Below are 56,014 nucleotides of genomic sequence, written 5' to 3'. Positions count from 1 at the left end.
GGTTCACGATCACCGGCTGCCTGCCGAGGTAGGCGGTCCGGTAGTCGCCCGGTTCGGGGATCTCCGTCTCGTGCGCGACGAACACCCAGGTCCGGTGGAACACGGTGACCAGCTCGCGCGCGAAGATCGACGGGTCCCGGTAGATCCGGGTGCTGACGTGCCAGTCGTCGGTGATCAGCGGGTCCTTCGCCGGGCCGTCCGCGGTGATGCTCATGGTCTTGCTCCTCAGCGGTGAGAAAGGTCGGGGAAGACGGTGGCCCGGATGGCTCCGGGGTCGTCGTTCGCGGCGTTGAGCGCCTTTTCGGTGTCCTCGATCGAGAACCGGCCCGTGCACAGCAGATCGAGCGGGTAGCGGCCGGACTCGATCAGCCGCAGCGCGGGCGGGACGAGCCTGCTGGGCCGCCCGCGGACCCCGCGCAGGGTGAGCACTCGCCGGTTCATCGCGTCCACAATGGACTCGGCACCGCCGCCGGCTCCCTTGGCGACCCCGGCTTGCACGACGGTCGCGCGGTCGCCCGCGACGGCGAGCGCGGTGTCGAGCCCGGCCGCGCTGCTCGCGACGTTGACCACCACGTCCGCGAACGTCCCGTCGGTCAGGTGCGCGACCTGCTCGATGACGTCTCCGGTCAGCGTGTGGTCGGCGCCCAGCTCTCGCGCGACCGCCAGGCGAGCTTCGTCGGCGGACGTGCCGACGACGATCACCTTGCCCGCGCCCGCTTCCTTCGCGCCGACGAGACACGCGAGGCCGTGCGGACCCGGCCCGACGATCACGACAGTCCCGCCCTGGTGCAGCCCGCCCACACGGGTGACCCAGTCGAGCCCGTTGGAGATCGGGATGAACAACTGCACCAGTTCCGCGGGCACGTCCTCGGACACCTTGTGCACGATCGCCTGCGGGTGCAGGTACAGGTAGTCGGCGTACCCGCCGTACAACCCCGGTCCACTGTGGATGGACTTCCCGCCGTACCGCGGCACCCGGCACATCTGATACGCGCCCGCCAGGCACGAACGGCAGGTGCCGCAGGGCAAATACTCCTCCACGACGATGCGATCGCCTGCCGCGACGCCCCATCGCCGCGCCGCGCCGTCGCCGAGTTCGGCGATCCGGCCCACCAGTTCGTGCCCGAGCACGCACGGAAGTTCGTAGAACGGGTTGACTCCCCGGTACGCGGCGATGTCGGTGCCGCAGACGCCGGTCGCCTCGATCTTGAGCAGGCCGTCGTCGGTTCCGATGCGCGGCAACGGGAATTCCTCGATCGTGAGCTGTCCTTCGCCGTGCAGCACGGCGGCCCTGCTGGTCGTCATTCCCCGGCCTTCCGCTCGGACGCGCGCAGGAGCTGCCCGGCCTCGGCGGCGGTGACGACCTGCCCGTACTTGGCCTGGATGTCGAAGAGTGCGGCCGCGTGGGGTTCCGCGGCGCGATCGGCGACCGCGTCGCCGGGCACCACGGCGCGATAGCCGTGCTGGAGCGCGTCGACCACGGTCGCCCGCACGCAGCCCGACGTCGTCGCTCCGGTGACCACGACACCGTCGCAACCGGAACCGGCGAGGAACGCCGCGAGGTTGGTGCCGAAGAAACCCGACGCGAACAGCTTCGCCAGCACGGGTTCGTCCGGTCGCGGGGCGAGCCGCTCGTCGATCTCCGCCCACCGGCTCCCGGCCCGGCACTGGGCGAGCGCCGGCATCTTCTCCAGGAAAGGCGCGGCAACGCGCTCATCGGCCGCGGCGTACTGGATCCGCGTGAACACGCGAGGCAGCCCCAGCCCGCGCGCGAGGTCGAGCAGCCGGGCTGTCTCCCGCACGGCTTCGCCGGCGTCGCAGCCGAGAGCCGAGTCCCGGTCGGTGAACCCGTAGGTGAAGTCGACGACGACCAGAGCGGGTCGCCGGATCCCGGACTGACGCTCCCCGATACGCCTCTCCCGGTACAGCTGGGCGGCTGTGACGGACACGCCCCACCTCCTTGAACTGGATAAGTTGCATACAACTTTGCGTGGATGTGCCTGAGCCTGCGTGGGCGATGCCTCCACTGGGGTTGCCCAAACAGCAGATAGAATTCTATATTCAGAGCATGAGTTGCGGGCCGCGGGATGTCAAGTGTCGGTGTTCGGGCAGGTCAAGATCGCAAATTGACCCGGATTGGCGAGCGGTTGCCTCTTGACGGCTCACCTCCGATCGGGTGCAGTGCCAGGGTCAGCGGTTTGCGGCTACGTCACCAATCGAGGAAAAGTTGCATACAAATCTCCGAAGGGGGACAGGATGGCTTTGCCAGGCCGGACCGCGCTGGTGACCGGCGGCGGGAGCGGGATCGGTGCGGCCTGCGCGCGCCGGCTCGCTGCGGAGGGAGTGGACGTCGTCGTGCTCGACGTGCGTCCCGGCGCTGCCCAGGAGGTCGCGCTAAGGACAGGCGGTCGTGCTCTGGTCGTTGACCTGGCCGATCTTGCCGCGGTCGACGAGGCGTTGCGCGGCATCGAGGTCGACATCGTGGTCAACAACGCGGGAGTGCAGCACCTCGCGTTGCTGCACGAATTTCCGCCCGCGGAGTTCACCCGCCTGCTCGACGTCATGCTGCAGGCTCCGTTCCGGATCGCCCGTGCGGTGCTGCCGGGCATGTATGCGCGCCGCTGGGGCCGGTTCGTGCACATCACCTCGATCCGGGGCGTGCTCGGCGATGTCCGCAAAGGTGCCTACGTCGCCGCCAAACACGGCGTCGAAGGACTGTCCAAGACGATCGCCCTGGAAGGCGCCGCGCACGGCGTGACGTCGAATTGCATCGCCCCGGCCTGGGTCGAAACACCGCTGACTCACGACCTCGCCGGCCGGCAAGCCGAGATCCGCGGCACGACCCCGCGGGAGGTCATCGAAGACGTGATGCTCGGCGGCGCGGCCATCAAGGAGTTGATCGAGGCCGACGAGATCGCGGCGCTGACTGTCCACTTGTGCTCAGCCGCCGCCCGCCACACGACCGGCACGTCCATCCCGGTCGATGGCGGATGGCTGGCTGGATGAGCACCGTCCGACGAGGAGAATCTGTGAAACCAGCCAAACGGCGCCACGGCATCGGCGCGAGGGCACCGCGCCGCGAGGATGCCCGCCACCTCGCCGGGCGCGGCACGTTCATCGCCGACCTCCGGCTGGCCGGCTTGCGCGAGGTCGCGTTCGTGCGCAGCCAGGTGCCCCACGGGCGCCTTGCCCGAGTTGCCAAACCAGCGGACGCCGAGCCCGGAACGGTGTGGACCGCGGAGGATCTCGCGCCGTTCGCCCAAGCGCTCACCGCGACCTCGACTCTGCCGGGATTCCGCGCGGCTCCGCTGCCCAATCTGGCGTCGGACAAGGTGCGTTATGTCGGGGAAGCGATCGCGCTCGCCATCGGCGACACCCGAGCCGAAGCCGAAGACCTGGCCGGCGAGATCACCGCCGACATCGAAGCGCTGCCGCCGATACCGGACTTCACCACCGCGCTCGCCGGAGAGACACTCGTGCACGACGAGTGGCCGGACAACATCTTCGCCACCACCCAGGGCGATTTCGGCGATCTCGACGAGGCCGTGCGTGCCGCGGCGGTCTCGATCACGCGGGAGTACACGATGAACCGGCAAGCGGTCGTGCCGCTGGAAACTCGCGGCGTCGCGGCGCACTACGACCGGTCGGCGGACCTGCTGACCGTGTGGTCGTCGACGCAGACGCCGCACATGATCCGCGACATGATCGCCTTGCAGCTGGGAATCGAAGCCAGGCGCGTCCGCGTGGTCTCCCCGGACATGGGCGGCGGGTTCGGCGCCAAATGCTCGGTCTATCCGGAAGAAGTCGCACTGGCGGCCATCGCGATGCAGCTCGACTACCCCGTCCGCTGGGTCGAAGACCGGTGGGAAGCGATGGTGTCCTCCACCCAAGCCCGCGACCACCACTACCGCATCACCGCGCACGCGGCGGCGGACGGCACGCTGCTGGGCGTCGAGGCCGACATCGTCGTCGACAGCGGTGCCTACTCGGTGCACCCCTGGACGGCGACGATGGACGCGACCATGTCGTCAGCGATGATCCCCGGTCCGTATCGGCTGCGGAACTACCGATTCCGCACTCGAAGCGTTGCCAGCAACAAGACTCCCTCCGGCCCTTACCGCGGCGTCGCCCGCCCAGGAGCCTGCTTCGCCATCGAACGCACCCTCGACGACCTCGCGCACGCGCTGGACATCGAGCCGCACGAGATGCGGATGCACAACATGGTCACCCCGGCCGAGATGCCGTACCGGTCGGTGGCGAACAAGGTCTACGACAGCGGCGACTACGCGGAGGCCGTGCGCCGAGCGGCGGCGCTCCTCGGACACGGCGAATGGCGTGCTCGACAGCAGGCGACGCCACTCGATTCACGCCACCGCATCGGAATCGGCTACGGCTCTTTCACCGAACAGACAGCTCACGGGTGCATCGAATGGGCCTCGCGCGGTCTCGCGATCACCATCGGGACCGAGGGTGCGCGGCTGGCAATGGACGCCACTGGCAGCTTCACCCTCGCCGCGGGCATCAAGAGCCACGGCCAAAGCTCGGAAACCACTCTCGCGCAGGTGGTGAGCGAGGTCTTCGACGTCGACATCGAACGTGTCAGTGTCCTTCACGGCGACACCGCCGTCACCCCACGCGGCGACGGAACCTTCGCTTCACGGTCGATGGTGATGGCCGGTGGCGCGACTTTCGGCGCCGCGCGCGAGCTTGCGGCAAAGGTCCTGGACATCGCCGCAGTGCTCCTCGGCGAATCCGCAGCCTCTCTCACGTTGCGCGACGGCGCGGTCCACAGCCGGACGGGCTCGATCGACTACGCCGCTCTGGCGAAAGAATTCCTCTTCACTCCCGACCACGTGCCAGGCGTCGCGCCGGGTCTGGAATGCACCTGCTACTACCAGCCCGAGGTGCAGACCGGCGCGTTCACCTACGCGACGCACGCCGTGGCAGTCGAGGTCGACCTCGACACCGGCGACGTGAAACTGCTGGACTACGCGATCGTCGAAGACTGTGGCACGATCGTGAACCCGCAGGTCGTTGACGGTCAGTTGATCGGCGGTATCGCGCAGGGCATCGGCACCGCACTGCTGGAGGAACTGGTCTACGACGCCGACGGCCAGCCGAAGTCCACCAGCTTCCTCGACTACCTGCTGCCTGGGGCGAGTGAAGTGCCGGAGATCAAGATCGGCCATCTCGAAACGCCCTCGCCCTACACGGTCTTCGGGATGAAAGGTGCCGGGGAAGGCGGTTCGATCGCCCCGCCCGCGGCGATCGCCAACGCGGTGACCGACGCGCTGCGCGAGTTCGGCGCGCTCGCCAACGAAACGCCGATAAGTCCGGCGCGCGTGTGGTCGGCGCTGCAGCTCGCGAACGCGCAGGCGCGTGAAGTGGGGGCGGCCCGGTGAAACCCGCGGACTTCACCTATCACCGGCCGTCCACAGCGGAGCAAGCTGCGAGTCTGCTCGCCGAGCTGTCCGACGCGAAGGTGCTCGCCGGCGGCCAGAGCCTGTTGCCCATCATGAACATGCGGCTGGCCTCGCCCGAACACCTCGTCGACCTCACTGCCATCCGAGGACTGCGGACTTTCACCGAAGCCGACGACCAGATCCGCTACGGGGCGACCACGACCCACATGATGCTCGAAGAACAACTCGTTCCCGACCGCACCAACGGTTTGCTCCCGCGTGCGGCGTCCGGCATCGGCTACCGGGCGATCCGCAACCGCGGCACGCTCGCGGGCAGCCTGGCCCATGCGGACTCCAGCGCCGAGTGGCCGACGATCATGGCCGCTGTCGACGCCGCCGTGCACACGCTGTCCGTCCGCGGCACTCGTCGCATCCCGGTACGCGACCTCCTGCGGGGCTTCTTCACCACGGCCTTGGACGAGGACGAATTCATTACCGGAGTCGAGGTCGCCCGCTTCGCGCCGGAGACCCGATGGGGCTTGTACAAGATGGCGCGTAAACCCGGCGAGTTCGCCGAATCGCTCGCTGTGGCGCTCCTGCGCCCCGACGGCGCCGAACTCTGGCTGGGCGCCGCGCGCGACGTCCCGATCCGGCTGCCGAACACCGAAGCGGTCGCCGAATCACCCGAGCTGCCCGATCTCCTCGACGCCGTCGGTGCCGACACCGGCAGCGACGGACACCAACGCCAGCTGCACGCCGTCTCGGTGCAGCGAGCATTGAACGCCGCGCACCACCAGGAGGTAACCCGTGTCTGAGGTGACTATCGAGCTTACCGTCAACGGCCGCAAGAAATTCGCGACCGTGCCTGCCCGCACCACGCTCGCGGACTTGCTGCGCGACCGCTTCCACCTCACGGGCACGCACTTGGGCTGCGAGCAAGGAGTGTGCGGCGCGTGCACTGTCCTCGTCGACGAGCTGCCGATGCGTTCCTGCCTCGTCTTGGCGGCTTCTTGCCAGGGCACCGAAGTCGTGACTGTCGAAGGGCTTGACGGGCCGGACGCCGACCGGGTTCGCGCCGCCTTCTCCCACGAGGGAGCGCTGCAGTGCGGATTCTGCACGCCCGGCATGCTGCTCGCCGCCCACGACCTGGTGCGTCGCCGCGAAGCGCTCACCCGCGACGAGGTGTGCGTCGCGCTGGCAGGCAACATCTGCCGCTGCACCGGCTACAACGGCATCGTCCGCGCCGTCCAGTCCGCGACAGCCGAGGGCATCGAGGCCGAAGGATCCGCGACCGTCCATTGAGGACACCAGAAGGGAATGTCATGGAATTCTCGAACGACTTCATCGTGCCCACCGACATCGCCACCGCGTGGACCGTGCTGACCGACGTGCCGCGCATCGCCCCGTGCCTGCCGGGCGCGACTGTTGAGCCCGCCGACGGCGACTCCTACCGCGGCTCAGTGTCGATGAAGGTCGGCCCGATCAAGGTTTCTTACGGCGGTACCGCCGCATTTCGCGAGCTGGACGAGCCCGCCCGGCGCATGGTCCTCGACGCCCGGGGGAAGGAGAAAACCGGCAAAGGGTCAGCGGCCGCGGTCGTCACCGTCACCCTGCACGAGGCATCCAGCGACAAGACCCGCGTGGACGTGCACACCGACCTGCAGATCACCGGAAAACTGGCGCAGTTCGGCCGCAGCGCGATGGCTGACGTCGGCGCACGCCTGATCGGCCAGTTCGCGACCAACCTGGAAGCCCTGCTGGCCCCGGCCCCGCAGGCGGCGTCCGCGACCGACCGCGAGCCAAGTCGCAACGGCCGTGTCCCAGCCACGTCCGAGACGCCAACGGCGGCGCGGCCAGGCTCGGACCTCAACGCACTCGCGCTCGTGGCTCCTGTGCTCAAACGCGCCGTACCGGCTGCGGGAGCGTTCACGCTGGGCGTGCTGCTTACGTGGCTGGTGGGACGGCGGGGAACTGCTCGTTCTGGAGAACGGCCCGTTGCGCTGCCCTGATGTGCACCTTCATGATCATCTCCGCGCTTTCTGAGTCGTGCTGTCGGAGTGCCTCGATCAGCTCACGGTGGTGTTCGGCGCTGCGCTGCAGGTCACGGTCGCTGTAGCGCAGAAATGTGCGTCGCACCAACGGAAGTCCGAACACCCCGGTCAGCAGCGAGATCAAGCTGTCGCTGCGGGTCGCTTCGAGGATCAGTGCATGGAATTCGTTGTTCAACGCCGCCGCATCGGCAGCCCCACGTCGGCCCTGCGCGATCGCCTCGCAGTACGCCGTCAGGTTCGCCTCCAGCGCGGCAATGGCCGTGTCGTTGATCTTCTGCGCCGCGACGGCGGCGACATAACCTTCGACGACCGCGCGGAGCCCGTAGATCTCGACGATCTGTTCCCGGCTCCACCCGACCACTTGTGCTCCGCGGTGACGTTCGAGCCGGACCAGTCCTTCCGAACCCAAGCGGCTGAGCGCCTCCCGCACCGGTGTGCGGCTCATGCCCAGAGATCCGGCGAGCGCGCTCTCCCGCAACCAAGTCCCGGGCGGCATCTCGTCGGACACGAGCTGTTCGAGGATCTGCTCGTACGCCCGCCGCGCCGCCGACGACGTCATCGCAGGCTGCCGGCCACCCTCGGGGGCGGCTTCTCGATCCGTCATCGCTTCCACCACCGAAAAGCCCGTCCTTATCCGCACTGAAGGAGAATCCGTGTCCCCGTATCGCCTCGGCCTCATCGTGCCGAGTTCCAACACGACCATGGAAACCGAAGTTCCCGCGCTCCTGCGCCGCCGCGCCGACCCGGACGAAGTGTTCACGATCCACTCCAGCAGGGCGGTGCTGCATACTGTCGACCCCGAATCGCTTCACCGAATGGTCGGCGAGGGAGAGCGGTGCGCGGCCGAACTCGCCGACGCGCGAGTAACCGCGATCGGCTACGCCTGCCTGATCGCGCTGATGGCCGAAGGGCCGCGTGCGCACGAACGCATCGAACCACGGCTGTCTGACGTGGCCGAGCAGGCGGGCTGCCCAGCGCCGGTGATCAGCAGCGCGGGCGCGCTCGTGCGCACCCTGCTGGACCTGAAGCTGCAGAAAGTGGCGATCGTGACCCCGTATCTGCCGTCGCTGACCGAGATGGTGATCCGCTACCTCGCGGCTTACGACATCGAAGTCGTGGACTCCGTCAGTCTCGGAGTGGCGGACAACCACCGCGTCGGCGCACTCGATCCCGCCGGCTTGCCCGGACACGTCGAGCGGCTCGACCTGTCCCGCGCGGACGGCCTGGTTCTCTCCGCCTGCGTCCAGATGCCGTCGCTGCCCGCGGTCGATCCGGTCGAACGGAAGATCGGACTGCCGGTCGTCACGGCCGCAACCTCGACCACCCGTGAACTGCTGCGCGCGACCGGCCTGGAGCCGGTCGTGACCAGGGCAGGCGCGGCGCTGGCTCAGCCCTCGGTCTCGTTGTTCTCCAGATAACGCAACGAGCTGGTGAGGCTGGCCGTCAAATGCGCGGCCAGCACCTTGGTCGCGCCGTCGGCGTCGCCGGCGCGGATCCGCTTCACCAGCTCCGCGTGCTCGGCCGCCGCGGCTGCTTGGCGGTCGAGGTCGGGCAGGCTGCTCATCACGTACCGTTCGCACGTGTTCCACAATATGCACAGGTGCGTGTGCAGCACGCCTTCGCCGCCAGCGCGGAAAAGCGCGAAGTGGAACTCCCGATGCGCTTCGAGCATCTCCCGCGACACAAACGGAACCTTCCGCTGGGAAAGCTCCTGCATCTTGCGAAGCCAGAACTCCATCGTCTCGACGACGGCGGCATTTTCCGGCGCGGCAGCCCGCTGGGCGGCGAGAGGCTCGATCCGCTGCAGGATCTCGAACGCGTCCCGCAAGTCCCGGACGCTCAGCTCCCGCACCACCGTGCCGCGCCGCGGCAGATTCTCAACCAGCGACTCGGCTTCCAGCTGCCGCACGGCCTCCCGCAACGGAACCCGGCTGACCTCCAGCTCCGCGGCGAGTTCGTACACCGGAACCTTCGCCCCGGGCTGGAGCACTCCGAGCACGATGCGGTTGCGCAGCTCTTGGGCGACGAACTCGGTGATCGTCCCCGGAGTCGTCGGAGCTCCGGACCGGGATTCGATGCCAGGCACCCCGCAAGCTCCTTACTCTCCACTGTCCGACGCGAACAGCATACAGTTTTCTTTTTACCCCGACCGTCATGGCCCGGTGGCCAGTTACGGCTCGACGGTGGGGGACCGAAGCCCGTCGAAGCTGGCTGGCCGACTGAGTGCGGCGAGTGATAAGTACTGGCCAACGGCCACTTTCGTGCGCGTGCGGGCCAAGGTTCCCGGATGCGTCCTGCTGCTTGCCGGTCGGAGTTCCGCATGACTACCTCGGCGGCGATCAGGCCGATTTGTGATGTCATGGCGGCAGTGGTTCGGGAGCCCGCTGACGATGTCGAGGAGGATGCCCCTCGGCCGTCGATCGACGCAGCATCGCGTCCGCCCCTGCCGACGTTGCCCAGGGTAGGTGGTCCGGCTGACGTCATAGTGCTCGCGGAAGCTGCCCTGCGCCGCTCGCGAGCCGGGTCGGCGGCAGAGGCCGTGGCGAGAGCCTCGATGTAATCCGGCGCGGCCGCAAAGAAAGATCGGAGCCCAGGGTATCTTGGTTCGGTCAGCGATACCGCCTGGAGTTGATGCTCGCCATCGCCGCGTCTGTCTCACCGATCCGGCGAGAACCCTCGACGTCACGATCAGCAATCTGCAAAGCCCGATGCGTGCTCCGATCAACACTGGCCTGATTCAGCCCGCTTCCGCGAGGAGACTCCTGTCGGAGGTTCTACATCCGCAACCCCAGTGCCGCCTGGGCCTGTGCCGGTGAGCTGAGCAGGGTATGCGCGACTCTGTGTCCGAAACCGGACCTGGCAGGACCGAGTCGGCACGGGGCGTCACGTCAACTGACGGCGACAACTCGTAACAATGACGGCGAAACCGGCGACTTATTACGATACCTTTGCCGATCCGAGGGAATATAACAACGGTGACCCCCGGTACCCGGGTTCGCCGATGATCGCGCTGGACACCCTGCGCGGCCATGACCGTTTTCCGAATATGAGCAGAACCGAGTTCCTGTTCAAGGATAACGGCGCTGCCTTGCAGTGGCAACTTGACTCGCCTCATCGAAACGGTCAAGTGTGAGACACGACCCGCGGCCAAAAATGTCAAGGCCGACATCGAGGACAAGACTTTCATCGAGGTCACCAGCATGATGCTCGACGACTTGGACGAGTGCAACACGCGGCTCGCGCCGACCTTCGCGTTCGTCGACCCTGTCGGAGTCAAGGCCGCCCCGATGTCCGTCCTCCTTCGCCTGACTATCCGAAAGGTGAGCTGCTCATCTATTTCGCACACGAGGCGGTAACCCGATTCTGCGGTGGGGGAAATATCGATCAAGCCCTGCCAACTGCACGAGATGTGCAAGTACCCCTATATCCAGAGCTTCGCGATGTATGGCGACCGTGGCAAGCGACTTTACGACCTGTTCTACCGCACACGTGAACTCATCGGCCTGGACAGCATGAAAGCCGCGATGTGGAAGGGGCCCCGTCAGGCGAATTCAGCTTCCGTGATCGGCTCGCTAACCAGGAAGTCATTTTCTCGCAGTCCATGTTCCGCCGTGCCGCGGCACCGGCACCTGCTCCAACACTTCGCAGGCCAAGCCGTCACTATCGAATCCGTTGTTGACCATGTGGTGGCTGCGACGCCGGACGCCAGCAGCCACGTCAAACGCACTACCTTGGCACCGATGCAAACGGACGGCCTGATCGCCAGGCCCAACCAGGCCCGAAAGAACTCCTACCCGAATGGAACCGTCATCGTCTTCCCCGACGCTCTGGCATAAATCGGCGACGACGCCAGGCCGGCGAGAACAATCCCTGGTCGCGCACCGATGAGGTCTGTTCGCGAGCAGGGTCAGCCGCCGGAGTGCATGTCTTCGGCTTCGGGGACGCAGTTGTCGTCGGGGTCGTCCAGCCAGCCGTGCGGGAGCGTGACCTTGCCGGGCGAGCCCTGCCGCCCGCGCGGTCCGGTTGCCGCCTCGGGGAACGGCGCGTCGTGGTCGAGTTGGGCGATGAGGTCTTCCAGTTGGCCCATGTTCGAGACGGTCGCGAAGCCGCGGCGGAGTTCGGAGCCGACCGGGAAGCCCATCAGGTACCAGGCCATGTGCTTGCGGATGTCGCGCATGGCCTTGTCGTGCCCGTCGTGTTCGACAAGGAGTTCCGTATGGCGGCGGAGTACCTTCGCGACCTCGCCGAGGTTCGGCGGAGCCGGCAGCGGCCGCCCGGCGAACGCGGCTTCCAGTTCGCCGAACAGCCATGGCCGGCCCAAGCAGCCGCGTCCGACGACGACGCCGTCGCAGCCGGTTTCGCTGACCATGCGCAGGGCGTCGTCGGCGGAGAAGATGTCGCCGTTGCCCAGCACCGGAATGCTGGTGACAGCCTCTTTAAGAGCGGTGATCTTGGTCCAGTCGGCCTGGCCGGAGTAGCGCTGCGCGGCGGTGCGCGCGTGCAAGCTGACGGCAGCCGCGCCCTCGGCTTCGGCGATGCGTCCGGCGTCGAGGAAGGTGTGGTGGTCGTCGTCGATGCCGACGCGGAACTTCGCGGTGAACGGAACACCGGCCGGTTCGGCGGCCTTCACGCAGGCGGAGATGATGTCGGCGAACAGCTTCCGCTTGTAGGGAAGCGCCGCCCCACCGCCCTTGCGGGTGACTTTAGCGACGGGGCAGCCCCAGTTGCTATCCACGTGGTCGGCCAGGCCTTCGCCGACGATGATCCGCACGGCTTCGGCCATGGTTTTGGGGTCGACGCCGTAGAGCTGCATGGACCTGGGCTTTTCGTGCTCGCCGAAGGTCATCATGTGCATCGTGCCGGGGTGCCGCTCGACGACTGCGCGGGCAGTGATCATCTCGCACACGTAGATGCCAGCGCCGTACTCCTGGCAGAGCTGCCGGAACGCCACATTGGTGATCCCCGCCATCGGAGCGAGCACGACGGGAGGATCGACCTGGTAAGGGCCGATCTTCAACGTCGGCGCGCTCAACGTGGCAGTCACTCTTCCATTGTCGCTCGTGACGTACGGCACACGCATCCGGGCAGGTCGGCGGACGCGAGACCATCTCGTGTCCAGCCTTGAGTAGTGCTACGGATCCGATCATCGTGCCGTTTCGCCCACGCTGTCCGGTATGACCACGGAAGCTGCAACGCTCCACCGCCTGGCCGGCGAGCTGGACGACCTCGGCCGCCGCCTGACACACGTAGGCACCGAACTCCGCGCGGTGCGACCCCAGCCTGAACCGGCGACCGGCCAGCCCGACGAGGCATCCGTCCTGGACCCGGCCGCGAGCTCCCAGCCGACGTCGGGCCAACCGGGCGACCACGCTGAGTCGGCAGCGCCGACCGGGGAGCCGTCGCAGGCGGCCTACCCGCCTGACGGCACTCAGCCCGGCAGCTCCGACCACCCGGCTGTGCCGACCGGCAGCTCGGCCCACCCGGCCGTGCCGACCGTCGGCTTCGCCCACCCGGCCGTGCCGACCGGCAGCTCGGCCCACCCGGCCGCGCCGGGGCCTGCCGACAAGGCAGTCTCTTCCGCGGCGTCGGACCAGGCTGCCGCGGCGTCGGACCAGGCTGTCGCTGCGCCGGACATGACTGTCGTGCCGGACCAGACTGCGGCGTCGGACCAGACTGCGGCGTCGGACCAGACTGCCGCGCCGGACATGACTGCCGCGCCGGGCGAGCCGTCCGCGTCAGGTCGCCCTGCCGAGTCGGGCTCGGTTGCCGAACCTGGCGATGCCGCCGTGCCGGGCCAACCCGCCGGACCTGGCCAGCCTCTTGCGCCTGGCCACAGCTATCCGACCGCTCCCGGTCGCCCGCCCGCCCCGGGCTACCAAGCTGCGCAGGGTCCGTACCTATACCCGGCCTACTCGGCCGCGCACGGGACAGCGTTCCACCCCCACCCGGGCTACTACTCGTACAACCCTTACGCAGCACCATATTCCGCCCAACCCGTGGCTGGCGCGCCCCAACCGTCGACGCCACAACCCGGGACCGGGCAACCCGCCGCGGGCGATGTCGCAGCCGGACAGTCCGCCGCCCAGCCGGGCCACGGACAGCCCGCCGCCGACCAGCCCGCTCAAGGACAACCGCAGGCAAGCTCCCAACATCCGCTGTACAGCCAGCCTCCCTTCATTCAGCGGCTTTACCCTCCAGCGCCGACGCTCCGTGAACGGCTCAGCCGCGAAGGCGCCGGTTCGCGGCTGCTGGCGTGGATCGGCGGCGCGGTGACGTTGCTCGGGGTCGTCCTGCTACTGATCCTGGCCATCCAACGCGGCTGGCTCGCCCCGTTGCCGCGGGTGGCGGTCGGCGCTGTGTTCGGTGGGATCCTGGTCGGCGCGGGCGCTTGGCTGCACCGCAAACCGGCGGCGCGTACGGGAGCATTTGCCCTTGTCGCTACTGGGATCGCGACGCTCTACCTCGACACTGTCGCTGCCACCTCCTTGTACGATTTCCTGCCCGTTCCCGCCGGGCTCGCGGTCGGCTTGGCGATCGCGGTAGGCGGACTTGTGCTTGCGGTCAAATGGGATTCCCCTCTCCTGGCTCATGCCGTGGTGGGAGGATGCGGGGTGTGTGCGCCCCTGATCACTTGGGGCTTCACTGATGAACTCGTGACGTTCCTTCTTATGATCCAGATCGCGACCGTTCCTGTCCAGCTTCGGCGGTCGTGGTCTCCCCTTTCGTTTACTGCAGCCATTCCTCCCTTGACAGCGGCGCTGATCGGTGTCGGGCTGCACACGTTGCCGGTGTGGGCGGTGCTCGCCGCTGGCGTGGTCAGCGCGGCGGCGGCGCTGGTCTCGTTGCGGCGCAACGACAGTGAGCCGTACTCGCTGTCCGTGCTGGCTGTTTCCCCGTTGCCGATCCTGGCTGCCGCGCTGGTGTCGCACAGACCGGAATCCGTGCTTCTCGCGGGTGGAACGGCGGTCGTGCTCATCGCGACCTGGATCACCGTTCGGGGGAATTCCGGTACTGTCGCAGGAATCGCCGGTCTCGTCGCCGGGATGCAGGCGACCGTCACACAGTTCGATGGCGGAGCTGTCCTGCTTGGCGAAGCAGTAGTGCTCGCGTTTGCGGCGAAGTTCACTCGAAACCGTTTCGCGCTGGGCGGTTCTCTCGTCTTCGCGGTGATCGGCGGACTGCTCGCGCTCGGGTCGGACGTGACCCCCGCGCTGCTGTTGCTCCCGCATTGGCATCCGCGAGATCTTCTCCTTACCGCGCTGGCCTCGGCCGCGCTTCTCCTCGCCGCGGCGATTGCGTTGCCGTGGGCGGCAATTCGGCTCAACGCGGTGAAGACGGCCAGCCTTGTGCCTTGGCTGCCTGCAGGATTGTGCGCGCTCTACGGCGCTGCTGGACTGGTGCTCACTGCGTCCATGCTCGTGGCTCCTGGCCGAGTCGGATTCCTGGTTGGCCATACGCTCGTCACGGTTTCCTGGACCGTAATGGCGTACGTTCTTCTGCTGCGCGGGATCGAAGTGGTCGCGTTGCGGATAGCCGGGCTGGTGCTGGTGGCCGCTGCCGTCGCGAAGCTCGTGTTGTTCGACCTTGCCACGCTGGACGGGCTGGCTCGCGTGGGCGCGTTTCTCGGCGCCGGGGTGATCCTGCTTGTGGCGGGTGCCCGGTACGCACGGGTTGTCGCGTCGCGCTGAACTTGCGAGATGTCCCCCGATCCGGGGAATCGAGATTGACCTCGGATCGGGGGTTTTCCCTTGTGTGGCACCAAACTCTAGTCGTGTCGGGGCAGTGGTCCGAGATGGCTCGCGAAGGTCGGCGGGGCGGAACTGTCGGTGGCTCGTGGTTACCTGGGAAACCTACCGAGGAGGTATCCGACCATGACCTACACCCACGACCCGAAACTCATTGAACGCGCAGGCGAATCCGTCGCATGGCTCACCACCGTGACTCCTCGCGGCCGCCCCGCGCCGCGGCCGGTCTGGTTTGTGCTCGATGGCGAGGACATCGTGGTCTTCAGCCGGCCCGGCACGGCCAAACTCAGGCACCTCGCCGCCAACCCAGAGGTGAGTTTCCACCTGAACAGCGACGAACACGGCGGGAGCATCATCGTCGTCAACGGGCGTGCGCAGGTCGACGAGGCCAAAGCCTCCGAAGCGCCTGGCTACCTGGCGAAGTACCAGCGGCATTACGCCGGTATCGGGTTCGCCGATCCAACTGCCTTCGACGCCGACTACTCCGTGCGGATCCGGATCGTGCCGGAGAAGTCCTGGGGGTTCTGAGGGGCAGCTCCCGGTTAGAAGCCGACGTCCAGGCAAGCCAGCCGTCCACCCGCGGTTCCGGCGTGCCCGGGGTTGGTATGGGTGTGGGTTTCGTGGATCACCACGGACTTCGCCCGTCGTCCGTCGAATGTCCAGTCCACAGTGGAGGTTGCATGACCGATGCCTGAGCGGTCGGTGGTGAAGTCGAGCCAAATCTCGTTGCGCGGGTTGGCATAGGTCGGATCCACCGAAGGCTTCACCGGGTCCGGCACGTGCTGGAAGTGCCCGCCCGCGGCGTCACCGGTGGCGCCGCAGGAGTTGACATGCGCGTGTGCACCGTATTCGTGCTGCGGCAGGAGGCCGCTGATCACCAGCACGGTGGTGGTGCCGACGTGACCGGCGGACAGGGCCGAGACGTGCACCTTGGCTCCAGCAGGCACGAGATCCGGGCGGTAGGTGACGGCATGGTCGCCCGGGGTGTATGCCGCGAATGTGCCGTGGGCAGCGGTGAAGTGCACAGGAGAGGCCGCAGCCGGAGCGGCTGCGGCGGAGGTCGCCGAGAAACTCGTGGCGGAGAGACCGGCGGCGAGGGCTGCGGAAAGGAACTTAGGGAGGAAACGCATGAAACTTCTCTAACCAGTCGGCGCTTGCCGTGCCATGTTCTCCACTCGAACGTGTGGACGTCGCCCATATGTCGGGACGGCTTTCCTCGCGGGCGTGAGGTGCGTGGGGTCGATGGGTGGGACAGCGTCGGGATCAGCCAGATTCAGACGTTGCCCGGGCTGGGCGAGGTGCAGGTCAGATGTGGGCCTCGCCAGGCAGGCGTGCGTGGCTCTGGCCGGATGCTGGGCGCGAGGTCATGCCCGGTGCTCGTTGTGCGGAGAGGCGCAGAGGCGCACTGGTGCGGTTCGAGGCACGGCTCCCCGTATTAGAGCGGCTGGCGAGTCGGTGGAGCTCGAACGGCGGTTGCGTCGGGCGTGGAGGTTGCCCGGCTGGCCTGGTGCGTTTTCGGGCAGGGACGCGTTGGGTATTTGGCAGCGTGGCAGCGTCGGACTTGCCCGGCGATGCTTTGGCGAGCACCGGTGGAGCCTGACATGCCTGACGATCCGAACGGTGCCATGGGGTTTGACGGCCGTCGCGCGGACGACCATGAGCCGGCAGGTGCCAGCGGGCCGGATGAGGTGGGCGGGACGTCGGAGACCGGTCAACCGGCGGACGCCAGCGGGCAGGCCAGCAATGGCGGGTCGGTCGACGGCGGATCGACTGGTGACGGGCTGGTGGGCAGCGGCGGACCGGTGCAATCCAGCGGGCGAGTTCGGGCCGGTGACTCCGCGCAGATCCCCGGGTCTCCGCAACCCCGCGAGCCGGGGGAGACCAGCGAGCCGGAGGAGACCAGCGGATCGGCGGAGGCCAGCGGATCGGCGGAGGCCAGCGGAGCGGCGGAGGCTGGCGGACTGGGGCGACCCGGCGGGGCGACGCAACCCAGCGGGCTATCGCAAGCGACCGGATTGACGCACGGCAGCGGGCCAGGGCGGGACCGTGGGTCGGTGCGGGCCCCGGAATCGGCGGAGGCTAGTCGGTCGGCTGAGGTCGGCGAATCGGCGCACGCCAGCGGTCCGGCGCAGGTCGCCGCGTCGGCGGATGTGGCCGGATCGGCGGGCGTGGCCGGATCGGCGGGGTTTGACGACGATGTCGAGCACACCGGCGAGACGCGGAACCAGATGTTGCAGCGGAACGTCGGCGAACTGCTGCAGGAGCTGCGGGTCGCGCAGGCGGGCGTGCAGATCCTGTTCGGGTTCCTGCTGTCGGTGGTCTTCACGGGCCGGTTTCACGACGCCAGCGGGTTCGAGAAGACGCTGCATCTGCTCGCGGTGCTGCTCACCGTCGCGGCGACGGCGCTGCTGATCGCGCCTGCGGCGTGGCACCGGATGCTGTTCCGGACTGGGCGGCGGGAGCAGATCCTGCAGGTCGGCAACCGGGTCGTGCTCGTTGGCTTTGGGTGTCTTGCCGCGGCGATCACGGTGACTGTCGCGCTGATCGCGAAGGTCTCTTTCGGGCCGGTTGCGATGGGGCTCGTCGGCGGGACGGCGATCTTGCTGTTCGGGCTGCTGTGGTTTGCGGTGCCGGGCATGCTGGTCGGCGACCAAAGGCGACGCGACGGTCGCTGAGCGGCGTCGGTGCGGACCTCCGCTTGTCCTGCGCAGGACAGAAACGCCGTGGGCGCGGAGCTGTTCATCGAGCCGTCGGCAATTGTTGCCGTAGCGGTCGGGGCCGGTCCGTAGCTTCCTGCTCGTGACTGACTCTTCACGGCGGAACTTCCTGCGTGGCGCCGGAATCCTCGGTGCCGGTGCGGCGGTGTCCGCGCTTCCTGGTCTGAACGGGATCGCCGCGGCCGATCCCAGTGTCGCTCGGCGGCCGGACGGTGACAGCCCGCGGTTCACGATCGCGGTCATGCCGGACACCCAGTACCTGTTCGACGAGGACCGGGGCGACTCGACGCCGGTGGACGCCTCGCTGTCGTACGTGCTGCGTCACGCGCACGACGACAACGTTGTCTTCCTCGCGCACCTCGGCGATCTCACGCAGAACGGGCAAGCCCGGGAGTTCGCTGGCATCAGCCGGTCGTTCCAGGTGCTCGACCGGTTCCGGTTCCCGTACAGCACGCTCGCGGGCAACCACGACATCGACGGTTCCACCGACGACCAGCGCGGCCGGACGCCGTACCTCGACGCGTTCGGGCCGCAGCGGCAGCGGAACTCGCCGACGTTCCGCGGTTCCTCGAAGGACGGCTACAACACCTACCACGTGTTCCGGGCCGCCGGCCGGGAATGGCTGGTGCTCGCGATGGACTGGCGTCCGTCGGCAGGCGGGTTCGCGTGGGCGAAGCAGGTTCTCGCGCAGCACCCGAAGATGCCCGCCATCCTGACCATCCACGAGCTGGTCAACTCCGACGAGCAGGGCAAGGCGTTCCTGTCGGACTTCGGGAAGCGAGTCTGGGATGAGTTCGGCAACGAAAGCGACCAGATCTTCCTGACCCTCAACGGCCACTACTGGCCGCCGAGCCGTCTGGTGAAGCGCAACGCCGCCGGCCACGACGTGCATTTGCACCTCACGAACTATCAGGACCGCTACTACGGCGGCAGCGGCATGATCCGGCTGTACCAGTTCGACGTCGCCCGCGGGGCGATCGACGTCCGTACCTTCTCGCCGTGGCTCGATGGCCGGCGTGACCTCACAGAGCTGGAGCGCATCGAGGCCGAGCGCAGTACCGACGTCGACTACTTCAGCATCGACATCGACTTCGACAAGCGGTTCGCCGGTTTCGCGCCCGTTCCGGTGCCGCCTGCCCGTCCGGTGAAGCCGCAGCTCGTGCCCGGCACCGTCGCGTACTGGCGGTTCGAGGGCGGCCGCGCAGGGGCTCCGGTTCCGGACAACGCGCTGATCAAGGACCTCACCGGCCGCGGCAACGACCTGCGCCGCGCGACCGTGCCGGGCAGCGGGCCTGACGCGCTGACTTACTCGGCGGATTTCTCGCCTCGCCAACCGTCGCGGGCGAGCCTTCGGTTCGACGGCGCGCGCAACCCTGGCCGCGGCGCGTACCTCCAGACCGTCGACAGCGCACCGATGAACAACCTGACCTTCCAGCGCGGCTACACCGTCGAAGCGTTCATCCGGCTACCCGAAAACTTCCGCGACGGCACCCACGGCTGGTGCGGCATCTTCGCGCGCCTCGGCAACGGCGGTGCGGCCGGGAAGTCCGGCGACGACCCGGACGAATCGGCCGCGACGTTCAGCGTCTCGGACAGCGCGGAGCTGCAGTGGGCGGTGTTCCCGTTGAACCAGAACGGGATTTCGACCAACTGGGGTCACGAACTGCCGTTGGCGAAGTGGTGGCACGTCGCGGTTGTCAACGACGGACGGCGCAGCACGCTGTACGTCGACGGCTGCCCGCTGCTGCGCAACCCCAAGACTCCGGCGGTCGGCCTGGCCAATCCGGGCGGCAGCTGGCTGGTCGGCGCGTCGTCGTACCGGGGCAAGGTGGAGCGCAGCTTCTACGGCGAGATCGGCGAGGCCCGCGTGGTCGACCGGGCGCTGGCACCGCGGGAATTCCTGCTGGGCTGATAAGCGGTGCCGATTGGCTGCTCGGCAATTGCGGAAGGCGGGGCGCGCGGGCCTGGGATTGGGTCCGGAAGCGTCTTGTTGGCAGAACGCCTGTACGGAATCCCGAGCCCGTTATTCCGATTGCGCGGTGGGCAAATTCGACCAGTGCCCCCGTTCGGAGGCGTTAGCGAAACTGATGGCTTCGGCCAGTCGGTCTAATCGGGGAAGGATGGTAATAGTCATCTTGAAGTAGTGTCGGAGTGGTGCGAATTCGTGCAGGCGAGTGCTGGATCCGGTCAATTCGCCTGTGCCGGTGCTGTGCCGGTGAGCGGGACTGGGCTCGCTGAAGACGCGCCTGAAGCAGCGAGCGTTCCCGCGCCGGGGACTGGGGCAGGGAACTTCGGTGTGCGGCCTAAGGCGGGGTCAGCGTCGATGCTGGACCGTTGCCTGGGCTGGGACTCCTGGGCCAGCATCGGCGCTGGGGCCGGAGTCCCGTTGCCTGGTCGGCACGGATGCCGGTGGCGTGCGCCCGTTGCCGGGTTCAGCGTGGATGCTGATCGCCGGGGTCGGAACTCGTTGCCGGCGCTGCTGGCGTTGGAGTTCGTCGCCGGGGATCAGCACGGGTGCTGGAACCGGTGGTCGAGCCGGGCCGCTGCCGGTACCGGCGGCGTTGCCGGGACTGGTGGCTAAGCCCGCTCCGCCGGTCCGGCAGCGTCGTTGCTGAGCCAGTGGGCGGGTCGGGGACCGTGCGCAGCCAGCGTCGTTGCTGGAGCCAATGGCCGGAACCGTGTGCTGCGCCAGCGTCGTCGCTGGAGCGGTGGATCAGGTCGGAGCTGTGTGTCCCGCGCCGGCGTCGTTGCTGGAACGGGGGTGGGTGGAAGCTCGTGCTGGCCAGCGCCGTTGCTGGGCCAGCAGTAGAGCGTGCCGGACTGGCGTTTCGGCCATTGCCGGTCGCCAGGACGGGTGGCTCGGTCGGAGCTCGCTGTCGAGACCGGTGTTCGTGCTGGGCCTGTCGACGCCGGGACCAGCGCTGATGCTGGAACCGGAACTCCGGAGCCGGTGCTCTGCGCCTGGACCGTCCCGCCTTGGCGAGTCCCGGACTCGGTCAGACGAGGCTGGGGATACTCGCCGCGGAACCAAGGTGGTCCAGTCCAAGGACCAGCCGATCCGGGCCGGGAGTACCAGCCTGGAGCGGGGTCCGAGGACCGCGCCTGCGGAACCAGCTTGGTTCTGCTCGAGGATCAGCTAGTCCAGGCCAGGGACACCCGGCCGGGAGCAGCGGTCCGGGGGCCATGAGCCCGTCGAACCTGTCCAGGAGCGCTGGTCCGAGGAGCCCGTGGGCCCCGAGGACATCGCCGCAGGACCCAGTCCGGGCACGCCAGCCCAAGAGCCAAGGCCACAAGCCCAGCTCAAGGGCCCGGCCAAGCACTCAGTCCGGCCGTGCCGTGCCGTGCAACCAGCACCTCAGACCGAGAACCCCACCGAGAACTCAGCCTGAGCACGCCAGCCCATCAACCCGGCCCTGCGCCCAGTCGTGAAACCCGACCGCGGACCCGGCCCTGCGCCCAGTCGTGAAACCCGACCGCGGACCCAGCCCTGCGGCCAGCCGTGAAACCCGACCGCGGACCCAGCCCTGCACCCAGCCCTGAAACCCGCGGATCAGGCGGTGAGCCGTCCCCACGAATAGTCCTGTTTCGCGAGCTTCAGGTACACGAACAGCTCCGTCGAGACGACGCCCGCGATTGGCCGTACCTCGTCGCCGAGTACGGACAGCAGGTGGTCGTCGTCGCGGCAGAGCAGTTCTGCCAGCAGGTCGAAGCGGCCTGAGCAGAGTGCCACCTGGTGTACGTCGGCGACCTTGGCCAGTTGCTGGGCCACTTCGCGGGCGTCTCCGTCCACCGTGATGCCGACCATCGCCCTTCGGGTCAGGTCGACGTGTTCTGGTGAGGTCACGGCGACTATCTGCACCATTTCCTCTCGCAGCAGCCGTTGTACTCGCTGCCGCACCGCGCCCTCCGAAAGACCCACCGCCTTGGCCAGTGCGGTGAACGACGCCCTGCCGTCTTCCTGTAACAGCGTGATGAGCGTCCGGTCGGTCCCGTCTAGCGCTCTCGGAGCACGCGGTTCCTCGATTTTCGTACGGTTTTCGTCACCCATGCCGTCCCTCCCTGTGTTTCGGCATGTGATTCGTCAGACGCGCAGCGTATAGGCAGGAGCCGGAGAGCAGGAGACCCTTTCCCGTTTTCTTCTCCAGATGGCGGACATGTGCGCTCCCGCACGGCCCCCGTTCTGGCTCCGGCAAACAGCGGGTACGGTCGCGAACCGCCGATCCCGAGGAGGAATATTCCAATGACCGAAGCCGTCGCCGCGCCCGTGGTGCCGGCCAAGGGGCTCCGTTCGAACGCGCTGGGCATGGTGTCCTCGACGGTGATCGGGATGTCGTCGACCGCCCCAGCCTATTCGATCGCCGCGACGCTCGGGTTCATCGTGCTCGCCGGAACGGGGTTCAAAGCCGCCGCGTTCGTGGTCTTGTCGTTCGTCCCGGTGCTGTTCGTCGCTTTTGCCTTCCGGGAACTGAACACGGCCGAACCCGATTGCGGCACCAACTTCACCTGGGCCACCCGTGCGTTCGGCAGCCGCGTCGGCTGGATGACCGGCTGGGTCGTCCTGGTGGAGCAGGTGCTCGTGATGAGCAGTCAATCCGCGCTGACCGGCCGGTACACGCTGCTGCTGTTTGGTCTAGACGACCTCGCGAACAACCGTGCGGTGACGACCGCGATCGGATGCGCGTGGCTGCTCGCGCTCTGCTGGCTCTGCTATCGAGGCATCGAGGTGTCCGCGCGGGCGCAGTGGATCCTCCTCGGCATCGAACTCGCCGTCCTGGTGATCTTTTCCGTCGTAGCGCTCACGCGCGTCTACAGCGGCACTGCGGGCCCGCAAGCGACCACACCGCGGTGGGACTGGCTGTGGCCGAGCGGAGTGAGCGTCGGGACGGCGGTGTCGGCGGTGCTGCTCGCGGTCTTCATCTACTGGGGCTGGGAGAGTTCGCTTTCGGTGAACGAGGAATCGGCTGACCCGCGGCACGCGCCGGGCCGGGCGGCGATCCTGTCCACCGTGCTGCTAGTGCTCAACTACCTGCTGGTGACCGTCGCGTCGCTGGCCTTCGCAGGCGTCGGCGAGCACGGGATCGGGCTGGCCAACGAGGCGAACGCCGAGGACGTGCTCGCCGGTCTGGGTGGCGCGGTGTTCGGGACGTCCGGGTTCGGCAAGGTCATGGGAGTGCTGCTGATCGTGTCGGTGCTGACCAGTGGCGCGGCCACGAGCCAGGCGACGATCATGCCCGCCGCGCGCACCACGTTGTCGATGGCCAGCCACGGCGCGCTGCCCAAGGTGTTCGGCCGCGTGCATCCGAAGTACCAGACGCCGTCGGTGACCACCTGGGCGTTCGGGCTGGTGTCGCTCGCCTTGTACGTGCTGCTGGCGTTGTGGAGCCGGAACGTGCTCGCGGATTCGGTCGACGCGGTCGGGCTCACGATCGCGATCGAGTTCACGGTGACGGCGCTTGCGTGCGTGTGGGTGTTTCGCCGGACGCTGTTGTCGAGCGTGCGCAATTTCTTGCTTCGCGGCTTGCTGCCCTTCGTGGGCGGCGTGTTCTTCCTGGCGGTACTGGTGCTCGCGGCGATCGCGTACGCGAAGCCTGACGCCGGAGAGACCACTGTGTTCGGCATCGGCGGCGTCGCGGTGATCGGTGTCGTGGCGATCCTCGTGGGCTTTCCGTTGATGTTCGCCGTGCAACGCGCCTGCCGTGACTTCTTCGCCGGGCGACGGCTGACGCGCGGCGCCGTTGCCCGCGACGGTCAGACCATCGAAAGCTAGCAGCGGCGAAGCAGGTCTTCTTCGGTTTCGCGGCGTACGAGGAGCGTCGCGTGCCCGTCGCGGACGCCGACCAGCGGTGGGCGGCCGACGAGGTTGTAGTTCGACGCCAGCGAGTGGTGGTACGCGCCGGTGCACGGTACGGCCAACAGATCGCCAAGGTGGATGTCGTCGGGCAAGCAGACGTCCGCCAGTACGTCGCCGGACTCGCAGTGTCGTCCGACCACCGTCATCGGCGTACGCGCGGCCTTCGTGCGACGGCCGACGAGCCGCGCGGTGTAGCGCGCGCCGTACAGCGCGGGGCGCGGGTTGTCACTCATGCCGCCGTCGACAGCGACGAAGGTGCGCGCGCCGCGTTTCACAGCGCACACGCGGTAAACCGTGATTCCAGCCGGTCCGACGATCGCGCGGCCGGGTTCGATTGTCAGGCGTGGCAAGGGGAAGTCGTGTGCCGAGCACTCGTAGCTCAGTGCGACGCGGAGGCGGCGGGCGTACCCGTCGAGGTCGAAGGACGCTTCACGGTCGGCGTACGGAACCGCGTGGCCGCCGCCGAGATCCAAGTCGCGCAACGTGATTCCGTATTGGTCGCGGACGCGGACGAGCACTTCGACCATCCGTCGCGCGGCTTCCTCGTAGCGGTCCACACGGGACACTTGCGAGCCGATGTGGCAGTGCAGTCCGGTCAGTTGCAGGCTTGGCTGCGAAAGCACCGCTGCGACAGCGCGGTCGACGTTGTCGCGTACGTCGGGGCGTAGCGAGAAGCCGAACTTCTGTCCTTCTGTACCGGTCGTGATCGCAGCGTGCGTGTCGCCGCTGACGCCAGGCGTGACACGGATGAGGACGCGTTGTGCGCCGTGTGCGAGCGCGCCGAGTTGTTCGATTTCGTCGAGGGAGTCGAGGACGATGCGGCCGACGCCGTACTGCAGCGCGGATTTCAGATCTTCAGGAGTCTTCGCGTTGCCGTGCAACAGAATGCGCTCTGCGGGAAAGCCGACAGCGCGCGCGACAGCGATCTCTCCGGCGGAGCACGTGTCGAGCGACAGTCCTTCTTCAGCGACCCAACGCAACACTGCTCGCGTACAGAGCGCCTTGCTCGCGAAGGCGACGTCGGCTTCAGGCAGCGCACGGCGGTATGCGCGGGCCGTTTCGCGTACCTGTTCCTCGTCGATGAGGTAGGCGGGCGTACCGAAGCGCGCGGCCAGGTGGCTGACCGGCGCGCCGGCGAAGAGCAGCTCGCCGCCTTCACCGAGCTTTGTGCCTTGCGGCCAGAGTCCCGGTTCTAGATGGTCTGCGGCCTCGCAGCCGAGACTCGGGAGCAGCTCGCTGAGCGTCACGGTTACCTCCGGTCGATGTCGATCGCGGCGAACATCGCCAGCACACTGCGCCGACCCCGGACCGGAACGTCCCGAAAACGGGCCCCTGACGGTCCCGGCGGTCGTGCTGACGCGTTCTTAACGCGCGAGTAACCTCCGCCACACCCTGGTTGAGCTGGGCTTTGCCGAGTTTTCCGGGGACCGGCCGACTTATCGCGGGCGAGACCGACCCGAGTCGTACCGGCACGAGCCGCGGGTGCACTGTTGCCGGATGCCGGGCTCGTTCGGCGAGGCGGAGGACCTGGTCCAGGGGACTCTGCTGCGGCCGTAGCGCGGCCGTTCGACATACGCGGGCCGCGCTGTACCGGATCGCGACCAAGGCGTGCCTCGACCACCTCGAAGCACACCCGACGCTCGATCTGCCGGTTGCGCACGACTTCGGCCTCGCGTTGCGTCCTGACATCGCGAAGTACGTGAAGGCGTTCGTCGAGCACGATGAAGCGGTCTTCGCTGAACTGTTGCGCGAAGGCGTGCGTTGCAGTCACGCTCCCGGCGCTGGCGGGCATATGGGAGCGGAACTGAACTCGGTACGTCCGGCCTTCAACCTCCCGCCAGCGCTCGCGTGAGGCGTTACGAAAGCCCCCATGAGGAGAGGATTTCGAACAGCTGGTCCCGTTCGGCGGCAGTTAGCAACCTGCTCGGCGGCCGCACGTCGGGGCGGCACAGGCCGAGCTGGGAGAGGGCGTCCTTGACCACGCTGACGTTGTTGGCGTTCCCGTGCGCGGCGCGCATCTCTTCGAACGGGCGGATGCGGTCCCAGACTTCCATCGCGCCGTCGAAGTCGCGGTTGCGGAGACGGCGGAACAGGTCGAGCGAGATCTGCGGCGCGACGTTCACCAGGCCGGAGGTGAAGCCCGTCGCACCGACTGCGAAGTACCCGGGGGCGGACAGTTCGGCGAGACCGGCGATCCACACGAAGCGCTCGTACCCCGCGTCGCGCGCGACGGTGCGGAAGCGCACCGGATCCGGCACCGCGTACTTCACGCCGAGCACGTTCGGTGCGACTTCGGCGAGATGTGCCAGGTCCGCACCCTCGATGGCGGGGTTGCGCACGTACAGGACAACCCCGAGTTCGGGCACTTCGTTCGCGATAGCGCGGTGGTAGTCGATCCAACCCGCGCGCGATACGTACGGGTGCGCGGGCTGATGGATCATCACCATGTCCGCTCCGGAAGCGCGCGCGTGCTTCGCGGCCTTCACGGCTGTACGCACATCATGGCCGACACCTGCGAGGACGCTCGCCTCCCGCGCGGCCTTCGTGGTGACTTCGAGACACTGTCGCGTTTCTTGCTCTTCGAGCGCGTAGAACTCGCCGGTGTTGCCGTTCGGCGTGACGACCTCGACGCCGCTCAGCACAAGCCGTTCGACGAGCCGCCCGTACGTCTCGGCGTCCACGTCCCCGGCCGCGGTGAAGGGGGTCACCGGGATCCCCACCACGCCGGCGAGCCGCTGTCGCTGTTTCTCGAACGCCACGAGCAGATCCGATCTGATATATGATGTCTCGACAGCCGAAGGGTAACACGAGGGCAGCCAGGACGATCGTCCTGATCTTTGGGATATGCGTCCTAGGCAGGCTCCGAAGGGCGGTCCGACCTGGCAAAACTGGGTACCGTGGACAGATGCCCGACGCGTTGTTCGCCCATCCCCGCCTCGCGCCGATCTACGACGCGTTCGATGGCGACCGGGTTGACCTGCCCGCCTACGTCCGGATCGCCGACGAGCTGGCGGCTCGCCGGGTGCTGGACGTCGGCTGCGGGACCGGCTGCCTGGCAGTCCTGCTCGCCGAAACCGGGCGCACCGTCATCGGTGTCGATCCGGCCGCGGCTTCGCTCGACATCGCGCGAGCGAAGGACCCCGGGGTCGATTGGCGGCACGGAGACGCGACGACCCTGCCCCCGCTGGACGCGGATCTCGCGGTGATGACCGGAAACGTCGCGCAGGTATTCCTGACCGACGACGACTGGGCCGCGACACTCCGCGGAATCCGGACGGCGCTGCGACCCGGCGGATATCTGGTGTTCGAGACCCGCCGGCCGGATTACCGCGCGTGGGAGACCTGGGACGTGCCGCCGCACACTCGCGAAGTGCCGGGTATCGGGGCGGTGGAGCAGCGAGTCGAGGTCACCGAAGTCCGGCTGCCGCTCGCCTCATTCCGCAGCACGTACACGTTCCTGGCCGACGGCAGCGTCCTCACCTCGGACTCGACCCTCCGATTCCGCAGCCAGGACGAGGTGGAGACGAGCCTGCGCAGGAAGGGCTACCGGGTCCTGGACGTCCGGCAAGCCCCCGACCGCCCGGACCGCGAGTTCGTCTTCCTCGCGCAAGCCGGGTGAGCCGGCACGCCCCGGCGAAAGGGACGTGCCGAGCCCTCAGCGCAAGGCGTCCAACGCGAACGCCGTGTACATGGCCACCCCAGCGGCCATCGCCGGTTCGTGGAACTTCACCCGGTTCGAGTGGTTGTCCTCGGTGGTCGCCGGGTCCGCTCCCGGCTCACGGGCGCCGATGAACGCGAATGTGCCCGGAATCCGTTGCAGCACATACGAGAAGTCCTCCGCACCCATGATCGGCGTGGCCAGCTCCTCGACGTTGTCCGCGCCCAGCACCTCGGCGCCCAGCGACAACACCTCGGCCGCCACCGCCGGGTCGTTGACCGTCGTCGGGTAGCCAGGGTCCACGCCGGCCGACACGCGACAGCCGTGGGCCGCTCCGACTGCCTCGCACACCTTCGGCAGCTCCTCGCGGACGAAGGAACGCGTCGACTCCGACAGGGTGCGAATGGTCCCCTCGAGCACCGCCGTCTCGGGGATGATGTTCGTCGTCGTTCCGGCCTGGACGCGGGTCACCGAGACCACCGCCGGCTCGAAGACGCTGATCCGGCGCGTCACCATCGTCTGGAGTGCGCTGACCATCGCCGCCGCGGCGGGGACGGGGTCGATGGCGTCGTGCGGGGCGGAACCGTGGCCGCCGCGGCCGGTGACCTCGACACTGAACGTGTCGGCCGACGCCATCATCGGCCCGCCGCGCACTTGCAGGACGCCGCTCGGGCTGTTGGCGATCGTGTGCAGGCCGAAGGCTCGCGTGACGCGCGTGCCTGCCGCGTCCAGCACTCCCTCGTGGATCATGTGCCGCGCGCCGTGGAGGCCCTCCTCGCCCGGCTGGAACATGAACACGACCGAGCCCGCCAGGTCGTCGACCCGCTCGGACAGCAGCCGCGCCGCGGAGGCGAGCATCGCGACGTGCGTGTCGTGTCCGCAGGCGTGCATCGAACCGTCGATCTCGGACGAGAACTCCAGGCCGGTGTCCTCGGTCAGCGGCAGCGCGTCCATGTCCGCCCGCAGCAGCACGGCCGGGCCCGGACGGGCGCCGCGCAGCACGCCGGTGAGCGACGTCGTGGAGCGGCCGTCGGTGAGTTCGATCGGCAGGTCGGCCAGTGCGGCGCGGATCGCCGCCTGGGTGCGCGGCAACTGTAAGCCCTGTTCGGGATGCCGGTGCACAGCGCGGCGGAGCTCGACAGTGCGGTCCTGCAGCTGCCGCGCGGCGTCGAGCAGCCCGGCGTGCCGGTTGCCAGGCAGGGTGGGGAGGTCGGTGGGTCCGGTCATGGCTCGATAGTGGCACCTCGCACGCTTCCGGCGCACCGTGCGTGCGTTCGCCAGCGAGGCGGAATACGGTGTGCGCATGGCGGTGCAAGAGCCGGTCACGGGCTTCGCGATAGCTGTGGTCCGTGAAGACGGTCGGTGGCGGTGCAGTGCGCTCGATTCCTCGGCGCTCACAGAACTGGATGCGGCGATCACCGAGCTGGGCAAGCTCCGGTCGACCGGAGCGGCGTTCGGCCTGCTGGCCGTCGACGACGAGTTCTTCGTGATCGTCCGGCCGAGCCCGAGGGGTCCGTCGCTGCTGCTGTCGGACGCCGCCGCGGCGCTCGACTACGACATCGCGGCCGACGTCCTCGACGTCCTGCGGGTCGACCCGCCCGACGAGGACGACGACGCCGTCTGGCCCGAGGGCGACCTCGAAATCCTGGCCGATCTCGGCCTGCCCGGCGGCGAACTGGAGGTGATCGTCGGCGAGGTCGACCTCTACCCGGACGAGCAGCTCCAGATGATCGCCCAGCGGTGCGGCTTCGAGGCCGAGTTCTCGAAACTGCTGGACCAGCTCTGAGACGGCCGGACGACACCGAGGCCGTGCGAGCCGCGCTGGACGCGGCCCGCGCCCCTGGTGCCGACGTGCCCATCGGCGCGGTCGTCTTCGACCCCGACGGGCGTCCCCTGGCCGCGGCGCGCAACGCGCGCGTCGAGCTGGGCGACCCGACCGCGCACGCGGAGATCCTGGCGCTGCGCGCGGCGGCTCGTGAGTTCGGCGACGGCTGGCGACTGGAAGGCTGCACGCTCGCGGTCACGCTGGAGCCCTGCACGATGTGCGCTGGCGCGCTCGTGCTCGCTCGGGTGGCGCGATTGGTGTTCGGGGCTTGGGAGCCCAAGACGGGCGCGGTGGCGTCGCTGTGGGACGTCGTGCGCGACCGCCGTCTCAACCACCGGCCGGAAGTCCACGGCGGAGTGCTCGAAAGCGACTGCGCCGCCCTGCTTGAGGCGTACTTCGCGGATCGGCGGCTGGGGGCCGAGTAGCCCCCGCCGCAAGCCGCGAAGGGGGTCCGGTATTGTTCTCGGCGGTGGCGTGTCCGAGCGGCCGAAGGAGCACGACTCGAAATCGTGTGACGGTTGATCCCGTCCGTGGGTTCAAATCCCACCGCCACCGCGTGCGAGTGGGCGAGTCATGCCGACGGAAAGCGTCGGCGTGACTCGCCCGCCGTGTTTCTGGGGGTGCAACCCCCAGGCCCCGCCCGGAGGGGCTTCGCCCCCCGGACCCCCTGAGGCTTGGGTCGCCTTGGGTGTGGAGGGGCGCGTGGGCATCGTGAGCCAATTTCGCGGGCACGTCTGGTGGGGTTTGTTCGTTTGAGTCTTCGGCGGACAAGAGACACAGCTTTACAGTCAGCAAGGTCAGCAACACCGAACCCGGCGCGTTCAGTCCGGGGCGTCGACCGCGGTGATCGAGAACCCAGCCTCGGGCGGCGACAAGGCCGATCTGTGCACCTTTTACTCCAGTTCGTCCGGCAAGAAGAAGGTGCGGCAGCTGGTCGAGGCCGTCAAAGCGGTGATGCCGAAGTAGCGTGGGCTCATGAGCGAAGAGCTTCCGCCGGTCGGCAAGACCGCGGTTGGGGTGGCTGGGCTTCGGGCGTTGGAGAGCGGGCGTGCGGATCGGCTGTTCGAGGATCCGTACGCGGGCGCGTTCTTCCATGCCGGGCGCGCGATCTTCGAAGGCCAGGAGCGCGACCACCGGCTCGGGATGGTGTTCGCGCACCAGGTCGCGATCCGCACCCGGTTCTTCGACGACTTCGTCTCCGGCGGGACCCAGACGGTGCTTCTCGCGGCCGGTCTCGACGCTCGTGCGTTCCGGCTGGACTGGCCCGACGGTGCGCGCGTGTTCGAGGTCGACCTGCCGGACGTGCTCGCGTTCAAGGAAACGGTGCTGTCCGAAAAAGGTGCGCGGCCCCGATGCGAGCGCACGCCGGTTCCGGTGGATCTGCGCGACGACTGGGTCGCCGCGGTGAAAAACGAGGGATTCGACCCGGCTCAGCCGACCGTCTGGCTCGCCGAGGGGCTGCTCGTCTATCTCAGCCGGGACGAGGCCGAGCGGATGCTCACCGCCGTTACCGAGTTGTCCGCGCCGGGCAGCCGGGTTTCGTTCGAGCATCGGCCGGACGGCGACCAGGACGGGCTGCTGGAGCGAGCGCGTCAATTCGGCAGCGAGGTGGCGGCGCTCTGGCACGGCGGTCTCTCGGGAGACGCTCCGGAGTGGCTCGCCAAGCACGGCTGGCGACCGGAAACCGTTACGGTGGCTGAACTTTCCGTCCGATACGGACGCGAGCCGCTGGACCGCACGCGTGGCGGATTCGTGATCGCGACCCGTTAGTTCTCCTCCTGCAACACCGGTGTGCCGAAGGCGTCGAGGAAAGTCGTTGCCTCCCCTATGGTTGCGACGCCGCGAGTGACTGCTTCCGCGATGGTCCCGCACGCCTCCCGCACCGCTGGCTCCGCGGAGCGGTCGCCCGCCAGCAGCGCGACAGCCGCCGGAGACACTCCTTCGGCGATCAGCATGACCCGCGCCGCGGTCTGATCTGCCAGCCGGTCAAGCAAGTCCGCCAGATCCAGGCCGACCGACGCTGTCCGCGCGGCGGCTTCGGCGGCCTGCCGGTAGTGCGCGTCCAGTTCGTCCGCGCTGCCCCGGAAGTGCGCGGCCGGTTCGCCGCCCCATTTGCGTTCCGCGCTGTGCGCCCCGCGTTCGAACTCCAGCCGTGCCATCACCAGCACGTCGCGGCCGCCCGACAGCGTGCGCGCGGATTCGCGGATCGTTTGCGGGGAGCAGTCGATCTGCCGCAACGCCGCGACCGGGTCCGGGGCGCCGATCGCGGCGGCCGCGGCGCCCAAGGAAGCAAGCCCGGCGGCCGCGTTGTCCAGCGCCGGGTGGAGGAACGGCATCAACTCAGCAGCGCCGTCGCGATCGTCGGGCGGTGGTGGTGGCCGCGGGCGGCCATCCGCAGCTGGCCGGCGAGGTCGGACGTCGCGTCGCCGAGGAGGCGCGCGTCGACGTCCCGCGCGGCGAGCGCGGCCTCCCAGCGGGCGGCGATTTCCCGCGCGGGCGCGGAAATGCCCCACGGCGTCGATTCGAGACGGGCTTCGGCGAACCGGCCCGCCGCACGGTCCGCGTCGGCAGCCGCTCGATCGAGCGCGTCCGCGGCGGCGTTGAGCCGCTCGCTCGTCGAACCTGCCATGGGGACCTCCGCTTCCGGGAGAGCGCGAACCGCGGCCCGCCACTCTCTGGAGAGATCTAACCCCATCGAGGCCGCCCGGGTCACTCGGCCGGGCGTGCGACGATTCCACATCGTGGGGATCCTTGACCGGCGGATCCTCGCCCGGCCAGAATTGGAGTCATGCCAGAGAACCGGGTAGTGCCGCAAGCCGGCCGTGCCCCGGCGCGGTCGGACGGCGAGGGCGTAGCCGCTCTCCTGAGGCGTCGCGGTCGTCTCGGCTCTCCTCCCGCTTAGGTGTTTTTCCGCTGCCACAGTCGAATTCACCTATTCTTCCGGGAGTACCGCCATGTCTGTAGACCTGCCTGCCCGCCTGCGCTCGTCCGTCACTCCGGACGACGGGATCCTCGAAGGACCGCGCGTGCTGCGCCGCCTTCCGGACGGCGTTGAAGAACGTCCCTACGAGCTTTTCACCTTGCGCCCGCTCGGACGGGTGATCGGCGCGGAGATCTCCGGAGTGGACCTCGGCGCGCCGGTGTCGCCGCGGCTGCGCGCCGACTTGAACCGCGCGTTGCTGGAGTGGAAGGTGCTGTTCTTCCGCGACCAGCACATCACTTCGGAGCAGCAGCGGGCGTTCGCCGCGAACTGGGGCGAGCTGGAAACCAACCCGTTCATCGCGCGGGGAGATTCCGATCAGGTCGTGCGGTTCACCCGCACCGCCGGGATGCCCGGGTACGAGAACATCTGGCACACCGACGTCACCTGGCGGCCGAATCCGGCGCTCGGATCGGTGCTGCGGCTGGTCGAGGTCCCGCCGATCGGCGGCGACACGATGTGGGCCGACATGGCCGCCGCCTACGACAACCTCCCCGCCGACGTCCGCGAGCGGATCGACGGCCTCACCGCGGTGCACGATTTCGTCCCCGGCTTCGACCGGTTCACCGACCCGGACCTGCTGGCCCAGTGGCAGGACGCGTACCCGCCGGTCGAGCACCCGGTGGTGCGGACCCATCCGGAGACCGGGCGGCGGACGTTGTTCGTGAACCAGGCGTTCACCACGCACATCGCCGGACTCGACCGCGCTGAAAGCGACCGGCTGCTGCGGTATCTGTTCCTCCAGGCACACACGCCGGAGTTCCAGGTGCGGTTCCGCTGGGAGCCGGATTCGGTGGCGTTCTGGGACAACCGCGCGACCCAGCACTACGCGGTCAACGACTACCACCCGCACGTCCGGATCGCCGAGCGCGTCGCGATCGTCGGGGACCGGCCGTACTGACCTCACGACACCCCGGTGAGCACGGTGTCGACAAGTCGTTCGAGATAGGCGTCGTCGGCGGATTTCGCCCGGATCAGGGTGTGGAACCAGAGGTTCCCGCCCAGCAAATCCATGATCATCTCCGAATCCGCGTCGCCGGCGAGTTCGCCTCGGTCGAGAGCGCGGTCGAAGACGGCCTGCTCGCGGCCGAGGCGGTCGGCGAAGAACCGTCCGGCGGCCTCGGCGGTGGCGGGCCGGTCCGGGAGCGCGGAGACGACGGCCGTGATGACGCGCCGGTTCGCCGGATCGGACAGCAGGCGGTGGATCTGCTTCGCCAGTTCGAGGAGATCGCCGCGCAGGGAACCGGTGTCGGGAATCGCGAAGGCGAGTTCCGGGGCCTGTACGAGCGCGTCGGCGAGGACCTCGTCCTTGGTCGCCCACGTGCGGTAGATCGTCGTTTTGTGCACCCCGGCTCGTGCGGCGACCGCTTCGACCGTCAGTGCGTCGTAACCGCGTTCGGCCAGCAGCGCGAGGGTCGCGGAGAAGATGGCGTCCGCCTTGCGCGGGCGGGAGGCGGTCCGGTCCATGGCCCGATCCTAACCGGATTTGCAACGGTGCGTTGCATTTGATACACCGGTGGAATGCAACGGTCCGTTGCATTTCGACGGGAAGGTGGGGACGTGCTCCCGGTGGTTTTCGTGCACGGCATCCGGTTGTCCGGGGCGTGCTGGCAGCAGCAGAAACGCCTGGCCCGCGGTCGAGTCGCCGCGCCGGACCTGCCTGGACACGGCGCGCGGCGCGGGGAGAAGTTCACGCTCGACGGCGCGGTCGGAGCGGTCGCCGCGGCCGTCGACGAGGTCGGCGGCCGCGCGGTTCTGGTGGGGCATTCGCTCGGCGGCTACGTCTCGATCGCCGCCGCGGCCCGGCATCCGGAGCGGGTCGTTTCCCTGGTGGGGGCCGGATGTTCGCTCGTGCCCAGTTCGGCGCTGCGCGGCGGATTCCGGTTCGCGCACCGCGGGCTGGCGACGACCGCTGACGACGGCGCTTCCTTCAGTGCGTGGCTGCTCCGCCGGGTTCTTCCCGCGGAAGTCGCCGAGCCGGTCATCGCCGCGGGAATCGCTTCCGAAGTCATCCCCGACGTGATGGAGGCGGCCGCCGGGATGGATCCGCTCGCCGACCTTGCCCGGTACCCGGGGAGGGTACTGCTGCTGAACGGTCGCCATGACCACTTCCGGCTTGGCGAACGCCGGTTTTTGGCTGCGTGTCAGGACGGAGCGTTGCAGATCGTGCCCGGAGCGGGTCATTATCTGCCGCTCACGCACGGCGAGGGGTGTGCGCGCGTGGTGAAGGGCTTGTGAGTGGCAATCGCGGTGAGAATCGGGATTGCCACTCACCAGGCCGAAAAGCTGATGCTCACGAGTGGCGAGGCGGGCCGCCTTCCTCCCCCTCCCGCGCTCCCCCGCGCGGTCAAGGCGGCGCCTCGCCACTCGCGAGGCTTCCCCGGGGCAAATCCGTGGAGCCGCGGTCGCGGGCGAAGCGGAAAGTCCCGCGCCCGCGGCTGTTTTCCCGGGCGGTGACACCTGCGCATTCGACGACGGTCAACCCCCACGTGACCGTGTCGCCTCCCCCGGCGAGGTGCTACCCGTGAGCGCCGGGGCGACCCGAAAGTGGTCTGGGCCACAGTTTCCGTGCTCATCGGTAAGGTACTCCCGCCCGGTACCAGCCGACCCCGGGCTTGAGCTGCATTTAAGGCAGATGCGCCGTCCGGGTGATGGCGGGACCAGCGGTCTAGCCGCGAAGTCCTTCGACGGTCGCGAAGCCATCACTGACCGTCACGTTCGTGCCGCGGCGCGCGGACAACTCCACGAACCGCTGCAGCGCTTCGTCGGCGTCGTCTCCCGTCAACGGTACGCATTCGTTGTCTTCGTCGCGGCGAATCGGCACTAATTCGACCCGCATCTGCTCGCCGACGACGCAGCCGGCGAGGAGGCCGTCGCGGTGCCGGTCGCGCATCGCGGGCCAGTCGAAGACGAGGTTGCCCAGGCTGTAGAGGATCGGGCAGCCGCGATACACCTCGACCGGCTGCACAGTGTGCGGTCCGTGCCCGACGACCAGGTCGGCCCCGGCGTCGATGATCGCGTGCGCGTAAGTCACCTGGTACTCGGCCAGTTCTTCGCCGGGGACGCCCCAATGCATCGACACCACGACGTGGTCGACCTCGGCGCGGGCGCGGCGGATGTCGGCGAGCAGCAGCTCCAGGTCGCGGCGGACCGGCGTGGTGTGCACGATCGGCGGGCGGCCGGGGACGTCCAGGACGCGCGGATCCGGTTGGTACGACGTGTACGCGCCCGCCGCGGCGACGCCCGGCGAGTCTTCCGTCGCTTCCTGCCCGACGGGCCAGCACAGCGAGGTGTAGGCGAGGAACGCGATCCGGCCGCCGGGTCGTTCGAGGATCGCTGGTGCGTGTGCCTCGGCGAGGTTCGCGCCCGCGCCGCAGTGCGCGATTCCGGCGCGGTCCAGCACGGCGAGGCTCGCCATTGCCGCGGCCGGCGGGTAGGTGACGTTGTTGGCCACCGACACGACGTCGACCTCGGCGGCGGTCAGCGCGGCGACCATCTCCGGCGGCGAGTGCCGCCAGTTCGGTTTGTGCGGGATGTCCATCCCGGTCGAGCCGGACAGCGGTCCTTCGAGATTCACGAACCGCACGTCGGCACCGGTGAGCAGCGAGGTCAACGGGTGGAACGCCGTTTCCGGGTGCGCGCGGCCCTGGAGGTTGACGTCTCCGCCGAGTACGAGCGTGATCATTGCGTCAACCCGTCCAACGGAGGAAATCCCTCCAGCTCGTTACGAATCGTTGCCCTTTCGTCTTCCTCTGCTTCGCTTGTTCGGGGGACGATGCCTCGACCGTTGACATGCAGAGGGGACTCAGGGTGACCATATCCCGTCGTCCCGCCGGGGGCCGCAGCGCCGGTGGGGCAAGACTGACCAAAGGCGCGGTTGCCGTCTCCGCCGCTGCTCTCGTGCTGGGCGGACTGGCCGTGCCCGCTTCGGCCGCACCGAGCGCGGACGCCCTGATCGCCGAGGTCTACGGCGGTGGCGGCAATTCCGGCGCCACGCTGATCAACGACTTCATCGAGCTGGCCAACCACGGCGGCGCGCCGGTCGCGCTCGACGGTTACAGCGTCCAGTACCTGCCCGCTTCGGCGAGCGCGTCGAGCAAGTGGCAGGTCACGCCGCTTGCCGGGTCCGTCGCACCGAAGGGCCGCTACCTCGTCGCGGAGGGGAAGGGGAACGGCGGCACGGTCGCGCTGCCGACGCCCGACGCGACCGGGGGCATCGCGATGTCCGCGACCGCCGGCACCGTCGCGCTCGTGTCCGACAGTGCGCCGCTGACCTGCAAGACTGCTGCTGACTGCTCGGCGGACAGCCGCGTCAAGGACCTCGTCGGCTTCGGCGATGCCGTTGTCCGCGAAGGAAATCCGGCCGCCGCGCCGTCGAACACGACCTCGGTCGCGCGTGCGGCGACGCTCGCCGACACCGACGACAACAGCGCGGACTTCGCCGTCGGCGACCCGACGCCCACCAACACCAAGGGCGAGACCACCGGCACGCAGCCGGGAGAACCGGGCGTTCCGGCGAAGATCCACGACATCCAGGGCACCACGCGAATTTCGCCGTTCAAGGACAAGCAGGTCGAGGACGTCACCGGCATCGTCACCGCGGTGCGGAGCTTCGGTTCGGCGCGCGGGTTCTGGATCACCGACCCGCATCCGGACAGCGATCCGCGCACCAGCGAGGGCCTGTTCGTGTTCACCGGATCGACCACCCCGGACGTGGCGGTCGGCGACGCGATCACCGCACAGGGCAAGGTCAAGGAGTACTACCCGGACGCGCCCGCGACCTCGAACTACCAGTCGCTCACTGAGCTGACGAGTGCACAGTGGACGGTCGATTCCTCGGGCAACCCGCTCCCCGCCCCGACCGTCCTGACGCCGGACCAGGTGCCGGATGTGCTGGCCCCGAACGCGGGCGGCACTATCGAGCCGTTGCCGCTTGAGCCGTCGAAGTACGCGCTGGACTTCTGGGAATCGCACGAAAGCGAGATCGTCCAGGTCTCGGACGCGCGGGTGGTCGGCCCGAGCAACAAGTACGGTGAGCTTTATGTGACCACGAAGCCGCAGCAGAACCCGACTCCGCGCGGCGGCACGGTTTACCTCGGCTACGACAAGATCAACACAGGCGTGCTGAAGGTACAGTCGATCATCCCGTCCTCGCAGCAGGCGACTCCGAAGGTCAACACCGGCGACGTGCTCACCGGCATCACCTCCGGTCCGGTGGAGTACAGCAACTTCGGCGGGTACACGCTGTTCGCGTCGAAGCTGGGCGCGGCCAAGGACAACAAGCTGCAGAAGGAAACCACGCGCAAGCAGCGTCCCGGCGAGCTTTCGGTCGCGACGTACAACGTCGAGAATCTCGCACCGTCCGATTCGGACACCAAGTACGCGCAGCTCGCGCACGGCATCGTCGACAACCTGGCGACGCCGGACATCGTTACGCTGGAAGAGATCCAGGACAACAGCGGCGCGACCGACGACGGAACGGTCGACGCCGACGCGACGCTGAAGAAGTTCACCGATGCGATCGTCGCCGCCGGCGGCCCGCAGTACCAGTGGCGGCAGATCAACCCGGTGAACGACGAGGACGGCGGACAACCAGGCGGCAACATCCGTGTCGGCTTCCTGTTCAACCCTTCGCGAGTGTCGTTTGTGGATCGTCCGGGTGGCGGCCCGACGTCTTCGGTGGGCGTGGTTTCCGACCACGGCAAGGCGCACCTGACGCAGTCGCCGGGCCGGGTCGGCCCTGGCAACGAGGCATGGGAGGACAGCCGCAAGCCGCTGGCGGGCGAGTTCGTGTTCCGCGGCCGCACGGTTTTCCTGCTGGCCAACCACTTCAACTCAAAGGGCGGCGACCAGCCGACGCACGGCCGCTACCAGCCGCCGACGCGCAGCTCCGAGGTGCAGCGGCAGAGGCAGGCGACCGTGGTGCAGGGTTTCGTGGCGGACCTGCTTGGGGCGGATCCGAAGGCGAACGTCGTGGTCGCTGGTGACCTGAACGACTACCAGTTCTCGCCCGCGCTGGCGAAGCTGACGTCGGGTGGGTTGTTGAAGGACCTGATCTCGACGCTGCCGCCGGCCGAGCGGTACAGCTACGTGTATGAGGGGCAGTCGCAGGTGCTGGACCATATTCTGGCATCGGCCGCGCCGCGGGGTGTGGATTATGACGTGGTGCATGTCAATGCCGAGTTCGCCGACCAGGCCAGCGATCATGACCCGCAGGTGGTGCGATTCCGTCCTTCGGCGGGGAATCCGTTCGCGGACTTCGCCAACGACCTGCTGGACCAGCTTGACCGGTTGCTGCACCGGACGGCGTAGTCAGTGGTGCGTGAGGGTTCCCCTCACGGCTTCTTGCCTGGCCGGATGGAGAGCCTCAGTGGTCGTCATGAGGTACGTGATTCTGGGCGATAGCTACCTCGATTAAACCTGCCAGTAGACAAGCAAAGAGTGAATCGAGAAGGTGAGGGCGCACGTTCTCCGGGGCGGTGCGGCTTCGGCCGGAGCTGAATACCTCTGGCTTTCGCCAGGCAAGCGCACCAACCCAGCACGAGAGGGGTTCCCCGGCGTTGGTCAGCGTTTCGCCCGCCAGCCAAGGCCCAGCACGGCCTGCACAAGCTCCTGATAACTCGGCTTGACCTCTTCCAAGTACCGGTCCAAATACTGCGGCCGAGCGGTAGTAACCGGCTGTGGGTTCTCCGGTGTCTCGACGAAACTCAGCCGCGAAACGTTGTGCAGTGCCATCTTCCACCACCGATTGGCGCGCTCACGGGTCTTCTCCTCCCGATCCTGCGCGGCGGCAACCGCAGCGTGCGCGTCCGCCAGCTGGCGTTCGATTTCGTCCGCTCGGGCCAGTTCCCACGCGCGCAGGCTGTCCGCCGAACCGCGGGCCAAGCCGACGATTTCCTTGTACCGCATCGCGGGGCTGGTGGTTCCCTCGGTCACGGCGTACCTCCCGCGGTCGGCTCGGTTTCTGGGCGCTGGAACGGGATGATGACTTCCGGTGCCCCGTGCGTGGTGCGGTCGAAGAACAACGCCCGGCCCGGCCGCGGCGACCAGTGCACGACCTGACCCGCGGCGAACGGCGACAGGTCATTGCCTTGGACGTCCAGCGCGGCCCAGGTGCCGATGTCGTCCGTGCCGCCGAAGCCGAGGGTGTCCTTGAGCCGCGCGATGCTGCGCCACCAGCCGATGGTGTGGACGCCGTGGGAGGGGCCGTTCTTCAGCAGCGTGCGCAGGTGGTCTAGGCCGCTCTTCAGCTGACCGGCAGCCTTGGCTTCCAAAGCGGGCAGCGCGGCGTCCACTCCGTACAGCAGCAGGATGCGCGGCGTCGTCGTNGTCGTCGTGGAAAGCGATTCGACGATGGTCTCCAGCCCGGCGGACAGGTTGTCGGTCAGTGTCGCGAGATGTCCTTCGGCGACTAACCGGTCCTTGAGATCCAGGACGGCCGACGAACTCGCTTCGATCGGACAGTGGAGCAGGAACTCGACTTCGCCTTCCTTGAGCTGCTTGGAAAGCGAGCGAGCTGCGGAGTCCATAATGGACAATGCCTCCGCGGTCGCGCCGCCGAGCACGGCGACGTTCCGGCCGGGTACCCGAGGAAGTTCGACGCCGCAAGCGGCTTCGGTGACGTCGATCGACTGGCCAAGGATCGCCCGCGGCTGGGGGCTCGGCTTGAGTTCCAGATAGGCCGGGAACTGTTCCAGCACCGGCGAATGCGCGCCGTCGAACAGGCGTGGCCGGGCGAAGCGGCCCGCGTAGAGCTCCCACAGTTTTTGCTGCAGGTTCACGAATACGTTGCGAGTGCTCGCATCCGGGACGTGCGCGAGCTGGTTGCCGTGTGCGACGCCGGAATCGTGGTTGATCACCGCATGCCACTTGGGTGCGGACACGGCCGCGTTGTTCGTCTCCGCGAGAACCCGGCGCGCCTTCGGCATCGCGATGCGCAGCGTGCACTGTTCGAAGACCGCGGGCTTGCCCCAGAACGCCTCGATGCCTGCGACGTCTTGGCTGGCCAGTACCAGGTGAATGCCCTGCGAACGTCCGCGCCGCGCGATGTCTTCGAGCAACTGCGTGGCCTGCGCGGTGACCTGGTCACGTCCAGCGAAGAGGTACTGGAATTCGTCGATCACCGCGACGATCCGCGGCCAATGCCCGCTCGGATCCTGTTCGCGCAGGTCAGCCAGGTTGGTGACCTCGTGCTCCTTGGCCGCGGCGGAACGGCGGCGCAGTTCGTCGGCGAGGAAACGCAGCAGCGCCAACCCGAACTCGCGGTCGGTGTTGACGTTGACGCCGACCAGTTTCGCGTGCGGCAGCCAGCTGGAGTCCTTGCGCCCGGGTGCGAGACCGGCGAACGAGACGCCTTCCTTGAAGTCCAGCAGGTACAGCGCCAGCTCGTCCGGCGTGTAGCGCGCGGCGAGGCTGCCCAGCAGCGCGTACAGGAAGTTCGTTTTCCCGGAACCGCTCGGGCCGCCGATGAGCGCGTGCGGGCTCGCGTCGCCGATTACCACTTCGACGGCTTCGCCCTCGTGGAACCCGATCGGCGCGCGCAGTTCCCGCGCGGAGCTTTCCTGGCCGATCTCGGCGGGCATCAGGTCGGCGAACGAACGCGGCCCGCCCTGGCGCGCGATCAGCGCTTCGGCGATGCGGTTCGCCGCGCGGATGACCTGCCCGGACGGCATCGGCGGATCCAGGTCCACGACCAGGTCGCTGCCGGTCATGCTGCTGACCGCGCGCCGTTCGTCAAGCAGGCTGAGCGTTTCGATCGACGCGCTCACCGCGGTGGGCACGTCCACCAGGATCAGGCAGATCCCGGCCGCGAGCGCGCCGCTGGCCACGCGTTTGAGGTCGCGCGCGCGTTCCGCGTCGAGGGTTTCGCCGTTGCCGTACAGCACGGCGATCCGGTATGGCTCCAAGCGCTGGTTGGTGGCTTTTCGCAGTTCCCGCAACGAAGTGTGGCCCGCCTGCATGCCGGTGGCGTGGATCCGGCGGATGTGCCCGGCGAGTTCGTCGAGCAGGTCCTCCAGCCGCGTCGGGTCGTACAGCGACAGCGCGCTCGTGCGGCTGAGCGGGTAGAGGTCCGGCAGGATCGCGGTGAGCTGCCCGACGTCCCAGAGGTGGATTTTCACCGCGCCGGGCTCGAACGCCGACAGCACGCGCATCAGCAGGCCCTGCACGATGCCGTCCACCACCGGCCGCGTTTTCGGCGCGGACGTGATGGCCAGATGCGATTCGTCCAGCAACGGCACGGCGACGTCGAACGTGTGCGAGATGTCGCGGCCTGCCGAGGTGGCCGAACCGACCCGCCACAGCGCGGGCGCGGTGACGCCGGGATTCGTGCCGACGCGGCCGAGCCATTCGCTCGGCGGCCGTCCGGCCGGGCCCGGCGCGTGCGCGGCGACGAGGTCGCGCAGTTCGCCGGGACCGGCGCTCCAGTCAGTGTAGAAGGCGGTGCGGGTGCCGCCGAGGGCGGCGAACACCTCGTGCGCCGCCGGATGCCGGGCCCACTCCGTCTGCTGCGCCGGATCGGCGTGGTCCATGCCGACCCGGACGATCTCCTGTTCCAGCGTCAGCCGCGCCACCTCGGCCTCGGCCATTTCGCGCGCGCCCGCCGCGGCCCCGAGCACGAGCCCGATCTGGTGCCGGACCCGGTCGAGGGCGGTGTGCACACGGTTGCGTTGCTCGGCTGACTTGCTGGCCATCTCATCCCTACAGGCGTGACTGGTAGCCGCCCACTGAATCGTCGGCGGCGGCTAAACGGGTGAGGAGGTGCTCGAGCGCCTCGTCGGCCTGCGCCCATTGCCCCGGCAGCCACGGATCTGCCTTGGCTTGCGCGTCGACGAGTGCGCGCCGGGCGTCGCCGAGCAGAGTCCTCGCCCGCTCGGCGTGCGCCCGTCCGTCGCTGACCCCCGCTCGCGCGGCGGTGAGCAACTGGTGGATTTCGGCGAGCCCCGACATCGGCGTTAAAGCCGCGCCGAGTAGGAATCGGCCGACGAGATGCCGGCCTGGATGGTGCTCTGCATGCCGGTGATCCCTTGCAGCGCTTCGGCGAGCAGGCCGTGCGCCTGGTTCACCTCGTGCTGGCTGCTGCCCTGGGTGGCCTGGGACAACGACAGCTGTGCTTCTTCGAGTGCCTGCGCTGCCTGCTGCAGCGCGGCGATGCTCGCGGACGCCTTCTCGTTCGCGAGCGCGATACCAGCGCGGATCTCTTCCACTCCGGCCATGGGGGCGGGCTCCTCGGTACGTCAGGGGCTGGAACGACCACGTACAAACTTAGCGTGATCAAGTGTTTTCGGTAAGTAAGTGAGGACGGGAGAATCGACAAAGCCCCGGACGCGGTCGGCAGTCCGGGGCCAGTCGGGCGTTGGATCCACTGGTGCGCACGCGAGGCCCGAAACCCGCGTTACGGCCTTCCGACCTGCGGGTTCGTGAGGCGTGCGCGAAGGCCAACGCCCAGGTCAAAACGGTATTCGTGACACCGGCGAACCTCTCCGGACAGCTGCGATCAAGTCTGCGGCGAAGCCTAGCGGGTAGGACCGTTCGGCCGATCCCAGCCCCTGCCGCGGTTGCCGACAGCGACGGGCTTCAGCGAGTGCCCGCCGGATTCGGATCGTCGCCGAGGTAAGTGCCGTAGCCCTCGACGACGAGCGGTCCGTCGAAGACCAGGACCTCGTTGACCAGCCCGCCCTTCTGGTTGCGGTAGTTGATGACCAGCGCGTCCAGTCCGGCGTAGACGCCGACGACCTCGAAGCGGAGATCGGGAATCCGGCGCAGCCCCTCGGCCCAGTACGCGCGCAGCGCCTCCTTGCCGCGGAGCACACCGTCGCCGCCGATCACCTGGACCGCGACCGGGGACCGGAAGGTCACGTTGTCGGCGAAGTGGGTCATCAGAGCGTCGAGATCGTGGGCGTTCCAGGCCTGTGCCCAGTGGGCGGCGAACTCTTGGGCTTCGCGGTGGTCCATGAACGAATTCTGCCAGCGGAATATCGTTGCCTGGCAAGGGATTTAACGCGAAAACACCGAAGGTCCCGACCTCTGGGAAGTCGGGACCTTCGTGGTGTTGCAGCGGAGGATACAGGATTCGAACCTGCGAGGGCGTGAACCCAACACGCTTTCCAAGCGTGCGCCTTAGGCCGCTCGGCCAATCCTCCGTGGGGAAGAATACCGGATGGCTCTGCGGCCTTTCGCAGGTGGTCCGACCTGCGGGGATGGGCTCAGGCCGGTACGACGTCGGCGACCACGATGGTGATGTTGTCCGGGCCGCCGCCCTCATTGGCCAATGCGATGAGCCGGGGCACGATTTCCTCCGGGGTGCCGTCGGAGAGGACGTCCAGGATGGCCGGTTCGCTGGCGCCCGCGGTGAGGCCGTCGGAGCAGAGCAGGTAGCGGTCGCCTGCTTGCGGGGTGAACTCCCAAACGTCGGGTTCGGCCGAGCCGGTGCTCAGGAGCGCCTTCATCAGCATTGAGCCGCGCGGGTGGTGGTCGGCGTCGGCGGCGCTGATGGTGCCGTCTTCGACCAGGGCTTGGGCCAGGGTGTGGTCGCGCGTGATGCGCTGCAGGTCGCCGTCGCGCAGGAGGTAGCCGCGGGAGTCGCCGACGTGGGCCGCGGCGAAGTGGGTGCCGTCGAACAGCAGTGTGGTCAGCGTGGTGCCCATGCCTTGCGTGGCGGGGGTTTCCTCGGCCACCTGGGCGAGCTGGTCAGCGATCCGGCGGACGCCGTCGGAGAGCAGGTTCGACAGGTTGTGCGCCGTGAGGTCGAGCGTGCGCAGCTCCGCGTCCAGCGAGGCCAGCACGCTGACCGCGGTCGAGCTGGCGACTTCGCCATGCGGCTGGCCGCCGATCCCGTCGGCCACCACGAGCATCCGCCCGCTGGCGTAGACGGAGTCCTCGTTGTTGGTGCGTCGTCGCCCTTGGTCTGAGCCCGCGGAGTAGCGCAGGGTGAACCGGGTCTGCTCGGTGGCCATGCCCCCATAAAACCATTGGTTGACTGAGTTAACAAGCAAAACGATGGAAACCGCTGTCGTCGGCTATCGTGCTCGACATGGCAGACGACGCGGCGGTGAGTGCGGCCGACATCGCGCGCCTGGCGGGCGTGCGCCGGGCGGCGGTGAGCAACTGGCGGCGGCGCCATGACGATTTTCCCAAACCGGTGGGCGGCACGGCGTCCAGCCCGTTGTTTTCGCTTCCGGAGGTGCAGGCTTGGCTGCGCGGGCGCGGTCGTCCGTTCGTGCTGGCACCGATCGACGAAGCGTGGCAACGGCTGCGTGCGCTCGGCGACGATCTTGACCTCGGTGCGCGGCTGGCGGCAGTCGGTGAGTATCTCGCGGACGACGCCGAGGGACCGGACGATCCGGAGCTGCGGACGCTGATCTCCCAGCTTGCCTCGAACGAAGGCGCGGCGGAGACGTTCGAGCAGCTCTGCGACCGGTTTTTCGAAGCGCACGTCCGTCGGCTCTCCACGACGCCGAGCGCGTACGCCGACCTGATGGTGCGGCTGACCGGCGCGAAGGGGGCCACGGTGCTCGACCCGGCGTGCGGGTTCGGGTCGCTGTTGCTGGCCGCCGCGGCGACCCGGGCGCGAGGGCAGGACGTCGACCCGGACACCGCGCGGATCGCGGGCATCCGGCTGCGGCTGCACGGCGCGGACACCGAGGTGCACGCTTCGGACGCGTTGCGCGCGGATGCTTTCGCTGACCGGCTGGCCGACGTCGTGCTGTGCGATCCGCCGTTCAACGAGCGCGGCTGGGGGCACGAGGAACTCGTCGGCGACGCGCGCTGGGAGTACGGGTTGCCGCCGCGGGGCGAGTCGGAGCTGGCGTGGGTGCAGCACTGCCTCGCGCACGTGAAACCCGGTGGCGCGGTGGCGGTGTTGATGCCAGGAGCCGCGGCCGGACGGCGGAGCGGGAAACGCATCCGGGCCAACTTGCTTCGAGCGGGTGCCTTGCGCGCGGTGTGCACGCTCGCGCCAGGCACCGATCTCTGGCTGCTCACGCGACCGGAGCCGGAGCAGCGCGCGCCGGCGACGGTGCTGATCGCCGACACCACCGCGGACGACGTCGAGCAGGTGTGGCAGGACTTCCTGGCCGATCCGGACACCGGCGAACGCATCATCGACGTGCTCGACGACGACGTCGACCTGACTCCGTCCGGCCGGCCCGGCGAGAGCGATTCGGGCGAGGCTTTCCTTGCCGCACGAAGGGTTTTCGGGCAGATCGGGATCGAGCTGCCCAAGCTGGAACCGGCGTCCGGCGAGACGGCGCACACGACCGTCGGCGAGCTGGTGAAGGCGGGCGCGCTGCGGATCACGCACGCGCCGCCGCGTAGCGCCGACGGCGACGAACCCGTGCTGACCACTGACGACGTCCTGATCGGCGGTCCGCCGACCGGGCACGCCGCGCCGGATCCGGCGGCGGTGCTCGCCCACGAGGGCGACGTGGTCGCGTCGGTCACCGGCGCGGTGATCGTCCACAGTGGAGCGCCAGTGCGGCTTGGGCCCGCGCTTTCCCGCTATCGCGTGGATCCAGAGCTGCTCGACGCGCAGTTCCTCGCCGGGTGCCTGCGCGCCGCGGACTTCCCGGTGCACAGCGCGTCGACCCGGATCGACGCGCGCCGGCTCAAGGTGCCGCGGCATCCGCTCGAAACGCAGCGTGCTTACGGTGTCGCTTTCCGCGCGCTCGCGGACTTCGACCGGGCACTGCGGCAAACCGCGGAAATCGGCCGCGACCTGGTGCGGCTAGGCTTTGCCGCACTCGCCGAAGGACGGCTGAAGCCCGGTGGCGGGTGAGCGCTGTGAGGGGGCCCATGCTGATCGCGGACCGCTACGAGGTCGACGATCTGCCGCTCGGACGGGGCGGCATGGGTTCAGTGCACCGCGGGCTCGACCGGCGGCTCGGCCGGCAAGTCGCGATCAAACTGCTTCGGCTTCCCGGCGGCGACGAAGAGCTGGAAGAACGCTTCGCCCGCGAAGCGCGGATCCTCGCGACGCTCGACCATCCTGGCGCGCCCACGCTGTATGACTTCGGTGCCCATGACGACCGGTTGTTCCAGGTCATGCAGTTCGTCGAAGGCGTGACGCTGGACGATCTGCTAGCCGAACACGGGCCGCTGCCGGTGTCCTGGGCGGCGGCGATCACGGCGCAAGTGGCCGCGGTGCTGTCGGCGGCGCACGCTCGCGCGGTCTGTCACCGTGACCTCAAACCGGCCAACCTCATGCTCTGTCCGGACGGCAGCGTGAAGGTGATGGACTTCGGGCTTGCTGTGTTGCGCGAAGCCGACACAGCTCGCTTCACGCGCGCGGGACAGCTGCTGGGTACACCGTCGTACATGGCCCCGGAGCAGATCCAGCGTGGCCACGCGGAGCCCCGAAGCGACCTGTACGCGCTCGGTTGCGTGCTGCACGAGATGCTCACTGGCCGTCCGGTCTTCACCGGGCCGACGGCATACGCGGTGTTCGACAAGCAGGTGAAGGAACCGGCGCCAGTAGTTCCCGGCGTCCCTCGGGAACTGAACACGCTTCTCGCCGCGACGCTCGCGAAGGATCCTTCAGCGCGGCCGTCTGGGGCAGAAGTGCTGTACGCGCATCTCGTGCCCTTCGCGCGGGACTTGCCACCGTTGCCGGGATTCCTGCACCCGGCGACCGTGTTGAGTCCTTCACGGATGTACGCGCGCATGGTGGGGCTTAGCGGCGAGCGTTGATGCTCGTCGGCGTCTGCTCCGAGAGCGGCAGGCCGCGCTTCTGAATGCGGTAGTAGGTGAAGGCGTTCTGTACGCCGATGCTGACGCCGATCGTGAGCATGATCGTCGAGGACGTCACGGTGTTGCTGACGCCGAGCGCGGCTCCGATGAAGGAGAAGGCGACGCGTACGCCGATGGTGGCGAACCACAGCATCAACGTGAGTGGAGTGCCCTTCACGAACGTCGTGCCTTCGCGAGCGCTGAGGACCGAAGTGGAGCTGCGCAGGACGCCCAGCAGTCCGAGGATCACGACGTCGCCCGCCAGCAGCGCGTACTCCGTCGCGGTCGCGCTTTGCAGCGCGGTGGCGGCGGAGAACACGCCGATCGCGGTCAGGATGAACGGGAGCGTCAGCAAACGCTTGCGGCTGAGGAGCGTGCCGCGCCACTGCCGGTAGACGACCCGGTACAGGACGAGTGCCGCGATCGCGGCGTAGAGAACGATGGTGAGCGGGCCGAGGTTCACGGTGCTCCTTCACTGTGGTGGACCGGGAGGCTGCCCGGAGTGCTTCCAGCCTCGCCGGAATGGATGCGGTTTTCGTCGGCGTACGGGCTGGTGCCAGGTGGATCCGCGGCTCAACCCCAGGGTGGAGAAGCCGGATTGTGACCATTGCCGAGCAACCACGAAGGGGTGGTGGTCGTCTATTCGGGTGATACGGGTCCTGCCGAATGCGACCCGACCGAACGCGGGGGTACCGGATCGTGAAAAGGGTTCTGGTGGGGATGGCGGCGCTGGCCGCGGCTTTCGGGCTCGTGGCGTGCTCCGGCGGCACGGCCGGGTCGGCTTCCGGCGGCGGTGCGATGCCCGCGGCAGCGAGTGTGCCTGCCTCGTCTTCCAGTGCGCCGACCAGCAGTTCTGCCCCGGCGACCAGCAGCAGCCCGGCGAGCACCAGCGCGAAGCCGACTCCGAAACCGACGCCGAAGCCCGCACCCAAGCCGAAGCCCGCCCCGAAGCCGAGCACTGCCGACGTCCCGTGCGCGGCGGCCGCCGCCGCTTCGGGCACCAGCGCCTGCGTGGACATTTCCGCGCACCGCGCCTGGCTGCTGCAGGATGGCAAGGTGATCTACGGCCCCGTCTCGATGCTGCCCGGCCGCAAGGGGCACGCGACCCCTACCGGCACATTCCATGTGCTGTCCAAGGAAAAGCTGCACCTGAGCAAGCAGTTCGACGACGCGCCGATGCCGAACTCGGTCTTCTTCTACCCGGGCGACGCGTTCCACACCGGCAGCCTGAAGGTGTACTCGCACGGCTGCGTCCACCTGTCGGCGACGTCGTCGCTGCGATTCTTCAACACCCTGCACATCGGCGACGTGGTCCAGGTCGTGCCCTGACCAGAGCGTCACGGTCGAATAAATATCACCCGATAGAGGCAACTTACTCCCCCTTCTGAGCGATTACCGGTCGCTGAGAAAGGGGGCCTGAATGGCCTGGCGCAAGCTCCGTTCCCTGCTGGTGGCCGCGCTCGCGGCCGTCGCCGTCCCCACCGTGGTCACCGCCGTCGCCCCGGCGGCAGCAGCCGGCACCCCGGCGCTGCCGCCGGGGTTCGTCTTGCGGGACCTGCCCACCGGGCTCGGCCAGTACGAGTTCACCGACTTCGCCTGGCTGCCCGACGACAGCGTGCTGGCGCTGGGCAAGTCGGGCGTCGTCAACTGGGTCCCGGCTGCGGGCGGTGCGCCGGAGCGGATCGCGACCTTCCCGGTCGAGACGCAGGGCGACATGGGCCTCACGAGCATCGCGCTCGCGCCGGACTACGCCACCTCGCACCAGGTCTACCTGAACCGCTCGGTTTCCCTCGGCAACGGCCAGTACACGCTGCGTGCCGCCAAGTTCACCGTGCAGCTCGACGGCGAGGGACATCCGTCCGGGCTGACCGGCGAGAAGGTGATTTTCGACCTGACCGGCAGTCCGTACTACATCCACGGCCTCGACACGGTTTACCCCGCGCCGGACGGCACCCTCTGGTACTCCGTCGGAGACAACGGCGACGCGGGCAAGACCAACCCGGTCGCCTTCGTCGCACAGGACCTCGATTCGCCGTTCGGCAAGATCCTGCACCTCACCGCGGACGGCAAGGGCGTGCCGAGCAATCCGTACTACCACGCGGACGCGCCGGATTCCGCTCGCAGCAAGGTGTTCGCGAGCGGATTCCGCAACCCGTTCCGGTTCAGCCTCGACCCGAAGAGCGGGCTGCCGGTGGTCGGCGATGTCGGCTGGTACACCTGGGAAGAGCTGGACGTCGTGCAGCCGGGTGCGAATCTCGCTTGGCCTTGCTACGAGGGGAACCACCTCACGCCGGGCTATTCGGCTGACGCGCGTTGTGCTTTGGCGGTGAACACTCCGCCGTTGTGGGACTACCAGCACGGGACCGGTCCTGCGCAGGGCAACAGTGTCAGCGGCGGGATTGTGTATGGCGGCACGACTTATCCGGCCGTTTACCAGGGTGCGTACTTCTTCGGGGACTACGCGGGGCAGAAGATCTGGACGCTGCGGTATGACGCGCAGGGCAAGCTCACGCAGGCACCCGCGAATCCCGCGCCGTTCCAGAATGTCGGCGGGGTTACTCGGATTTCCGCCGCGCCCAACGGGGACATCGTCTTCACTGACCTCAACTCCGGCGTACTGCGGCGGTTGAGCTACTCGACGAACAATGCTCCGCCGGTGGCAGCGGCTACTTCCTCGACGGACTCGGACACTCGCACAGTTTCCTTTGCTGCCAGCGGTTCTACTGACGCTGACGGCGATCCGCTCACCTATTCCTGGGACTTCGGCGACGGCAGCACCGGTACTGGGATACAGGCCAGCCATCAGTACGGGGATGGTGCTTCGTTCACCGCGACGTTGAGGGTTTCGGATCCGCTTGGTGGTGTCGGGACCGTGAAGATCGCTGTCGCGCCGGGCAATCACTCGCCGGTGCTGACGTTGACCGCGCCGGACAAGACTTTTGCGGTGGGCGAGCAGGTTTCGTTGTCAGCCAAGGCTGCCGATGTCGAGGATGGCGGGCTTCCCGTTACGTGGACGTCCCTGATCCGGCACTGTCCGGATCTCGGTGCCTGCCACGTGCATCCCGGTGATGGTGCGACGGGGCCGACGTTGACGGTTCCGTTCACTGATCACACGGACTCCCGGATGGAGTTCACCGCGACGGTAACCGACAGCGCCGGGGTGCAGGCCAGCAACACGTATGTTGCTTACCCGCGCCAGCATCGGTTGACGTTGGTCGGCACGCAGCCCGCCGCGTTGAGCATCCCGAGCGAGGGTGGTGTCAGCAGTGCGATGGTCACTGAGGGTGCGACGTTTGACGTGACTGCTGCGCCGGTTGGCACCGACGGAGTTTCCCGGTTCGCCGGTTGGCAGGGCGGTCCGGCTACCTCTTCGTGGTCGATCACCGTCGGCGCTGGCGACCTGACGCTGACTGCCCGCTACGTGACGGCGATCGACCAGCGGTATGCGGCTGAGCCGGAACTGCGGAGTTCGCTCGGTGCGCCAACGGGTCCTGAGGTGGTTGACGGGCCGGTGCGGTATCGGCCGTATGCGAACGGGCGGTTGTACTGGTCCGCGGCTACCGGGGTGCGCGAGATCGGCGGGCAGATCCTGGCCCGGTATCTCGCGATCGGCGGGCATCAGGTGTATGGGCCGCCGACGACCGATGAGACCCGGACGGCGGACGGGGTGGGTCGGTACAACCATCTGATCGGCACGCCGGGCAGCCAGGCCACGTCTATTTTCTGGACGCCGGCTACGGGGGCGCATTCGGTCCAGGGGCAGATTCGGGCCAAGTGGGCCGCTCTCGGGTGGGAACGCGGGGTGGGGTATCCGACCACCGACGAGTCCGGGACGCCCGATGGGGTTGGCCGGTATAACCACTTCACTGGCGGGTCGGTTTATTGGACGCCTACCGGTGGGGCGCATCAGATCGGCGGGGCTATTCGGGATAAGTGGGCTTCGTTGGGCTGGGAGCGGGGGCTTGGCTATCCGACTACCGATGAGTCGGTGACGCCGGATGGGGTTGGCCGGTACAACCACTTTACGATCGGCGGGTCGATCTACTGGACGCCGTCCAGCGGGGCGCATCAGATCGGCGGGGCTATTCGGGATAAGTGGGCCTCGTTGGGTTGGGAGCGAGGTCTCGGTTATCCGACTATCGATGAAACCGGTACTCCTAACGGGATCGCGCGCTACAACCACTTCACTGGCGGTGGGTCGATTTACTGGAGTCTGGGTACCGGGGCGCACATGGTGCAGGGGGAGATTCGCAAGCGGTGGGCCGCGCGGGGATGGGAGTGGGGGTATTTGCGGTTGCCCACCTCGGATGAATACCGGATCAGCGGCGGTGCTCGGAGCGATTTCCAGGGCGGTTATGTGATTTACCGGAATGGGGTGACCTCGGACTACCGGTGGTAAACTGGATCTCTGCCACTTGGGGAGCTTGCTTTTCGACAGTAGTCGCTCTTTGCGTTGAGGATTGCGCGTAACAACCCGGGGCTGATTTCCGGCTGCGTAGCAGCGGGTTCGAAGCCGGGGGTGGCTGCGCTGGTGGGGTTGAATTCACGGATGCCGCTGGGTGGGCTGGCTGATTCCGCGAAGGTCCCTTATCAAGACTATGAGCCGCGCCTTCGTTGGCGGCGTCGCGCGGCTCGCGGCAGCCTCGCTATGTCGATATCTCCTTTTTGGGCACGCGCTAGCACTTGCCTAGGCGGTCGTTCTTGGTGCGTCGGACGGCGAGCAGCTTTTTTGGGAGTCCGAGTCGCGTGCCGGGAAGGGGTGAGTGCTGCGCGGTGTCCCCACCAACACCGGGCCGCGCGCCGCCGCTGTCTCCCGGTTACGGCATTCAAGTGACGCTTGCTGTTGAAAGCGAGACAGCCGTGCTGCTCAAGTCCGCCGAGGCCGCTCACGTCGTCGTCGGTGCCAGAGGGTGCCGACGCCTGGGTCCAGGCCCGGGACGGTCTACGTAAGGGAGGCGTCTCGACCGGCACCTCGGTGCAAGTTGCGGCGATTGTTGCCACAGTCGCAACGCGGGCAGGGGTTGGCGTCCGCGCCTTCTTTACTTGGCTGTCGGCAAGAACATTCGCGGCAAAGGCTTGCCCGGAAGATCTCCCGAGGATCGCCGAAGCTTTGTACCGGACACGACTTCGGCCAGAGCGCCGGGACGAGGAGCGACAGGTGGCTTCGGAAGAGCTGCCCGAAAACCAGATGCGGCGACTTGGGCCGCAGGTACTTTGTCGAGTGCACGCCGAGCGTTCTAGCGCTGGCCGTGGTGGCGGAGATGGCTCATTCGCTGACCTGTTGCTGTGCGGCGAAACGTCTCGGTGGACCGTAAGAGAGCTACGCCGAGGCAGCTGCAACACAGAACTCGTTCCCCTCCGGATCAGCCATCACCACATGGTGTCCCTCGTCCTCCGCCAGGATCGACCCGCCCGCCGCCACCAGACGTTCAGCCTCGGCTTTGATCCTTGCCCACTGTTGGGCCGGTTCGCCATCCCCGGGGACCCGGATGTCGATGTGCAGCCGGTTCTTCGCCGTCTTCGGTTCCGGCACCTTCAAGATCGTCAGCTGAGGCCCGGCGCCCTCGGGATGGCACAGCCAGGCGCCATCCTCCGCGGACTCGTCCTCGGGCAGGTCGAACTGCGCGAGCCACTCCTCGCGGGTGCTGAACGGCGGCGGCGGAGGCTCGTCGACATAGCCCAGTGCCGTTTTCCAGAAGGCCGCGAGAAGTTGTGCGTTCGTGCAGTCCAGGGTCAGATCGATGGTGACAGTCATGCCGACAAGCTACTGCGCGCCACCGACAAAAACTCAGGCCAGATCAGCCGGGCGGGTGCCGGTGGAGGCGAGCGGCAGGCCCAGTGTCACCCGCTCGGTCAGCCAACTGCTCGGGCGGTAGCGCGGATCCCCGGTGGCGCGCAGGAGACCGGTCAGGATTCGCAGGACCTTTTCCGGGCCGACCAGGTCGCCCCACTCCAGCGGTCCGCGGGGATAGCCAAGGCCCAGGCGCACTGCGGTGTCGATGTCGGCGGGAGCCGCGAGACCCTGGTCGGCGATGGAGCAAGCCGTGTTGATGATCGAGGCGAGCAGGCGTTGCGCGATGGGGGCGGCACCGTCGCGGACGACCGTTACGGGGGTTCCGGTGGCGGCGAGGGCACCCCAGGCACCGCGGCCGTAGTGCGGATCCAGTCCCGGATGGACAGACATGGTGAAGCGCGAGTCGTAGCCAAGTGCGTCGATTCCGACGACGCGCGCGGCGGGCAGTTCCAGTTGCCGCGCAGCCTCCACAGTGGACTCTCCGCGCAGGGCCACCAGGAGAACCGTGTCGGGGTAGGCGTCCGGGACGACGTCGATGCCTGCTGCGGACAGGAGGCGGCCAAGGCGTTCGTCGGCGGCGTAGACCGGCATGGCCGGGGCAGGCGGGGCAGTGGGCTCCGGAGGGACCTCTTGTTTCCCGTCGGCATAGCGGTAGAAGCCTTCGCCGGTTTTGCGGCCGAAGAGTCCGGCGGCGACGCGCGGGCGGGTGAGCCACGACGGGCGCAGGCGCGGTTCGGCGTGGAAGCCGCTCCAGATGCTTTCCAGCACTGCGTGCGAGACGTCCAGGCCGGTGAGGTCCAGCAGCTCGAACGGGCCGAGCTTGAGGCCGAGGACGTCGCGTGCGATGCGGTCGATCTCGGCGGGAGCGGCGAGGGATTCGGAAAGAATCTGCAGCGCCTCGGTGTTCAGGCCGCGGCCTGCGTGGTTGACGAGGAAGCCGGGGGCGTCCTTCGCCAGCACGGGTTGGTGGCCCCAGCTTCGGACGAGTTCGAGGGCTTCGCCGGGCAGCCAGCCGGCGGTGCGCGCGCCGGGGACGACCTCGACCAGCCGCATGAGCGGGACCGGGTTGAAGAAGTGCAGGCCGATCATCCGCGTCGGGTCAGTGAGCCCGGCGGCGATTTCGGTGACCGACAGCGAGCTGGTGTTGGTCGCGAAGATCGTGTCGGGGCCGCAGATCTTCTCAAGACCGGCGAAGAGCGTCTGCTTCGTTTCGAGGTCTTCGCGGATGGCTTCGAGCACCAGGTCCACCCCGTCGGCGGGGGCGAGCGGGCCCTCGACCGGGACGAGGCGTTCCTTCGCCGCGCGGCCGGCTTCCTCGGTCAGCTTCTCCTTGGCGACCAGCCGGTCGACCATCGCGCCGACGTGGTCGATCGCCGCGGCGACCGCCTCCGGCTGCACGTCCGCGAGTTCCACGGTGACCCCGCCGGTCGCGGCGAGCTGGACGATGCCGCGTCCCATCACCCCGGTGCCGATCACCCGGATCCTGCCGACCCGTCCGGCCCATCCCGTCACGTCGAACCTGCCTTTCGCTTTGCCGCCACGGCGAACTTACCCCGGACTACAGGCCGACGAAGTCCGCCATCTGCCCGGCGAGGTGCTCGAAGTACGCGTCCGCCGGGTCGACGCTGCCGGCGTACTGGCCGAACAGCTCGAAGTTGAGCGCGCCGAACAGCTGGGTCCAGGCGGCGATGGCGCGCATGACGACCTCGGCCGGCGCGTCGAGGTCCAGGATCCGGGTGAGCTGGCCGGCCTGCGCGCGCAGTTCCTCCGACATCGGCGCGGTGACCGCCGGCTCGTGCGGATGTGCGTCGCGCAGCACCGCGACCAGCGCGAAGGCCACTCGCCCGGCGGGGCCGACGGTGTCCTGCGGAGCTTGGTAACCGGGGATCGGCGAACCGTAGATGAGCGCGTATTCGTGCGGGTTCGCGCGGGCCCAGTCGCGGGTCGCGCGCCAGATGGCTCGCCAGCGTTCCCGGGGGTCGTCGGTGTGCGGGTCGGCCTGTTCGGCGGCCTCGCCGACGGCGTTGTATGCGTCGACGATCAGCGCGGTGAGCAGGTGATCTCGGCTCGGGAAGTACCGGTACAGCGCGGACGAGACCATCCCCAGCTCACGGGAGACCGCGCGCAGGGAAAGGCCGTGCGCGCCGACCTCGGCCAGCTGGCGGCGGGCCTCGTCCCTGATCTCGCGGGTCAGCTCGGCGCGGACCCGTTCGCGGGCAGTCCGGGGTGCGGCAGTCATGCGATCAGTGTGCCGCGCATGAGAGCGCTGCGCAAAACCGAGAGCACTGCTCTTGACGAGAGCCAGTCTCTGGGTGTTCACTGTTCACAATAGAGAGCACCGCTCTCGAAACCGAGGAGGACCTCATGACCAGCACTCGCTACCTCGAACCGGGCAGGGCGACCGCGGCGTTCAACGGCTGCGTCCGCTGGCTCACCAAACGCGGCCTCAGCGTGTGGGGCAGCCGGGTGCTGGGCGTCCGCGGCCGCAAGTCCGGCGAACTGCGCGAGGTGCCGGTCAACCTGCTGCCGTTCGGGGGCAAGCACTACCTGGTGGCCGCGCGCGGCGAAACCCAGTGGGTGCGGAACCTGCGCGCCGCGGGCGAGGGCCAGCTGACCGTCGGACGCCGCACCGAGCCGTTCACCTACCGCGAGCTGTCCGACGAGGAGAAGCCCGCCATCCTGCGCTCGTACCTCAAGCGCTGGGCGTTCGAGGTCGGCACGTTCTTCGAGGGCGTCGACGCGAAGGCACCGGAGAAGAAGCTGCTGGAGATCGCGCCGGGTTACCCGGTGTTCGAGGTCTTCACCCGGTGAGTCAGCGCACGCGTTTGCCGAACGTGGTGGCCGCGATGAGGACCACACCGACCAGGAACGCGACCAGCCCGATCAGGAACCAGAGCTTCTGGCCGGTCATGAAACTGCCGGTCAGCACGCCGACGCCCTGCAGCACCCACACCGCGCCGACGAGCACCAGCACCACACCGCACGCCAGCGTGATCCACCGCCTCACGACCATCTCCCTCGCTCTCCGTGAAGGACCCCTTGAGGAAATCAGGTTCCCCCAAGGAGTCCTTCACGGACCACCCTTCCGAACGGGCTATCCGCGGCGGCGCGGCTGTCCGTTGCCAAACTGCTGTGCTTCGCCGAGCGAGGTCGCGGTGGCCGTGGTGCCCTGGACCTTCGCGACCACGGTGACGTTGTCGCCGGACTTCGGCGAACCGGTCTTCTCCGTGGATGAATCCAGCGTGTAGGTCTGCTTGTAGCCGTCCT

At 68.3% G+C, this 56,014-nt stretch carries 53 protein-coding genes, 2 tRNA genes and 1 pseudogene; 28 read left to right on the top strand and 28 right to left on the bottom strand.

Annotated elements, in window-relative coordinates; translation table 11 throughout:
* The 3 genes and pseudogenes from A4R44_RS48830 to A4R44_RS06420 form a co-directional block, all read right to left on the bottom strand.
* A pseudogene (locus tag A4R44_RS48830) lies at positions 1 to 214 on the bottom strand (aromatic ring-hydroxylating dioxygenase subunit alpha); the annotation flags it as partial.
* 11 nt (positions 215 to 225) lie between these two features.
* The gene (locus tag A4R44_RS06425; RefSeq protein WP_067577250.1) at positions 226 to 1,305 is read right to left on the bottom strand and encodes a zinc-binding dehydrogenase; all 1,080 of its coding nucleotides are present in this window, start codon (positions 1,303 to 1,305) and stop codon (positions 226 to 228) included.
* Positions 1,302 to 1,949, bottom strand: coding sequence for an isochorismatase family protein (locus tag A4R44_RS06420; RefSeq protein ID WP_198545186.1), 648 nt, complete (start codon positions 1,947 to 1,949; stop codon positions 1,302 to 1,304). Before A4R44_RS06420 ends, A4R44_RS06425 begins: the two co-directional genes overlap by 4 nt.
* Positions 1,950 to 2,256: 307 nt before the next feature.
* On the opposite strand from A4R44_RS06420, the gene A4R44_RS06415 reads away from it, so the two are divergent.
* The 5 genes from A4R44_RS06415 to A4R44_RS06395 are packed head-to-tail and all read left to right on the top strand — an operon-like array spanning position 2,257 to position 7,411.
* The gene (locus A4R44_RS06415; protein ID WP_067577248.1) at positions 2,257 to 3,006 is read left to right on the top strand and encodes an SDR family NAD(P)-dependent oxidoreductase; all 750 of its coding nucleotides are present in this window, start codon (positions 2,257 to 2,259) and stop codon (positions 3,004 to 3,006) included.
* A 23-nt stretch (positions 3,007 to 3,029) separates the two neighbouring features.
* Positions 3,030 to 5,402, top strand: coding sequence for a xanthine dehydrogenase family protein molybdopterin-binding subunit (locus tag A4R44_RS06410; RefSeq protein WP_095213212.1), 2,373 nt, complete (start codon positions 3,030 to 3,032; stop codon positions 5,400 to 5,402).
* Entirely contained in the window at positions 5,399 to 6,217 is an 819-nt protein-coding gene (locus A4R44_RS06405; protein WP_067577244.1) for a xanthine dehydrogenase family protein subunit M, read from the top strand. Before A4R44_RS06410 ends, A4R44_RS06405 begins: the two co-directional genes overlap by 4 nt.
* Positions 6,210 to 6,704 carry a (2Fe-2S)-binding protein gene (locus A4R44_RS06400; RefSeq protein ID WP_067577242.1) on the top strand — a complete coding sequence of 165 codons (495 nt, stop codon included), beginning with the start codon at positions 6,210 to 6,212 and terminating at the stop codon, positions 6,702 to 6,704. Before A4R44_RS06405 ends, A4R44_RS06400 begins: the two co-directional genes overlap by 8 nt.
* Before the next feature lie 20 nt (positions 6,705 to 6,724).
* Entirely contained in the window at positions 6,725 to 7,411 is a 687-nt protein-coding gene (locus A4R44_RS06395; RefSeq protein ID WP_067577240.1) for an SRPBCC family protein, read from the top strand.
* Here the strand turns inward: A4R44_RS06395 and A4R44_RS06390 are convergent.
* Entirely contained in the window at positions 7,347 to 8,057 is a 711-nt protein-coding gene (locus tag A4R44_RS06390) for a GntR family transcriptional regulator (protein WP_161269452.1), read from the bottom strand. The genes A4R44_RS06395 and A4R44_RS06390 overlap by 65 nt on opposite strands.
* A gap of 49 nt (positions 8,058 to 8,106) precedes the next feature.
* Here A4R44_RS06390 and A4R44_RS06385 point away from each other — a divergent pair, with 49 nt between their 5' ends.
* On the top strand, positions 8,107 to 8,871 hold the full coding sequence (locus tag A4R44_RS06385) for an Asp/Glu racemase (RefSeq protein ID WP_198545185.1): 765 nt from the start codon (positions 8,107 to 8,109) through the stop codon (positions 8,869 to 8,871).
* On the opposite strand, the gene A4R44_RS06380 is transcribed toward A4R44_RS06385, so the two are convergent.
* Positions 8,841 to 9,539: a GntR family transcriptional regulator gene (locus A4R44_RS06380; RefSeq protein WP_067577236.1), complete on the bottom strand. Its 699-nt coding sequence runs from the start codon at positions 9,537 to 9,539 to the stop codon at positions 8,841 to 8,843. The genes A4R44_RS06385 and A4R44_RS06380 overlap by 31 nt on opposite strands.
* Before the next feature lie 828 nt (positions 9,540 to 10,367).
* Here A4R44_RS06380 and A4R44_RS47770 point away from each other — a divergent pair.
* Together A4R44_RS47770 and A4R44_RS06370 are read left to right on the top strand one after the other, a co-directional pair.
* The gene (locus A4R44_RS47770; RefSeq protein ID WP_157904825.1) at positions 10,368 to 10,586 is read left to right on the top strand and encodes a hypothetical protein; all 219 of its coding nucleotides are present in this window, start codon (positions 10,368 to 10,370) and stop codon (positions 10,584 to 10,586) included.
* Positions 10,587 to 10,821: 235 nt separating this feature from the next.
* Positions 10,822 to 11,289, top strand: a complete 468-nt coding sequence (locus A4R44_RS06370; protein WP_157904824.1) for a hypothetical protein — start codon at positions 10,822 to 10,824, stop codon at positions 11,287 to 11,289.
* A 71-nt stretch (positions 11,290 to 11,360) separates the two neighbouring features.
* On the opposite strand, the gene dusB is transcribed toward A4R44_RS06370, so the two are convergent.
* Both dusB and A4R44_RS48825 read right to left on the bottom strand, forming a co-directional pair.
* Positions 11,361 to 12,533, bottom strand: coding sequence for a tRNA dihydrouridine synthase DusB (dusB, locus tag A4R44_RS06365; RefSeq protein ID WP_095213210.1), 1,173 nt, complete (start codon positions 12,531 to 12,533; stop codon positions 11,361 to 11,363).
* Positions 12,534 to 12,881: 348 nt separating this feature from the next.
* Positions 12,882 to 13,160, bottom strand: coding sequence for a hypothetical protein (locus A4R44_RS48825; RefSeq protein ID WP_163069780.1), 279 nt, complete (start codon positions 13,158 to 13,160; stop codon positions 12,882 to 12,884).
* A 562-nt stretch (positions 13,161 to 13,722) separates the two neighbouring features.
* On the opposite strand from A4R44_RS48825, the gene A4R44_RS06360 reads away from it, so the two are divergent.
* Complete coding sequence (locus A4R44_RS06360) at positions 13,723 to 15,141, top strand: DUF2339 domain-containing protein (RefSeq protein ID WP_232791515.1); 1,419 nt, start codon at positions 13,723 to 13,725, stop codon at positions 15,139 to 15,141.
* A 183-nt stretch (positions 15,142 to 15,324) separates the two neighbouring features.
* Positions 15,325 to 15,726 carry a TIGR03667 family PPOX class F420-dependent oxidoreductase gene (locus tag A4R44_RS06355; protein WP_067577228.1) on the top strand — a complete coding sequence of 134 codons (402 nt, stop codon included), beginning with the start codon at positions 15,325 to 15,327 and terminating at the stop codon, positions 15,724 to 15,726.
* 14 nt (positions 15,727 to 15,740) lie between these two features.
* On the opposite strand, the gene A4R44_RS06350 is transcribed toward A4R44_RS06355, so the two are convergent.
* A complete protein-coding gene (locus tag A4R44_RS06350) occupies positions 15,741 to 16,328 on the bottom strand; it encodes a superoxide dismutase (protein WP_067577226.1) in 588 nt (195 codons plus the stop codon).
* Positions 16,329 to 17,366: 1,038 nt separating this feature from the next.
* Between A4R44_RS06350 and A4R44_RS06345 the strand changes: the two genes are divergently transcribed.
* Together A4R44_RS06345 and A4R44_RS06340 are read left to right on the top strand one after the other, a co-directional pair.
* Complete coding sequence (locus A4R44_RS06345) at positions 17,367 to 17,873, top strand: DUF6328 family protein (RefSeq protein ID WP_255366061.1); 507 nt, start codon at positions 17,367 to 17,369, stop codon at positions 17,871 to 17,873.
* A 124-nt stretch (positions 17,874 to 17,997) separates the two neighbouring features.
* Positions 17,998 to 19,827 (top strand): LamG-like jellyroll fold domain-containing protein, encoded by a 1,830-nt coding sequence (locus A4R44_RS06340; RefSeq protein ID WP_067577224.1) that lies wholly within the window; start codon positions 17,998 to 18,000, stop codon positions 19,825 to 19,827.
* 1,638 nt (positions 19,828 to 21,465) lie between these two features.
* Here the strand turns inward: A4R44_RS06340 and A4R44_RS06335 are convergent.
* Positions 21,466 to 21,963: an Lrp/AsnC family transcriptional regulator gene (locus A4R44_RS06335; protein WP_009084674.1), complete on the bottom strand. Its 498-nt coding sequence runs from the start codon at positions 21,961 to 21,963 to the stop codon at positions 21,466 to 21,468.
* Positions 21,964 to 22,155: 192 nt separating this feature from the next.
* On the opposite strand from A4R44_RS06335, the gene A4R44_RS06330 reads away from it, so the two are divergent.
* On the top strand, positions 22,156 to 23,682 hold the full coding sequence (locus tag A4R44_RS06330) for an APC family permease (protein ID WP_067577222.1): 1,527 nt from the start codon (positions 22,156 to 22,158) through the stop codon (positions 23,680 to 23,682).
* On the opposite strand, the gene lysA is transcribed toward A4R44_RS06330, so the two are convergent.
* Positions 23,679 to 25,013, bottom strand: coding sequence for a diaminopimelate decarboxylase (gene lysA, locus A4R44_RS06325; protein WP_067577220.1), 1,335 nt, complete (start codon positions 25,011 to 25,013; stop codon positions 23,679 to 23,681). The two genes, A4R44_RS06330 and lysA, sit on opposite strands and share 4 nt — an antisense overlap.
* A gap of 452 nt (positions 25,014 to 25,465) precedes the next feature.
* Here lysA and A4R44_RS48820 point away from each other — a divergent pair, with 452 nt between their 5' ends.
* The gene (locus A4R44_RS48820) at positions 25,466 to 25,618 is read left to right on the top strand and encodes a hypothetical protein (protein ID WP_198545184.1); all 153 of its coding nucleotides are present in this window, start codon (positions 25,466 to 25,468) and stop codon (positions 25,616 to 25,618) included.
* Positions 25,619 to 25,622: 4 nt separating this feature from the next.
* Here the strand turns inward: A4R44_RS48820 and A4R44_RS06320 are convergent, their stop codons facing one another.
* Positions 25,623 to 26,525 (bottom strand): dihydrodipicolinate synthase family protein, encoded by a 903-nt coding sequence (locus A4R44_RS06320; protein WP_067577218.1) that lies wholly within the window; start codon positions 26,523 to 26,525, stop codon positions 25,623 to 25,625.
* Positions 26,526 to 26,671: 146 nt separating this feature from the next.
* Between A4R44_RS06320 and A4R44_RS06315 the strand changes: the two genes are divergently transcribed.
* On the top strand, positions 26,672 to 27,385 hold the full coding sequence (locus tag A4R44_RS06315; protein WP_067577216.1) for a class I SAM-dependent methyltransferase: 714 nt from the start codon (positions 26,672 to 26,674) through the stop codon (positions 27,383 to 27,385).
* A 36-nt stretch (positions 27,386 to 27,421) separates the two neighbouring features.
* On the opposite strand, the gene A4R44_RS06310 is transcribed toward A4R44_RS06315, so the two are convergent.
* Positions 27,422 to 28,651, bottom strand: coding sequence for a M20 family metallopeptidase (locus tag A4R44_RS06310; RefSeq protein WP_067577214.1), 1,230 nt, complete (start codon positions 28,649 to 28,651; stop codon positions 27,422 to 27,424).
* 76 nt (positions 28,652 to 28,727) lie between these two features.
* Between A4R44_RS06310 and A4R44_RS06305 the strand changes: the two genes are divergently transcribed.
* From A4R44_RS06305 to A4R44_RS06290, 5 genes are all read left to right on the top strand, one after another.
* Positions 28,728 to 29,210 carry a tRNA adenosine deaminase-associated protein gene (locus tag A4R44_RS06305; RefSeq protein WP_037354362.1) on the top strand — a complete coding sequence of 161 codons (483 nt, stop codon included), beginning with the start codon at positions 28,728 to 28,730 and terminating at the stop codon, positions 29,208 to 29,210.
* Between the two features lie 23 nt (positions 29,211 to 29,233).
* Positions 29,234 to 29,674 (top strand): nucleoside deaminase, encoded by a 441-nt coding sequence (locus A4R44_RS06300; protein ID WP_067577212.1) that lies wholly within the window; start codon positions 29,234 to 29,236, stop codon positions 29,672 to 29,674.
* 43 nt (positions 29,675 to 29,717) lie between these two features.
* Positions 29,718 to 29,804 (top strand) — tRNA-Ser (locus tag A4R44_RS06295).
* Between the two features lie 288 nt (positions 29,805 to 30,092).
* Positions 30,093 to 30,215 carry a hypothetical protein gene (locus A4R44_RS51675; protein ID WP_255366057.1) on the top strand — a complete coding sequence of 41 codons (123 nt, stop codon included), beginning with the start codon at positions 30,093 to 30,095 and terminating at the stop codon, positions 30,213 to 30,215.
* A gap of 9 nt (positions 30,216 to 30,224) precedes the next feature.
* Positions 30,225 to 31,019, top strand: a complete 795-nt coding sequence (locus A4R44_RS06290) for an SAM-dependent methyltransferase (protein WP_067577210.1) — start codon at positions 30,225 to 30,227, stop codon at positions 31,017 to 31,019.
* Here A4R44_RS06290 and A4R44_RS06285 read toward each other — a convergent pair.
* Positions 31,016 to 31,585, bottom strand: coding sequence for a hypothetical protein (locus tag A4R44_RS06285; RefSeq protein ID WP_067577207.1), 570 nt, complete (start codon positions 31,583 to 31,585; stop codon positions 31,016 to 31,018). The genes A4R44_RS06290 and A4R44_RS06285 overlap by 4 nt on opposite strands.
* Positions 31,585 to 31,878 carry a hypothetical protein gene (locus A4R44_RS06280; RefSeq protein WP_198545183.1) on the bottom strand — a complete coding sequence of 98 codons (294 nt, stop codon included), beginning with the start codon at positions 31,876 to 31,878 and terminating at the stop codon, positions 31,585 to 31,587. Before A4R44_RS06280 ends, A4R44_RS06285 begins: the two co-directional genes overlap by 1 nt.
* Before the next feature lie 325 nt (positions 31,879 to 32,203).
* Here A4R44_RS06280 and A4R44_RS06275 point away from each other — a divergent pair, with 325 nt between their 5' ends.
* The gene (locus tag A4R44_RS06275; protein WP_067577204.1) at positions 32,204 to 33,130 is read left to right on the top strand and encodes a TauD/TfdA family dioxygenase; all 927 of its coding nucleotides are present in this window, start codon (positions 32,204 to 32,206) and stop codon (positions 33,128 to 33,130) included.
* A 2-nt stretch (positions 33,131 to 33,132) separates the two neighbouring features.
* On the opposite strand, the gene A4R44_RS06270 is transcribed toward A4R44_RS06275, so the two are convergent.
* A complete protein-coding gene (locus A4R44_RS06270; protein ID WP_067577202.1) occupies positions 33,133 to 33,696 on the bottom strand; it encodes a TetR/AcrR family transcriptional regulator in 564 nt (187 codons plus the stop codon).
* Positions 33,697 to 33,789: 93 nt separating this feature from the next.
* Between A4R44_RS06270 and A4R44_RS06265 the strand changes: the two genes are divergently transcribed.
* Positions 33,790 to 34,467 (top strand): alpha/beta fold hydrolase, encoded by a 678-nt coding sequence (locus A4R44_RS06265; RefSeq protein ID WP_198545182.1) that lies wholly within the window; start codon positions 33,790 to 33,792, stop codon positions 34,465 to 34,467.
* A 430-nt stretch (positions 34,468 to 34,897) separates the two neighbouring features.
* Here A4R44_RS06265 and A4R44_RS06260 read toward each other — a convergent pair whose 3' ends face one another.
* A complete protein-coding gene (locus A4R44_RS06260) occupies positions 34,898 to 35,914 on the bottom strand; it encodes a CapA family protein (protein WP_067577198.1) in 1,017 nt (338 codons plus the stop codon).
* Between the two features lie 125 nt (positions 35,915 to 36,039).
* Between A4R44_RS06260 and A4R44_RS06255 the strand changes: the two genes are divergently transcribed.
* The gene (locus A4R44_RS06255) at positions 36,040 to 38,541 is read left to right on the top strand and encodes an endonuclease/exonuclease/phosphatase family protein (protein ID WP_304456043.1); all 2,502 of its coding nucleotides are present in this window, start codon (positions 36,040 to 36,042) and stop codon (positions 38,539 to 38,541) included.
* Positions 38,542 to 38,793: 252 nt separating this feature from the next.
* Here A4R44_RS06255 and A4R44_RS06250 read toward each other — a convergent pair whose 3' ends face one another.
* From A4R44_RS06250 to A4R44_RS06220, 7 genes are all read right to left on the bottom strand, one after another.
* On the bottom strand, positions 38,794 to 39,165 hold the full coding sequence (locus A4R44_RS06250) for a hypothetical protein (protein WP_067577196.1): 372 nt from the start codon (positions 39,163 to 39,165) through the stop codon (positions 38,794 to 38,796).
* Positions 39,162 to 41,921 (bottom strand): FtsK/SpoIIIE domain-containing protein, encoded by a 2,760-nt coding sequence (locus tag A4R44_RS06245; protein WP_067577194.1) that lies wholly within the window; start codon positions 41,919 to 41,921, stop codon positions 39,162 to 39,164. The genes A4R44_RS06250 and A4R44_RS06245 overlap by 4 nt, the downstream gene beginning before the upstream one ends.
* 7 nt (positions 41,922 to 41,928) lie before the next feature.
* Positions 41,929 to 42,177 carry a hypothetical protein gene (locus A4R44_RS06240; RefSeq protein ID WP_067577192.1) on the bottom strand — a complete coding sequence of 83 codons (249 nt, stop codon included), beginning with the start codon at positions 42,175 to 42,177 and terminating at the stop codon, positions 41,929 to 41,931.
* 5 nt (positions 42,178 to 42,182) lie between these two features.
* Positions 42,183 to 42,443, bottom strand: coding sequence for a hypothetical protein (locus A4R44_RS06235; RefSeq protein WP_009084635.1), 261 nt, complete (start codon positions 42,441 to 42,443; stop codon positions 42,183 to 42,185).
* A gap of 361 nt (positions 42,444 to 42,804) precedes the next feature.
* Complete coding sequence (locus A4R44_RS06230; protein WP_067577191.1) at positions 42,805 to 43,182, bottom strand: nuclear transport factor 2 family protein; 378 nt, start codon at positions 43,180 to 43,182, stop codon at positions 42,805 to 42,807.
* A gap of 103 nt (positions 43,183 to 43,285) precedes the next feature.
* Positions 43,286 to 43,370 (bottom strand) — tRNA-Ser (locus tag A4R44_RS06225).
* A 63-nt stretch (positions 43,371 to 43,433) separates the two neighbouring features.
* Positions 43,434 to 44,183 carry a PP2C family serine/threonine-protein phosphatase gene (locus A4R44_RS06220; protein ID WP_067577189.1) on the bottom strand — a complete coding sequence of 250 codons (750 nt, stop codon included), beginning with the start codon at positions 44,181 to 44,183 and terminating at the stop codon, positions 43,434 to 43,436.
* A gap of 77 nt (positions 44,184 to 44,260) precedes the next feature.
* Between A4R44_RS06220 and A4R44_RS06215 the strand changes: the two genes are divergently transcribed.
* Together A4R44_RS06215 and A4R44_RS06210 are read left to right on the top strand one after the other, a co-directional pair.
* Positions 44,261 to 46,003: a class I SAM-dependent DNA methyltransferase gene (locus A4R44_RS06215; protein ID WP_067578056.1), complete on the top strand. Its 1,743-nt coding sequence runs from the start codon at positions 44,261 to 44,263 to the stop codon at positions 46,001 to 46,003.
* 17 nt (positions 46,004 to 46,020) lie between these two features.
* Entirely contained in the window at positions 46,021 to 46,914 is an 894-nt protein-coding gene (locus A4R44_RS06210; protein ID WP_067577187.1) for a serine/threonine-protein kinase, read from the top strand.
* Here the strand turns inward: A4R44_RS06210 and A4R44_RS06205 are convergent.
* The gene (locus A4R44_RS06205; RefSeq protein ID WP_067577185.1) at positions 46,898 to 47,416 is read right to left on the bottom strand and encodes a hypothetical protein; all 519 of its coding nucleotides are present in this window, start codon (positions 47,414 to 47,416) and stop codon (positions 46,898 to 46,900) included. The genes A4R44_RS06210 and A4R44_RS06205 overlap by 17 nt on opposite strands.
* A gap of 236 nt (positions 47,417 to 47,652) precedes the next feature.
* Between A4R44_RS06205 and A4R44_RS06200 the strand changes: the two genes are divergently transcribed.
* Positions 47,653 to 48,282, top strand: a complete 630-nt coding sequence (locus A4R44_RS06200; protein WP_067577183.1) for a L,D-transpeptidase — start codon at positions 47,653 to 47,655, stop codon at positions 48,280 to 48,282.
* A gap of 91 nt (positions 48,283 to 48,373) precedes the next feature.
* Positions 48,374 to 51,352, top strand: a complete 2,979-nt coding sequence (locus tag A4R44_RS06195) for a PQQ-dependent sugar dehydrogenase (protein ID WP_067577181.1) — start codon at positions 48,374 to 48,376, stop codon at positions 51,350 to 51,352.
* A 921-nt stretch (positions 51,353 to 52,273) separates the two neighbouring features.
* On the opposite strand, the gene A4R44_RS06190 is transcribed toward A4R44_RS06195, so the two are convergent.
* Genes A4R44_RS06190 through A4R44_RS06180 form a run of 3 tightly spaced genes read right to left on the bottom strand, consistent with a single transcriptional unit; the run spans position 52,274 to position 54,986 of the window.
* Positions 52,274 to 52,708, bottom strand: a complete 435-nt coding sequence (locus tag A4R44_RS06190) for a VOC family protein (RefSeq protein ID WP_067577179.1) — start codon at positions 52,706 to 52,708, stop codon at positions 52,274 to 52,276.
* Positions 52,709 to 52,741: 33 nt separating this feature from the next.
* Positions 52,742 to 54,259 carry a 3-hydroxyacyl-CoA dehydrogenase gene (locus tag A4R44_RS06185; RefSeq protein WP_095213209.1) on the bottom strand — a complete coding sequence of 506 codons (1,518 nt, stop codon included), beginning with the start codon at positions 54,257 to 54,259 and terminating at the stop codon, positions 52,742 to 52,744.
* A 46-nt stretch (positions 54,260 to 54,305) separates the two neighbouring features.
* On the bottom strand, positions 54,306 to 54,986 hold the full coding sequence (locus tag A4R44_RS06180; protein ID WP_067577177.1) for a TetR/AcrR family transcriptional regulator: 681 nt from the start codon (positions 54,984 to 54,986) through the stop codon (positions 54,306 to 54,308).
* A gap of 125 nt (positions 54,987 to 55,111) precedes the next feature.
* Between A4R44_RS06180 and A4R44_RS06175 the strand changes: the two genes are divergently transcribed.
* A complete protein-coding gene (locus A4R44_RS06175; protein ID WP_067577175.1) occupies positions 55,112 to 55,558 on the top strand; it encodes a nitroreductase family deazaflavin-dependent oxidoreductase in 447 nt (148 codons plus the stop codon).
* 1 nt (position 55,559) lies between these two features.
* Here the strand turns inward: A4R44_RS06175 and A4R44_RS06170 are convergent, their stop codons facing one another.
* A complete protein-coding gene (locus A4R44_RS06170; protein ID WP_067578052.1) occupies positions 55,560 to 55,754 on the bottom strand; it encodes a hypothetical protein in 195 nt (64 codons plus the stop codon).
* Positions 55,755 to 56,014: the final 260 nt, after the last annotated feature.

This window comes from Amycolatopsis sp. M39, assembly GCF_001651785.1.
Lineage (GTDB): Bacteria > Actinomycetota > Actinomycetes > Mycobacteriales > Pseudonocardiaceae > Amycolatopsis > Amycolatopsis rubida.
The sequence above is the reverse complement of the archived record's forward strand: the minus strand, read 5'-3'. Positions and strand labels throughout refer to the sequence as shown.

Excerpts from the sequence above, each read along its gene's own strand:
- A4R44_RS06425 (WP_067577250.1), bottom strand. The coding sequence starts at position 1,305 with ATGACGACCAGCAGGGCCGCCGTGCTGCACGGCGAAGGACAGCTCACG.
- A4R44_RS06415 (WP_067577248.1), top strand. The coding sequence starts at position 2,257 with ATGGCTTTGCCAGGCCGGACCGCGCTGGTGACCGGCGGCGGGAGCGGG.
- A4R44_RS06395 (WP_067577240.1), top strand. The coding sequence starts at position 6,725 with ATGGAATTCTCGAACGACTTCATCGTGCCCACCGACATCGCCACCGCG.
- A4R44_RS06390 (WP_161269452.1), bottom strand. The coding sequence starts at position 8,057 with ATGACGGATCGAGAAGCCGCCCCCGAGGGTGGCCGGCAGCCTGCGATG.
- A4R44_RS47770 (WP_157904825.1), top strand. The coding sequence starts at position 10,368 with ATGACGGCGAAACCGGCGACTTATTACGATACCTTTGCCGATCCGAGG.
- dusB (WP_095213210.1), bottom strand. The coding sequence starts at position 12,533 with ATGCGTGTGCCGTACGTCACGAGCGACAATGGAAGAGTGACTGCCACG.
- A4R44_RS48825 (WP_163069780.1), bottom strand. The coding sequence starts at position 13,160 with ATGTCCGGCGCGGCAGTCTGGTCCGACGCCGCAGTCTGGTCCGACGCC.
- A4R44_RS06355 (WP_067577228.1), top strand. The coding sequence starts at position 15,325 with ATGACCTACACCCACGACCCGAAACTCATTGAACGCGCAGGCGAATCC.
- A4R44_RS06350 (WP_067577226.1), bottom strand. The coding sequence starts at position 16,328 with ATGCGTTTCCTCCCTAAGTTCCTTTCCGCAGCCCTCGCCGCCGGTCTC.
- A4R44_RS06335 (WP_009084674.1), bottom strand. The coding sequence starts at position 21,963 with ATGGGTGACGAAAACCGTACGAAAATCGAGGAACCGCGTGCTCCGAGA.
- A4R44_RS06330 (WP_067577222.1), top strand. The coding sequence starts at position 22,156 with ATGACCGAAGCCGTCGCCGCGCCCGTGGTGCCGGCCAAGGGGCTCCGT.
- A4R44_RS06315 (WP_067577216.1), top strand. The coding sequence starts at position 26,672 with ATGCCCGACGCGTTGTTCGCCCATCCCCGCCTCGCGCCGATCTACGAC.
- A4R44_RS06310 (WP_067577214.1), bottom strand. The coding sequence starts at position 28,651 with ATGACCGGACCCACCGACCTCCCCACCCTGCCTGGCAACCGGCACGCC.
- A4R44_RS06305 (WP_037354362.1), top strand. The coding sequence starts at position 28,728 with ATGGCGGTGCAAGAGCCGGTCACGGGCTTCGCGATAGCTGTGGTCCGT.
- A4R44_RS06290 (WP_067577210.1), top strand. The coding sequence starts at position 30,225 with ATGAGCGAAGAGCTTCCGCCGGTCGGCAAGACCGCGGTTGGGGTGGCT.
- A4R44_RS06285 (WP_067577207.1), bottom strand. The coding sequence starts at position 31,585 with ATGCCGTTCCTCCACCCGGCGCTGGACAACGCGGCCGCCGGGCTTGCT.
- A4R44_RS06280 (WP_198545183.1), bottom strand. The coding sequence starts at position 31,878 with ATGGCAGGTTCGACGAGCGAGCGGCTCAACGCCGCCGCGGACGCGCTC.
- A4R44_RS06275 (WP_067577204.1), top strand. The coding sequence starts at position 32,204 with ATGTCTGTAGACCTGCCTGCCCGCCTGCGCTCGTCCGTCACTCCGGAC.
- A4R44_RS06270 (WP_067577202.1), bottom strand. The coding sequence starts at position 33,696 with ATGGACCGGACCGCCTCCCGCCCGCGCAAGGCGGACGCCATCTTCTCC.
- A4R44_RS06260 (WP_067577198.1), bottom strand. The coding sequence starts at position 35,914 with ATGATCACGCTCGTACTCGGCGGAGACGTCAACCTCCAGGGCCGCGCG.
- A4R44_RS06240 (WP_067577192.1), bottom strand. The coding sequence starts at position 42,177 with ATGTCGGGGCTCGCCGAAATCCACCAGTTGCTCACCGCCGCGCGAGCG.
- A4R44_RS06235 (WP_009084635.1), bottom strand. The coding sequence starts at position 42,443 with ATGGCCGGAGTGGAAGAGATCCGCGCTGGTATCGCGCTCGCGAACGAG.
- A4R44_RS06230 (WP_067577191.1), bottom strand. The coding sequence starts at position 43,182 with ATGGACCACCGCGAAGCCCAAGAGTTCGCCGCCCACTGGGCACAGGCC.
- A4R44_RS06220 (WP_067577189.1), bottom strand. The coding sequence starts at position 44,183 with ATGGCCACCGAGCAGACCCGGTTCACCCTGCGCTACTCCGCGGGCTCA.
- A4R44_RS06215 (WP_067578056.1), top strand. The coding sequence starts at position 44,261 with ATGGCAGACGACGCGGCGGTGAGTGCGGCCGACATCGCGCGCCTGGCG.
- A4R44_RS06210 (WP_067577187.1), top strand. The coding sequence starts at position 46,021 with ATGCTGATCGCGGACCGCTACGAGGTCGACGATCTGCCGCTCGGACGG.
- A4R44_RS06195 (WP_067577181.1), top strand. The coding sequence starts at position 48,374 with ATGGCCTGGCGCAAGCTCCGTTCCCTGCTGGTGGCCGCGCTCGCGGCC.
- A4R44_RS06190 (WP_067577179.1), bottom strand. The coding sequence starts at position 52,708 with ATGACTGTCACCATCGATCTGACCCTGGACTGCACGAACGCACAACTT.
- A4R44_RS06180 (WP_067577177.1), bottom strand. The coding sequence starts at position 54,986 with ATGACTGCCGCACCCCGGACTGCCCGCGAACGGGTCCGCGCCGAGCTG.
- A4R44_RS06175 (WP_067577175.1), top strand. The coding sequence starts at position 55,112 with ATGACCAGCACTCGCTACCTCGAACCGGGCAGGGCGACCGCGGCGTTC.